Here is a 57,671-nt window from a genome sequence, read left to right as displayed (position 1 = left end):
ATTCCCCATCAGATTTTGAATATGTATCTGGCGCATAAGAAATAACACTGTCAAGATTTTTATTGACGTTTTCTCTATATGGTTTTATGAAGTTTTCAATATCAGAATCTGAAGCGATGGCAGCGTCAATTTCTATACGCTCTCCTTCTATTTTAGACAGATGCAAATCGTTATTGCATGAAAAAACAAAAACTAAAAAATAGAGTTTAAAAATATGTTTAATAGTCATTGAATAACTTATAGGTTGTTAACTGATATATGTGCTTGCTTTTACTAAATTTGCACAAAGGCTAAAGATAAATGTTTTTAAAAGCTTTTAAGGAAAAATCGAACCGAAAGTACGTTAACAAATTGTTAGATGCCAGAAAGGTAGCTGTAAGCAACCAAAAGGTAAAGGTAATTTCGGTGTTATTGAATGCTGATGAATTTGATGATTTTGAAACCTTTAGAACATATTTTAAGGAACTCAATTTAACATCTCCACGGCATAAGATTATAGCTTACACCAATGATGATAAATTTGAATCCAGCCAATGGGAAACCTATTTTAGTCCTAAGGATTTTGGTTGGAAAGGAAAAATTAATAATATAGATTTGCAGGCTTTTATAAACGAAGATTATGATGTGCTGATAAGTTACTATGAAAATGAAAATTTATATTTAAATCTCATTACAGCATTATCTAAGGCAAATTTAAAAGTTGGTCTGTGCAGAAATGACGAACGTTTGTACGACCTAATCATTAAAACCAAACCAAAGGATATAAACACCTTTAAAATAGAATTTAAAAAATACCTCAACATTTTAAACAAATTATAATGATCAATTTTATAGGTACAGGAGTAGCGTTGATAACACCATTTAAATCAGATTTAAGTATCGATTATGATGCATTGCAACGTTTGGTAGAGTACAATATTGAAAATGGAACGGACTACTTGGTAATAAGTGGAACAACCGGAGAGAGCGTTACCGTTACCACTGAAGAAAAGAAAACATTGGTAAAATTCATAGCCAAGGTAAATAGTGGAAGATTACCTTTGGTCTTAGGTATTGGAGGTAATAATACGGCTGCGGTTATAAGTGAAATCAAGACAACGGACTTCTCTAATATTGATGCTATCTTATCAGTTTCGCCATATTACAGTAAGCCAACACAAGAAGGCATATACCAGCATTTTAAAGCTATAGCTGAAATATCCCCAAAGCCGATAATAATGTATAATGTTCCAGGCAGAACATCTTCTAATATGTTACCGGAAACAACACTTAGGCTAGCCAATGATTTTGAAAACATTATAGCAGTAAAAGAAGCTGGAAACAATGTACATCAATACTTAGAATTGTTAAGATCAAAACCAGATGGTTTTTTGGTAATCTCTGGTGATGATGATTTGGCTCTGGGGGTTGCTTTGGCGGGAGGTTCTGGTGTAATATCGGTTATTGGACAAGCCTTGCCAAAAGAATTCTCTGAAATGATTCGTCTAGGTATTGCAGGTAAAGCAAAAGAAGCTTATAGTATTCATTTTAAATTAATGCCAATTACAGGGTTAATTTTTTCGGAAAACAATCCCGCAGGTATTAAAGCGGTTTTAGACGCTCTGAACATATCAAAATCGCACGTTAGGTTGCCCTTAGTGGAAGCTACGGATAAGCTCAAAAAAAATATTGAAATGGCTATACGAGATTTGGGCAAAAGTTAAATTTAATCTAAACTGTATTTAGCACCCAAAATTGAGTTTATTTTAGCATATAATTTTCACTTTCAAATTCCGTTATAAATGCGTACTTTTGCAACTTGTTTAAAATTTATGAAGCGAGGACTTTACATATTATTTGGTGCTATAGTGTTAGTGTCGTGTAGTGACTTTCAGAAAGCGCTAAGGTCTGAAGATGTAGGAGAGAAATTCAAACTAGGGACAGAATTGTTCGAGGCTGGCAAATATAATAAAGCTAAGCGATTGTTCGATCAAGTTCTTCCAAAGTACAGAGGGAAACCTCAAGCAGAAAAACTAACGTTTATGCATGCCATGTGCGCTTACGAAATGAAGGACTATTATATATCTAGTTACCATTTCGATAAGTTTACGGATATATATCCTAAAAGTGAAAAAGCTGAACAAGCCGCTTTTTTATCCGCAAAAGGCTATTATCATAATTCACCCGTATATTCCAAAGAACAAAAGGAAACTGTTGAGGCTATTGAGAAGTTTCAGTTGTTTGTAAATCAGTATCCTAATTCGCAATATGGTGAAGAAGCTAATAAACTTGTTAAAGAATTAGATTTTAAATTAGAAAAAAAAGCCTTCGAGATTGCAAAGCAATACGATTTAATTAGGGATTATAAGGCTTCTGTAAAGTCATTCAACAATTTTTTGTTTGATTTTCCAGGTTCAAGATTAAAAGAAGAAGCATTATATTACAGATTACATGCTGAGTATAATTTAGCACTTTTAAGTATAGAAAACTTAAAAGAAGAAAGAATACAGCTTGCTATAAATTATTACAGAGCTTTCAAGAAAGCGTATCCAAATTCTGAATTTCAAGAAGAAACTTTAGAATGGAACAAAAAATTAAATGAAGAGCTAGAAAAAATTAAAACAAAAAGTTAACACTATAATAATGATGGATTTAAAAAAGACAGACGCTCCTGTTTCAACGGTAACGTACAACAGAAATGAAGTTGATGCTCCAACAGATAACATTTATGAAGCTATTTCTGTAATTGCAAAGCGTGCGGAACAAATCAATACGGATATAAGACGTGAGTTAATTGATAAGCTCGAAGAGTTTGCCACATACAACGATAGTCTTGAAGAAATTTTTGAAAACAAAGAGCAAATTGAGGTATCTAAGTTTTACGAAAAATTACCAAAGCCACATGCCTTAGCGGTTAAAGAGTGGTTAGATGATAAGATTTATCATAGAAATACTGAGGACACTCAGTCATAATTATAAATGTCTATTCTAAAAGACAAAAACATTTTATTGGGCATTACCGCTGGTATTGCTGCATATAAATCTGCTAGTTTAGTAAGATTATTCATTAAAGCAGGCGCTAACGTCAAGGTTGTTATGACGCCTGCTTCCAAAGATTTTATAACTCCACTCACACTTTCTACATTATCCAAAAACCCAGTATATTCTTCTTTTGTAGACGAAGAAGATGAGGGGCAGGTTTGGAATAATCATGTTGATTTAGGGCTTTGGGCGGATTATTTTATTATAGCTCCCGCTACTGCAAATACCATGGCAAAAATGGCAAATGGTGTTTGCGACAATATACTTTTGGCAACATATCTTTCGGCTAAATGTCCTGTATATTTTGCACCAGCCATGGACTTGGATATGTATAAGCACCAATCCACTAAAAACTCGTTTGAAAAATTAGCCTCCTACGGAAATAAAATGATTCCTGCTGGCACGGGTGAATTGGCAAGCGGATTAGTTGGTGAAGGACGAATGGCAGAGCCAGAGTATATTATAGATTTTATTGAAAAAGACCTTCTAGATCAATTGCCTTTAAAGGGCAAGCAAGTTATTGTAACGGCTGGCCCAACTTACGAAGCTTTGGATCCTGTGCGTTTTATCGGGAACCATTCTAGCGGAAAAATGGGATTTGAAATCGCTAAAGCTGCTGCTAATCTTGGTGCTGAAGTTATCTTAATAACGGGTCCAACTCATCAAAACATTAGTCATAATCTGGTGATGGTAAAACCTGTTGTTAGCGCTGAGGAAATGTATAATGAAGTCCATAAGCATTTTAACACGTCTGATATAGCAATACTTTCAGCGGCAGTTGCGGATTATAGACCAAAAACTGTAGCCAATAAGAAAATAAAAAAGAAAGATTCGACGTTTAGTATTGAGTTAGAAAAAACTAAGGATATTTTAAAATCGTTGGGTGAGATTAAAAAACACCAATTTTTAGTTGGTTTTGCGCTCGAGACCAATAATGAAATAGAACATGCCAAAGGCAAGCTAAAATCTAAAAACCTTGATTTAATAGTGCTCAATTCTTTACAGGATAAAGGTGCAGGTTTTGGAGTATCAACAAATAAAGTTACATTTATAACATCGTCTAACGATATTATTGAAAATCCACTTAAGTCTAAAGCAGAAGTTGCTGAGGATTTAATGCAAAAGATATTAAAACAATTACATGCGTAACATATTAGTACTACTGGCTTTTTTATTATCAACAATTGTGTTTTCCCAAGAACTTAATTGTACGGTTAATGTGATAGCACAACAAACAGGAAATGATAACAATGTTGTTTTTAAAACGCTCGAAAAGCAATTGACTGAGTTTGTTAATAACACCAAATGGACTGAAAAATCTTTTGGTGCAGAAGAGCGTATCAACTGCAGTATGGTCATTAATGTAAGTAGTTATGAAAATGATAGATTTAAAGCTACATTGCAGGTGTCATCATCCCGACCAATCTATAATTCTACCTACAGTTCTCCGGTATACAACTATAATGATAAAGATTTTAATTTTCAATATTTAGAATTTCAGAATTTGGTATTCAATCCTATTCAGTTTGAATCTAACCTCATATCTGTATTATCTTTTCACGTCTATATGATTTTGGGTACAGATGCAGACTCTTTTGAGCTCAACGGAGGTGATGAATACTTTAAGCAAGCACAAACTATTGCCAATTACTCACAACAAATTAATGGACAAGGCTGGAAATTAGAAGACGGTTTACAATCGCGTTTTGCCTTAATCGATAATTTAGTATCACCAACATTTAAAGAAATTCGTTCCACAATGTATAGCTATCATATAGAAGGTTTAGATATTATGGCTCAAAGTGCAAAAGAAGGCAAAGCGAAAGTTATAGCTACATTATCAGAATTAAAAAAAATACACAGAAGACGACCAAATTCTTATTTATTGCGTGTGTTTTTCGATGCTAAGTCCGATGAGCTAATGGATATTCTTTCTGGTGGGCCTAATGTTAGTATTACAGAAGCAGTAGATATTCTCAATAGAATAGCACCTATGCACTCACAAAAGTGGAGAAATATTAAGTTTTAATTTATGGTGCTTATTTTTGCTGTATCATTATGAACTTGCCAGCGCAGAACTTGTTTCAGTAATGCGGAATCGATACTTTTGTAAAAAACAATTACAGATTTTTTGCTCACCTCACTTTACATAAAAAACTATGCCCTAATCGATGAGTTAAACGTACAGTTTAACAATGGACTAACTATTATTACTGGCGAAACAGGAGCTGGTAAATCTATCCTTTTAGGTGGTTTATCTTTGGTTTTAGGCAAACGTGCAGATTTAAGTCAGGTAAAAAAATCAGATGAAAAATGCGTTATCGAAGCGATTTTCGATATTGCTAACTACAATCTTAAAGCTCTTTTTAAGTCTTTGGATTTAGATTACGATACACAGACCATTATAAGACGTGAAATTTTACCATCCGGAAAGTCCAGAGCGTTCATAAACGATACTCCTGCAACTTTAGACCATCTTTCAATGTTGAGTAGTCATCTAATAGATATTCATTCTCAACATCAGACATTGCAATTAACGCAAGACGATTACCAATTTATGGTTATTGATGTATTGGCAGATAATACTTTAGACTTAGATGTTTATAAAAATCAATTGCAAGGCTATAAATCACTTCAAAATGCATTAGAAAAATTGAAACAATCTAAAGCTGAAATGATTAAAGAATACGACTATAACCTCTTTTTAACCAAAGAGCTAAATGAAATCGACTTAGAGTCTTTAAATCTCGAAGATTTAGAAGCGCAATACGAGCAGCTTAATAATGTTGAGGTCATTGGAGAGAAGCTGGGTAATACCAAAGCTATCTTAAATACTGAAGACTTAGGTGCTATCGACCAGATTAATAATGCCAAACAAGAATTATTTAAGATTTCAGAATTTGGAAAAGCCTATGAATCGTTATCGGAAAGAATTGTAAGTGTAGGTATTGAGTTAGATGATATTTTGGCTGAGTTAGATCAGCTAGAAGATAATTTAATCACCGATCCTCAAGAATTGGAGCGTGTTAATGGCAAACTTCAAATTATAAATAATTTATTTCAAAAGCATTCAGTCTCTAATCTTCAAGAGCTTATCAAAATAAAAGATCATTTAGAGTCTAAAATTTCCAATACTGAAAATTTAGATAATGCCATTGCCAAAAAAGAAAAAGACATTGAGCAATTACATGAAGCCTTAAACAAAATTTGTAAAAAAATCCATAATAAAAGGGTATCGTTTATACCAATTTTAACGACAAAGTTAGAGACTATATTGGCCGATTTAGGAATGCCAAACGCTAAGTTTAAAATAGAACTTGAGCCCATAGAGCAATTCACGGCAAAAGGTAAAGACCGCTTACAGTTTTTATTTACTGCAAACAAAGGTACTAACTTTAATGCGTTAAAAAAGGCAGCCTCAGGAGGAGAACTATCTCGAATTATGTTAGCAATCAAATCGATTTTGGCAGAATACATTCAATTACCTTCTATAATGTTTGATGAAATAGACACTGGTGTTTCTGGAGAAATCTCGAATAAAATGGGAGAAATCATGAAACACATGAGTGCTAAGATGCAGGTCTTTTCCATTACACATTTACCACAGATTGCGGCTAAAGGTGACTCGCATTATAAAGTATATAAAACAGACGTTAAAGATGCCACATTAACCCAGCTAAAGAAACTAGACGAAGAAGAACGCATTGTTGAGATTGCCCAAATGTTAGGCGGAATTGATATCACAGAATCTGCTTTGGCACATGCCAAACAATTGCTCAATTAGCTTATCATTTCTGTGTGTCACAGTAAGCATGTCGAAGTGAAGATTAATCGCATAATAATTTGTTCTAATTTATACTATATTTGAAAACTAACGACTAACAACTAAACATATATAAACATGTCATACAACTTACTAAAAGGAAAAAAGGGAATTATTTTCGGGGCATTAGATGAAAACTCGATTGCATGGAAAACGGCTGAACGTGTTCATGAAGAAGGTGGGGAATTTGTATTAACTAATGCACCGGTGGCCATGCGAATGGGGCAGATTAATGCATTGGCAGAAAAGACAGGTTCTCAAATTATTCCTGCAGATGCTACCTCAGAAGAAGATCTACAAAATTTGGTAGAACAGTCTATGGAAATATTAGGTGGTAAATTAGACTTTGTTTTGCATTCCATAGGGATGTCTATAAACGTAAGAAAGGGAAGGGCTTATACAGACCAAAAATATGATTGGACACAAAAAGGGACTGATGTCTCTGCAATGTCTTTTCACAAAGTAATGCAGACCCTTTATAAAGCTGATGCTATGAACGAATGGGGCAGTATAGTCGCTTTAACCTATATGGCTGCACAACGTGTGTTTCCAGATTATAATGATATGGCAGATAACAAAGCATATTTAGAAAGCATTGCACGTAGTTTTGGGTATTTCTTTGGTAGAAATAAAAATGTAAGGGTTAATACCATTTCACAATCGCCTACACCAACAACAGCGGGTAGTGGTGTAAAGGGATTTGATGGCTTTATTGCTTATGCCGAAAAAATGTCACCGTTGGGTAATGCTACTGCAATGGACTGTGCCAACTATACGGTAACTTTGTTCAGTGATTTAACGAAACGTGTAACCTTACAGAACTTATATAATGATGGAGGCTTTAGTAATATGGGAGTCAGCGACGCGGTTATGGACACTTTTATAAATAACAATTAAACGGAATAATCGTTAATTTAAAGCTGTTATGCAAATTTGTATAACAGCTTTTTTTATATTGCAATGTTAAAAAATGTTAAACTTGCCTATAAATATTGGATACAAATACATGGAAAAAACATTACAGTATAGCCTTAAGTTTTCAGTTATTGCATTTTTGGTAACTATAAATATGTCTATGTATGCCCAAACCTTTAATAGGGTAGAGGATGTTGTAGGCTTGGGAATATTGGAGGAGAATAATGGAGTGTCAGTTGCGGATTACGATAATGATAACGATCTTGATATTTTTGTCGTAGCCAAAGCAAAAGATCATCCAGATAGCCCAAAAACACTTAGTCGTTTATTTAGAAATAATAACGATGGTACATTTACAGATGTTACCGAATTTGCAGGCTTTACTGATTTATTTCCACAAGATATAGATCCTGAAGATTTTTTAGGCTTAGCAGGTTATAAGTACGGCGCATCATGGGGAGATTATAATAATGATGGTTTTCCCGATTTGTTTATGACATTTTTAGATAGGTTACAGTTGTGGAGAAATATGGGTAACGGTACTTTTGCCAATGTTACCGAAATATCTGGGATTACAGAAATAAACGGCTGTGGTAATACGGGCGCAACTTGGTTCGATTATAATAACGATGGCTTATTGGATGTATTTATTGCAGACTGGCAGCGATGTGGTGAAAACTCATTATTTCTTAATAATGGTAATGAGACATTTTCAGATATAAGCCAATCAACAGGCATACACAATATGCAAAATTATGCAAGTTTCGTAGGGTTGCCTTTTGATTTTAATTTAGACGGATTTATAGATTTGTATGTCACTAATGATGTGCACCATCCCAACGAATTATTTGTCAGTCAAGATGGGATTAGTTTTTTAGAAGAAGCTGCTGATTATAATATAAATACTACTGGTGAAGATATGGCTATTACCATAGGTGACTACAATATGGATGGTCATTTCGATTTTTTTATAACAGCAATAGATTTAAACTTTCTATTAACAAACAATGGCGATGGAACATTCACAGAGAATGCAGATGAATATGGAGTGGGTAACACACTTTGGTCTTGGGGAACAAAATTTTCAGATTTTGATCTAGATGGTGATGAGGATTTGTTTGTGGCAAATGGCTATTTTTTATATAATAGAGAAAATGAACCTAATTATTACTTCAAAAATTCAATAGTACAAGGAGAGACTTCTTTTGTTGATTCATCTAATGAATTGGGCTTAGATGAATCGGGCACTAGTGTAGAGGCGTTAGATTTTGATTATGACAATGATGGCGACATGGATTTATTGGTCACAAACAGTAACAAGGAGTGTTTTTTTTACGAAAATAAACTTTTAAATTTTGATGATGCTTCAGTATCTCTAAACTGGTTAAAAGTTAAGTTAGAAGGAACAGTATCCAACAGAGATGCTATTGGAGCCACCTTAACGCTTACTGCAAATAATGGAAATGTGTTGAGACGTTATTATTCTGGAGTAGGTTTTCTTGGCCAAAGTTTAAAAGGTGTGCATTTTGGCTTAAATGACGTTACCCAAATTAGCTCATTAGAGATTAAATGGCCATCAGGAATATCAGAAATTTTTACTGATTTAAATACAAATATTACCATAAAGGCTACAGAAGGACAGGGCATTGAAGTTTTAGATATCATTCCAAGTCAAAAAACGTATGGATGTTTGGATCCGATGTCATGTAATTACGAGCCCAATGCAACATTAGACGATGGTTCTTGCATTTATTTGCCTTCACAAACCATAGATGGCAATACTAGCTCTTCATTTTTAAGGACAGAAATGTATGCCTATAATATTATACCAGGTTCAACAGTGAATTGGCAGGTTTCTGGCGGAGAAATATTAAATGGGCAAGGCACAAATACTATCACGGTAAGATGGCATTTAGAAAATATGGGCAGGGTTTCTGTAATTGAATCCGATGGTCAATGTTCTAGTCAGGAAGTTTTAATAGATGTAGATTTGGGTATTGATAATTTACCAGAGAATGTATCAATTGCTAGATTATGGAATGAAGTTTTACTGGAAGCTATCCGGGATGATTTTGCAAGGCCGACGGTACACGCCAGAAATTTATTCCATACCAGTGTAGCTATGTATGATATCTGGGCAATTTATGATGATACAGCCACACCATATTTAATAGGTAATGCAGTTAATGGGTTTACGAGTACACTTGAAGAATTTACACCAGATGAAGATTTAGAAATCGCCCTAAGTAAATCTATTAGTTATGCCATGTATCGCTTAATGTCTCATCGTTTTCAAAATTCTCCAGGTGTGAATGAAACCCAAGCACGATTAGATCTGTTGATGGATAAGCTAGGCTACGATACCAACGTAACGTCTTTGTTATACCAAGATGGAGACGCAGCAGCCTTTGGCAATTATGTAGCTCAGACCCTTATTGATTATGGGCTACAAGACGGCTCTAGGGAAGCAACGGGTTATGATAATGCCTATTACCAGCCGGTTAATGCGCCTTATGCTTTGGATATAAACAGTGGGGATAACCCACCCATTAACGACCCTAATCGTTGGCAGCCCCTAGCCTTAGATATATTTATTGACCAAGGAGGAGAAATTATTGATGATGACACACCACCGTTTTTAAGTCCAGAATGGGGAAATGTGTCGGCATTTGCCTTAAAGGATGAAGATTTAGTTACTTATCAGAGAGATGGCAACGATTTTAATGTATTTCATGATCCATCGGCGCCACCATATATAAGTCTTACCGAAACTAATGCGGATAGTGATGCCTATAAATGGGGATTCACTATGGTTTCAGTATGGCAAGCGCATTTAGACCCTACGGATGGTGTGGTTTGGGATATCTCACCAAACTCAATTGGGAATGTAGGTATATCTACATTCCCAACAGATTATGCAGACTATGAAAACTTTTATAATTTTTTTGAAGGTGGAGCCAATAGTAATGGACATGCTTTAAACCCAATAACAGGAAATCCTTATGAAACCAATATGGTACCACGAGGAGATTATGCTAGAGTTCTTGCTGAGTTTTGGGCAGATGGACCAGACTCCGAAACCCCACCAGGTCACTGGTTTACCATTTTAAATTATGTCAACGACCATCCACAATTTGAAAAACGTTTTGAAGGTATAGGAGATATTTTAGATCCTTTAGAATGGGATGTCAAAGCATATTTTATTTTGGGAGGAGGTATGCACGACGCGGCTATTTCAGCATGGAGCGTAAAAGGCTGGTACGATTACATACGACCGATTTCGGCAATTCGTTCTATGGCTGAGCGCGGACAAAGTACCGACAGTAACTTGGATAATTACCATGTAGGCGGTATTCCATTAATTGAAAATTATATCGAAATAGTTGAGATTGGTGATCCTTTAGCTGGTTTTGCCAACCAGCACGTGGGTAAAATAAAATTGTACACTTGGAAAGGTCACGATTTTATTTACGATACAGAAACGGACCAAGCTGGAGTAGGTTGGATATTGGCGGAAGACTGGTATCCTTATCAAAGACCAACATTTGTAACACCGCCATTTGCAGGTTACGTATCTGGGCATTCAACCTATTCTAGAACTGCTTCAGAATTAATGACTATGATGACCGGTAGTGAATTTTTCCCAGGTGGATTAGGAGAATTTACAGCAAAGGCAAATGAATTTTTGGTTTTTGAGGAAGGTCCTTCGGTAGATGTCGTATTACAATGGGCAACTTATAGAGATGCCTCAGACCAAACGAGTTTAAGCAGAATTTGGGGAGGTATACATCCACCAGCAGATGATATCCCAGGACGTTTTATAGGACAGGTTGTTGCCGAAAATACTTTCGATTTTGCTGTGCCGTATTTTAATGGCTCTCTTAATATTGAAGTACATGATGAGGTATCAATAAACATTTACCCAAATCCTACGACCAATAGAGAGATTTTTATCAGTAATACTATTGGTTCGGAAACTATACAGATCTTTGATATTAATGGAAGAAATATAGACTTGGAGGATAGAACTTATAACAATTTGGATAATACAACCACCTTAAAATTTAGCGAAACCGCTTCTGGATTTTTTTTGTTAAAAGTTAATAATGTATCTAAGATAGTCGTTATTAATAATTAAGAGTCAGAGAGCTCATACCTTATTAGTAAAGCATATAGAAAACACCTTATCAAAGGTGTTTTTTAATATTAAATTTAGCGAAATTGTATTTTAGCGCTAATAATTACCTTTTATCGATTTATGTTTTTCTGATATGAATCTTACAGGGAATTAACATATTTTTAAAGGAATTACTAACTTAAATATATGTTTTATGAAAAAAATTACATTAATGTGTTTTGCTATACTGGCATTTTGTTGGCAGAGTAATGCGCAAATTATTGATGAAAATGCAAGTTGGCCTAATGCCGCTTGGACCGTAACAGGCACTTACAATGCTGGTGCTACTTCATTTGAAGCAGATCCAACAGTAGATGACAGATTTTCTTTTGATGATGATGATGCGGGAAACCCTAATTCAGATGATATTGCTGCAGAATCCCCAATAATAGATTTGACACCAGCTGACTTAGGAGGTGAAAATTTAATGAAGGTTTCTGGTAATTATTTTTTTAGAGAAGTAGTTCTAAATAATGAGGATAAACTGGCCTTACAATGGTGGGATGCTGATAATACTGTTTGGGTAGATTGGTTGGTGCTCACTGGTGTTACAACTGGAGCAACAAATGAGTATTGTTCAGCTACTTTAGGGGCTTATGAGTCTGACGCTTTAGATATAAGTGGTTTTTCTGCAACTCAACTTTCAGGGTTTAGATATCGTATTTTTTATGATGATGATGCCGATGGCGGAAATGGATGGGAATATGGGTTTTGTATGGACTCCCCAACTTTGGTGTCAAGTGCAGACACAACATTGGATTTTTACAATTTACAATTTCCACAAACAGGAACCATTGATGGTGTAGAAGAATTTTTAGTATTTGCCCAAGCCTTTGAACCTGGTATTACAGATCAGGGTTCTGCAAATGCTGCCCCTGAGATAGAGGCATGGATAGGGTTTAATGATATGGATACAGACCCTTCTGGCGCAGAATGGACTTGGGTTGCTGCAGTACCAAATCCAAGTTGGGATTTTGCTGGTCAAAATAATGATGAATATCAAGTAGACCTAGGTTCTGAAGTACCTGGTGCAGGAACTTATTATTATGCTTCTAGGTTTAGATTAAATGGAGCTTCTTTTACTTATGGGGGCTTTAATACAGGATCGGGAGATGGTGTCTGGGATGGTACAGATGATGTTAGTGGAACGTTAACAGTAAATCCACCAGTAAATGACGAATGTGATGACCCTATAGCATTAACAGTTAATACGGATTTAAGCTGTACAGACGTAACGTCTGGTACTACCGTGTCTGCAACAGAATCTACACAAGATGCTACAGGCACTAGTGGTGAACCTAATAATGATGTCTGGTTTTCTTTTACAGCAACATCAGAGCAACATGTAATTTCTCTAGAAAATGTAACTGCTGTAATTGGTACAGCGACAGATATGGGTATGACACTTTATGAAACCACTGGAGATTGTGATGCACTAGCATTTGTACAAACCTCAGATCCTAATAGCATGACGGTAACTGGTCTAACCATAGGATCAGATTATGTTTTACGTGTTTATGGTTGGGCTACAGGTGCCGCCACTGCACAAACAAACTTTGAGGTTTGTGTAGGAACACCACCGCCACCGCCACCTAATGACGATTGTGCAAACGCAGAATTGATTGTAATAAGCGACATATGTAACGTTATAACAACAAGTACATTTTCTGCAACCGAAGGAACAGATGAGTTGCCAAGCTGTGATACTAGTGGAAACCTAGGTCTTTGGTATACTTTTGAAGGACCTGCAAGTGGTGAAGTTATTTTTGAATCTGCTACACCAGGTATGGGAATGGTTATTTATGATGGTACTTGTGGAGCATTTACAGAGGCAGATGGTTGTGCTAACGATCCAACGTCTAATACACAAACGTTTTCAGGATTGACACCTGGCACAACTTACTATGCTATGTTTTGGACAGATACTGCTCAAGATCCTGCAGAGTTTTGTTTATATAGCTTAAACTGTACACCGGCAACTGTAAACTATACAATAGTAGATGATTGTGCAAATAGTGGTGGCTTTAACATTGATGTAGAAATTACAGATATGGGCACCGCAACAGGTTTAACAATTTCTGACGATCAAGGTAGTGCAGACCAAAATGTTACTATGACAGGCACGTATACTTTTGGGCCTTATGTAAATGGTACAGATGTAATAGTAACGGTTGCTGATGATACTGATGCTGCCTGTACACAAGACAGCGGTACTATAACACAAGCAGTTTGTCCACCTGATAATGTTGACTGTGATACTGCTGAAGCTGTAACATTGGGCATTAATGAAGCGGGTCCAGAGGTAACAGGTACTAATGTCGGAGCAGGCGATTCAGGTGTGCCAGACCCAAGTTGTAATAACTTTTATGATGGTAGTGATCTTTGGTATTCATTCACAACTCCAGCTGACGTAGACGTGGTAACCTTAGATATTGCTTCATCTGGTTTTTCATCTACAATTTCAGTTATATATGATAACTGTACAGATTTAAATGAAATTGACTGTGATATACAATTTACTAGTGCACCTACTGTGGATTTTGAAAATTTGGCATCAAACACTACTTATATTTTAAGATTATATGATTTTAGTGGTGACGACTTTGGGCCTATTAGTTTCAATATGAGCGCAACAACTGCTTTAAGCATAGATGATGTCCAAGGAGAAGCGGCATTTACGTATTATCCAAATCCAGTTAAAAATACATTAACATTAAATGCTCGAAATACTATTGAGAATGTTACAATGTATAATATGCTAGGTCAAGAAGTATTAAGATCTATGCCTAACAATGTAGACAGTGAGTTAGATATGTCAAGCTTACAAAATGGCACCTATTTTGTTAAGGTAACTATTGCAAATATTACTAAAACCGTGCGAGTGGTTAAGCAGTAAGTATTTAACATTTAGATTTTTAAAGCCGCTATTTTAGCGGCTTTTTTTAGCTTATTACATGTAATCATAAAACTTTTATGCTATCACAATTTCTAGCTTGACTTTAAAATGAAATTATCAAAATAGTCAAGTCGTGATGTTATGGTCATTCACATTTGGTTTACGAGTATGAAGACTGTTTTTTTTAGGTGTATATTTTTAATAATAGATAAACTAATAAAGCAATAGTATTTAATAATTTTAATGTATTCCTATAAAGGAAATTTGAAAGCTAATTACAACTTCAGTAAACATAAATAAGGCACTTTTAATCGTTAATTTTTGTTTTTTGTCGATTTGAATTTACCATAGGAGTATTTTAAAGATAATTAACATATTTTTAATGAATTACTAACTTAAATATTTTTTTATGAAAAAAATTACATTTTTATGTATTGCTATGCTAGCTTTCTGCTGGCAAAGTAATGCGCAATTAGTACCAGATGATACCTGTACAACAGCGTTTACAGATATTAGCGCAACAGGTACAAATTTAAATTTAACCGATGAATCTGAAGCTAACATTACACTGTCTTTTGCTTTTGAATTAGATGGTGTATCATCTTCAGACCTGCGTGTAGGCAATAATGGTGGAGTTCTATTTAATACAACCACTGGTGATATTACAACTACACCGACTCCAACAGCTCAAGGATTTTATCCTTTAGCTACAGATATAGGTGACGATGCTGGTGATGTATTCTGGGAAGAAATAGGAACTGCGCCAAACCGTATTTTAGTAGTACAATGGAATGATAGACCGCATTATGATAGTGCTACATTTGGAGAAACTCCAGGCGGTGGTACATTTCAATTGCTCTTATACGAAACAACAAATGAAATTAGGTTCATTTATGAAGATTTAGATTTTGGTGATCCAACTTTTGATGACGGTGTAACAGCAGGTGTTCATGTAATTGGCGCTAACGGCACTTACACTTATTCGTTAGAATCTTCTCTTGCTGGTATATCTTGTGTAGAGTGGAATGCTCCTTCTTGCCCTTTTCCTTCAAGTTTGACAGCAACAAGTATTGATACAGATAGTGCTGTTTTAGGTTGGACAGAAACAGGTTCTGCAACCAGTTGGAATATTGAAGTTGTAGATGTAGATGCAAATCCTCCAGGAACTTCTACAGGAGTACCTACACAATCAGGTGTAACTAATCCTTACATGCAAATGAGTTTAACACCAAATACTGCTTATGAGTTTTACGTACAGGCAATTTGTGGAGCAGAAACTAGTCAATGGGTAGGGCCATTCGCATTTGAAACGGAATGTCTGCCATTTACACCAGATTATAGTGCGGATATGAGTGTAAATGTTCCTGACTGTTGGGAAGAAGCTGGTAGCGGTACACCTGCAACAGGCCCGTCAGATTTAGGAACTGGGCTTTGGTTTGCAAGTAACCATAACGGAACACCAAGTAATGTAATAAATCTGTTTACCGATAATAGAGAAGATTGGATTATTTCTCCTGTATTTGATTTATCGGCAGCAGCTGCAAGTGAGCTTGTGGTTTATGTTGCTTTAACGGAATCAACTACTAGTGGTGCTGATGCGGATTTAGGTTCAGATGATTTAGTAGCTTTATTAATGACTACTGATGGTGGTGCAAATTGGACTACCATGCAATCTTGGGAACAGGGTGATGTACCTACAGACGTAGGAGAACAAATAACATATGATTTATCAGCTGTAACTGGTGATGTGCAATTTGCTTTTTATGGAAGTGACGGACCTGTAAATGATGCTGAGGATATATACTTTCACGTTAGTCAATTTACAGTAAGAGAATCTCCTACAACGCCACCAGCTTGTCCAACCGCTACAGCAACTCCAGACCCTAGTTGTGGTAATTTTGCGAATGAGATATCATGGATGGCTAGTGCAGGAGCAGATGGTTATAATATTACCGTTGGTACAACACCTGGTGGTAACGATATTGAAGATAATATAGATTTGGGTGATGTAACTAGTTATACATTTGAAGGTGCAGTAAGCACAACTTATTATTACACAGTAACAGCTTATAATAGTTTTGGTAGTTCTGCAGGTTGTACAGAACAAGATTTTACTACAGCAGTTGATAATTGTTATTGTATACCTCCAAGTACAAGTACTGATACAACAACATTAATAGATGATGTTACTACTACAAATGCGCTATCAGATTTATCTAATACGGGTACGGGTTTATCAGCTGATAGGTACGGGGATTTTTCGGCAACTAACTCAGTAACTAGCTTTGCAGATGGTACATTTGATTTTTCTGTGGAAATAGAAGGTGGAACCGTAGGTTGCGCAATTTGGGTAGATTGGAATAATGATTTTGCCTTTGACCCTACTACAGAAGTTGTGTTTAACACAACGGCATATAGTAATGGTCCTTTTACAGGTACGATTACTGTTCCTGGTGGTGCTGCCAATGGCGATTATAGAATGCGTATTATGATAGATTTTAATGATCCTAACCCTGATGATGATGCATGTGCTTACGGTGCTCAAAGAGGTGAAACTGAAGATTATACATTAACTGTAGATGATGCGCCAACAGATGCATTGGATTTCTACAACATACAATTTCCTGGATCTGCAACAATAACAACTGGCAATCCACAACTTGTTTATGCGCAAGCTTATGAAGCAGGCTTAACAGATCAAGGTAGTGCTACAGCTTCCCCTGGTATAGAAGTTTGGATAGGTTATAGTGATATGGATACAGATCCATCTGGTGCAGGTTGGACTTGGGTTGCAGCTGTGCCAAATCCTGGCTATGATTTTGCAAATAATAATAATGATGAATATCAAGTAGACCTTGGTACAGAAATTGGTCTACCAGGAACTTATTATTATGCTTCTAGATTTAGATTAAATAATGCAGCCTTTACATACGGTGGTTTTGATACTGGCGGTGGTGATGGTGCTTGGGATGGTACACAAGATGTTAATGGTGTTTTAACTATAGATCCAATTCCAAATGATGATTGTGCCAATGCTATAGCAGTTAATTGCGGCGATACGTTAATGAATCAAACTACAGTAGGAGCTACAGGCGGATCGTCTACTTCTTGTCAAGGAAGTATAGGAAATCCTGTTTGGTACTCTTTTACAGGTGATGGTAGTGAAGTTACAGTTACAGCTAATGCTAGTGTACAAGAAGCTCAAGTAGATGTTTATGAAAGTACAGATGGTACTTGTGCTGGTTTTACAGCTGGTAGTTGCTCACCTGGTCTAGTACAATCTGGTGGAGGTGTTAATCCATATAGTGCAACATTCCAAACTACTGTTGGCACCGAATATTTTATCGCAGTTGGTAATTGGATTAATGGGGACCCAGCTATTGAATTCGATTTAGAAATTACTTGTATAAATTGTACTCCTTCAACAGTAACATACAATGCTGTAGACGATTGTGCCAATAGTGGTGGCTTTAATATAGAAGTGGATATTACAGATATGGGTAGTGCTACAGACATAACTGTTAGTGATGATCAAGGTAGCCCTACACAAGCAGCTACTATGGCAACAACATTAACGTTTGGACCATATACTCTTGGAACTGATGTTGTTATTACTGTTACTGATGATAATGATGCAAATTGCACACAATCTAGTTCTGCAATTACACGCACCTCTTGTCCACCAGCTAATGATGATTGCTCAGATGCGATTGCATTAACACCTGGTGCTGTTTACGGTGACAACCCTGTGGATGGCACTGTCGTTGGTGCAAGTGGAGATGCTGAAGATGTTGATACTTGTGGTGAACCAGGCCCAGGAGTTTGGTACTCTGTTGTAGTTCCTCCAAGTGGTGATATTACTATTCAGACTGGAGATACTTCAGGTGGAGGTGTAGGTTTTGATTCTGTAATTGAGGCTTTTTCTGGTACATGTGGAGCTTTAACATCTATTGGGTGTGATGATGATGGTTCACCTGGCTTTGCTGATGGATATTCTTTATTATCTCTTTCAGGACTAACTGCTGGTGAAACAATTTATGTAAGAGTCTGGGAGTATGATGGTGATGAAGAAGAGCCGTTCTCAATTTCTGCTTACAGTGCAACTTTAGGTATCGATGATAATGATAACAATGCTTCATTTACTTTTTATCCTAATCCAGTTAAAAATATATTAACATTACAAGCTCAAAACACTATTGAGAATGTAACGATGTATAATATGCTAGGTCAAGAAGTATTAAGAGCTACACCTAATAATGTAGACAGCGAGTTAGATATGTCTAGCTTAGAAGACGGTACTTACTTTGTTAAAGTAACTATTGCTAATACTACTAAAACTGTAAGAGTAATTAAGCAGTAAGTATTTAGCTTATAAATTTTATAAAGCCGCTAGAAATAGCGGCTTTTTTAGTTTATTCCATTATCCCGCTCTGAAATAAAGATGTTTATTAAGTGGGCACTAATAACTTAACTTCAAACAAAACCACCTGAATAATCAAACAATGATGTTGTTATATTTTGAATTTGGTTTACTTACCTTTGTAGGGTATGGAGGCTATTTCGTTTTCTTTTATTATTCCAGTATATAATCGGCCAAATGAGATTAAGGAACTTTTAGAAAGTTTTTGTCTACTAGAAGGTGATTATACCTACGAAATTGTAATTGTAGAAGACGGTTCTACCGAAACGTCAGAAGCGATAGTTAACACTTATAGGCAGAAGCTTAATCTATCATATTATTACAAGCCTAATTCAGGGCCAGGTGATTCAAGAAACTTCGGAATGCAGAAAGCAAATGGTGACTATTTTATCATTTTGGATTCTGATGTTATTTTGCCACCACAATATTTACGTGAAGTCAAAACATTTTTAGATAAGACATACTACGACTGTTTTGGTGGTCCGGATGCGGCACATTCGTCATTTAGTAATCTTCAAAAAGCAATTAATTTTGCCATGACTTCTTTTATTACTACAGGTGGAATAAGAGGTGGCGATAAGCAGCTAGAGGATTTTCAGCCAAGAAGCTTTAATATGGGTTTATCAAAAAAGGCATTTTTAGATTCAGGCGGATTTGGAAAAATACACCCTGGTGAGGATCCAGACTTATCTTTGAGATTACAGAAATTAGGCCATAAAACAGTATTAATAAAAGGAGCTTATGTTTTTCATAAGCGTCGTATTTCTTGGTCTAAATTTTATAAGCAAGTATACAAGTTTGGCAAGGTAAGGCCTATAATAAATCAATGGCATCCCAATTCTAAAAGTTTAGTATATTGGTTTCCTACATTTTTTAGCTTAGGCCTATTGGTTTCAATAGTGTTATTTATATTCAATGTTAAATGGCCAATCTATCTGTATGGTTTATATTTTTTCATAGCTTTTGTTATGGCATTATTTTCTACTATTAATTTTATAGTTGCAATAGAAGCCGTATTTGCTATTATAATACAATTTTTTGGCTATGGCTATGGCTTTTTAAAATCTACTTATAATTTAGTAGTGCTGCGTAAACAACCAAAGGAAGCGTTCCCGGATTTATTCTTTTAAATTATAAATGAATACCAAGAAGAAGTTAAATATATCAAGTTATCTAAAGAGAAAGAATGCTAAGCGTTTTAGCCTGTTTGTTGTCATTTCTTTTATATTCTTAATTTTTTCGAAACTATCAAACGACTATAAGCAAACTATTAAGCTTAAGGTAAACTTAGCCAATTTGGAAGATGAAATTATACTAAAAGACGATTCTTCGCTTACTATGGAAGCTTATATTGAAGCAAAAGGTTTTGCATTAATCCCATTTGTTTTTAGGAATCATAAAACTATTGTTTTAGATGCGCAAACGGATGTTGTTACAAAACCAAAGCACTATATTTTCGATGTTGATAAGCATAAATTCCTTATAGAAGCACAGTTGGGTTCACCTTATAAAGTAATGTCCGTAAAGCCAGATTCTTTGGTGCTACCGTATTCGAAAAGGGCTTCAAAATATGTTTCTCTAGATTTGAGAACACGTATAGATTTTGCTCCAGGATTTGATATTTTAGAGGGCTATTCGTTGAGTAACGATAGTGTTAAAGTTGTGGGTTCATCAGATCAAGTGAGCGGCATAGAGTCGATTTTAACCGATAAGTTGACCCTACAAGAAGTTAACAAGGATATTAACGAAGATATAAAACTTCAGATACCAAAAGGTCTGGAAGTTTTTCCTAAATCTATAAACGTAAAAGCTAAAGTAAGGAGATTCACCGAAGGTACAATCGAAATCCCAATTACTATCAAGAACAAACCCTCGGACACTGTAATCAATTATTTTCCTAAAACTGTTACTGTGCTGTATTATGTAGATTTAGATCATTATAATACCATTGATGCATCAGGCTTTAGTATAGAATGTGATTACACAGCAGTTAAAAATAATCAGTCGTATTTTATCCCAAAAATTGTTAAAAAACCTGAATTTGTTAAGCGAATAAGTATGAAACAAAAACGAATTGATTTTATAAAATTATAATATGATAGTAGTTGGGTTAACAGGTGGTATAGGAAGTGGTAAAACTACAATAGGCAAATACTTTGAATCTTATAACATACCTGTGTATATAGCAGATAAAGAAGCTAAAGCACTGATGAACCGTTCAAAAGTTATAAAACGAAAACTTATAGAGCTATTTGGTGAATATGCATATAAAGATGGAAAATTGAATAGACCTTACCTAGCTTCAAAAATTTTTTCAGATAAATCGCTACTCTCCAAGATGAATGCCATTGTGCATCCCAAGGTCGCATCTCACTTTAAACGTTGGTTAAAAAAACAAGATGCGCCGTATGTACTCAAAGAAGCTGCTATTGTTTTTGAAAACAACCTAGAGCATCAATACGACTATATTGTTATTGTTGTTGCAGATGAAGAATTAAGGATTGAGCGTGTTATGAAACGCGATGATACTTCAAGAAAGAAAGTGAAATCTATTATAGACAATCAACTGTCTGACGAAGAGAAAATTAAAAAGTCTCACTTTGTGATTTTTAATAATGACTTAGATGTAGCAAAACAGCAGGTAGAAGAGATTCATCATGCTATACTTCAAAAAATAAAATAAACTGACAAAAGCTTTTGTTAATGTAAGGTTAAACCTAATTTGTGCTAAATGTTAAAATGTTAAATTTGGCTAATGGGCAGAAAGCTATTCATCTTATTGGTGGTATTAATGAGCCTATCGCTCATTGGTATAATATTTGTGCAATCATTTTTTATAAATAATAGTTTAGAAAATGAGGAGAAGAATTTTACGTTAAGTGTTACGCGAGCACTTAGTTTTGTTTCGAGAGATATTGAAGAATTCGAAATTAAGAAATATCACAGTTTAATTCAACCTTTTATTGCTAACAACAAAGAGCCTGATTCTACCATAATTAGGCAACTATACATTACCACTGAAGATGATGTGAATGATGAAACCATAATTCATAGAAATACGGTTTTGGAGGAACGCTTTAAAGTGCCCTCATTGTTCTTTGAAATTGATGCAGACAGCATAGATATAAGTAGTTTTACTAATGAACGTGTTACGGAGTACTACAACAAATCGAGGTTAGATGGAAGTGAGTTGGGGATTAAGCCTCAACGACGTTTGGTGGAGTTTTCTAAGTTACCTTTAATCGATAAGCAGAGCTATGAGACTTCATTTAAAACACTGCTCAAGGATGTGCCAATACACAAAAGAGTTTCTGCCCCTCACGTTGAGGTTTTGCTCGAACGTGAATTGCATAGTGAAGGGGTGGATTTAGATTTTGAATTTGCCATATATGACGATGATCTAGCTACAAAAATCCAGACACTAAATTTTAGTATGGATAAAGAAACAACTGTTGGTATACCTGTATTTTTAGATAATAATAATGAAAGCAATTATACATTGTATGTGGATTTTCCAGATAGGAAAAAGTACTTAATATCCTCAATATTGCCAATGGTGGTATTGTCAATTATTTTTACAGGTATAATTATTTTGGCGTTTTCTAGTGCGATACACCAATTGATAAAACAGCGAAAAATATCTCAGATAAAAACGGATTTTATTAATAATATGACGCATGAGTTTAAGACACCGATTGCTACAATAAATTTAGCGTTAGATGCTATTAGAAATCCAAAAATAATCGGAGATCAAGATAAGGTGAAGCGTTATTTGGGTATGATTAAGGATGAAAATAAACGTATGCATGCTCAAGTAGAGAATGTATTACGAATATCTAAGTTAGAAAAGAACGAGTTAAATATTAGTAAGGAACGTATTAAGTTGCACGACCTAATCGAAGATGCAATAACCCATGTAGAATTGATAGTTGAAGATAGAAAAGGGTATGTGAAAACATATTTAAATGCTGCAAAGTCATCAGTTTTGGCAAACGAAACACATTTTACAAATGTAATCGTAAACATATTGGATAATGCCATTAAATATTCAGATGATGCACCAAAGATTGATGTGTCTAGTGAAAATGTTGGTAACAATATTATACTCAAAATTGCCGATAAAGGTAATGGTATGAGCAAGCAAGTTGCCAAGCGTGTGTTCGAAAAATTCTATAGAGAACACACAGGTAATGTACATAATGTAAAAGGTCATGGGCTTGGTTTAGCTTATGTAAAACGAATAGTAGATGACCATCAAGGTTATATATCAGTAGAAAGTGAAAAAGGAAAAGGTAGTACTTTTATTATAAAGCTACCGTTAATATCATAAAAACGAATTATGGAAGAACAAAACAAGAAAATTCTTTTGGTAGAAGACGATCCAAATTTCGGAACAGTCTTAAAAGATTATTTAATGATGAACGATTACGACGTTGTCCATGCCAAGAATGGAATGGAAGGTTTTGAGAAGTTCAAAAAAGACGATTACGACCTTTGCATCTTGGATGTAATGATGCCATATAAAGACGGGTTTACCTTAGCAAAAGAAATCCGTGAAAAAAATACAGATGTTCCAATTATCTTCTTAACAGCTAAGGCAATGAAGGAAGATGTACTAAAAGGCTATAAGGTTGGAGCAGACGATTATCTCAACAAACCATTTGATAGCGAAGTCTTGTTAATGAAAATAAAAGCTATTATGCAGCGCAAAGCTACCGATAGTGTTGCTGATAGTAAACAATTTGAATTTAAAATCGGACGTTTCGATTTAAATTCTAAACTTCGTTTTTTAAAGTTTGATGGAGGTGAGCCAACTAAGTTATCACCAAAAGAAAATGAATTGTTACGCTTATTGGCACTTCACGAAAATGATTTAATGCCAAGAGAATTAGCATTGACAAAAATATGGAGAGATGACAATTATTTTACATCTCGTAGTATGGATGTTTATATCGCTAAACTCCGTAAATACTTAAAGCCAGACCCAAAAGTAGAAATACTGAATATTCATGGCGAAGGCTTTAGGTTGGTAATTAACAAATAAAGATAATTAAAACAAAACCCGGCTTTTAGGTCGGATTTTGTTTTATAGCTTTTCTTCAACGAAACGGATAATTTCATTGATATCTGTTTCATAATCAAACCATTTTATAGAACTATCTTTTTTAAACCAAGTGAGTTGTCGCTTGGCAAAGCGTCTTGTATTCTTTTTTATTTCGGATATGGCAAAATCTAAGGTGTGGTTTCCTTCAAAATGATTAAATAATTCTTTATAACCAACAGTATTTAGCGCATTTAAATGCTTATACGGAAATAACTGTTTGGCTTCTTCAAGCAAACCATTTTCCATCATAATATCCACACGCTGGTTAATCCTATCGTAAATAATAGAACGTTCGGCATTTAGTCCAATAGTTATAGTTTTAAAATTACGAGTCTTTTCAGAATTGGTTAAAAATAAAGAATACGCCTTGCCTGTACCTATACATATTTCTAAAGCTCTTATAAGACGTTGCGGGTTATCTATGGCAATGGTGTCATAAGCTTTTTTATCCAAAAATTTTAATTGTTGTTGTAGGTGTTGCAATCCCTCAGATTTTAGATTAGCATTCAGTGTGGTTCTAACCGCAGTATCAACTTCAGGAAAATAATCCAGACCTTTGGTTACGGCTTTTACGTATAGACCAGAACCGCCAACCATTATAGCGACAGGGTTATGTTTATGAATTGTAGATATTAAAGCAATCGCATCGCGTTCAAAATCGCCAACATTGTAATAGTCTTCTATTGACTTATGCTGAATGAAATGATGTTCTGCGGCCTTTAGTTCTTCTTTTGAAGGTACAGCTGTACCAATGTTCATTTCTTTATAGAACTGTCGTGAATCTGCTGAAATAATTTCCGAGTTAAAATGTTGAGCCAATTTTATACTTAAGGCTGTTTTGCCGATAGCAGTTGGGCCAACAATAGAAATAAGCGTATTAGTCATGATGTAATTTGCATCCACATTTGTGGCAGAATTCAGCACCATCCTGATGTTTTTCGGCCAAACAATTAATACAGCATTGCGAGTTGGTGTGTACTTCAACCAGATCGGCATCCTCTAATTCCTCATCACCTTTTTTCTCAGTGTCTTTGTTAGCGTTTTTAGCGTATTCCGCAGATACAATCCCTGTTGGTACTGCTATGATTCCATAACCTAAAATCATAATTATTGTGGTAATAAACTGCCCTAATGCCGTATTGGGCGCAATATCACCAAAACCTACAGTTGTAAGGGTAACAATACACCAATATACACTTTTAGGAATATTAGTAAAGCCGTTTTCCTCACCTTCAACCAAATACATTATAGTTCCAAATATTATAGAGGATACCATCACAGCAAAGAGGAAGACAAATATCTTTACGCGACTTGCAATTATGGAATCTTTAAGTTGATTAGAAGCTCCTAAATATCTTGCTAATTTTAAAATTCTGAAAACTCTTAGTAGTCGTAATGCTCTTAGTGTAACTAAAGCTGGAGTTCCTCCAAACAAAAAGGTGAAATACAAAGGTATTGTAGAGAGAAAATCTATAATCCCGAAGAAACTAAAAATATATTTAAATGGTTTTTTTACACTAATTATTCTAAGAATGTACTCGATGGAAAATAAAATCGTGACAAACCATTCTCCAAAATATAAAATATCATGATATTTTTTATCAATATTGTTAACGCTCTCTAGCATTACTAAAACAATACTTAACAAGATAAATATTAGTAATAGTATATCAAATAGTTTACCAGCAGGTGTATCTGCTTCATAAATTATTTCATGGAGTTTGCTTTTCCAGTTATGTCTATTGGTTTTTTCCACGTTTAAAAATACGAAAAGTAATACTATTGTTTTTCTAAAACAATTAAGGCGTTATTTTGAGTTTCAACAATTTCACTCATAAAGTCCTTTAAGTAATCATAAAATTGCGGAACGTAGATTGCATTATCAAACTTTATTCTAAAATATATTGTAAGGTGATTGTCCAGTTGCTTTACGCTACATGTAAATGATCCGGAATTGTTAGGTAATTTATGATTAATATCTTTAGGGGTTTCTGTTACACTTAGATTTTCACCTAATTCTAATTTCATGGCATAAGTATAGATGTCCTTATACCCAAAGTCTATTGGGTAAGTACGTTCTTGTAACTTAAAAGGATTTTCTTTAAAAAATTTAAATACAAACGGATTTAAATAAATCTTATTACCAATGATTTCAGGTTCCATAGCGATTTCAATAGTTTCTTGAAAATCGTATTCGCTCTTATCAAAATTTGAAATATCGTGTGCCTTTATTTTTATGTTTGGATTGGCATTTACCTTCTGTTCGAGATAAGCTTGTGGACTTTCTGTACAGATACGTTTTAAACTATGCGCATGATATCCTGTAAATTTACTGTCTATAGTACCAAGGAACATATCGTCCTGAAACGTCATATTAACTTTATGATGTCTTAATGAATGTTTTTTTACAGTAATATTTTCCCAGTAACTTCCGTTTTCAAAATCCATTAATCGTCCGTATTGATTAAGGCACCTGAACGGGAGCTCACCAAATGGTATGTATTGTTCTGTGGCATCCAAATAATAATCTTTGCCATCAATAGTGGTTTTTAGAATTACATAATTAAAATCTGTTAAAACCGGGAAGATTTTAGTTGGTAATCCATTGTTTCGTGTTGATATCAGTATTGGATATACTTTATAGCCTTCACTACTTAGTAAATTCTCAAGAAGCAGGTTAATTTCAAATACGCTACCAACTTTTTCTTTCAATAATTCTTTTACTGATACATCGTACCGCTCATATTTTCCATTCCACTTAAAATTATCTACTACAAACTGTCTTATGGCTTTTGCCTTTTCTAGTTGATTATCTTTAGACGATATACCACTTGGAAGTATATTTTTTATTAAACTTTTTTTACTTATCTGCTTACCAAAATCACTATCGGTTTTTAATTCTTTGTCAACATAGTCCCATGTTTTGGTTAACCTTTCCACACTACCGTTAAATCGTCTAATGACACTTAGCTCGTACTCAATTCTAGCTATATAATTTAATGCGGTAGTGGTGAATCCTTCAGGTTTGTAGGCAGGTATGTTTTTCATAACATACTTTGCAACTGCACAATTCGCCGATGCTCCCCCATTGAGGTAGATACAATCTTTTTTTACTGTTTGGTCGTTCGTTTCAAGAGGAATATTTCCAACCAATTTTATATGATATTCGTAATTACCAGGTATGCTTGTATTATATTCACTATAGAGTACTGGGTTTGCCCCCTGAAAATACCAAGGTTGAAATTTGGCCATGAATCGCGATTGGGTTTCATAGCTGTAAGTTATTACACTTCCTACCTTTACCTTGGGCAAAACAAACTTTACCAAAATGTAGTTTTCATTTTCCTCTTCAAATATTGCAGAAGGTTTTAAAACATCTTTTACTATAATTTTATTTTCTAAATTATATGTGGCTGCCTTAATGTTTCTAATTTTCTCTTTAGAGGATTTTCCTTTGTAGAGCCGTACTTCTATTTCCCCTTCTTTTAGGCCTTCAGCTTTTAAGATTTTTATTTTTCTTTTTACTTGAAACCTTAGCCAAAAGGTGTCTTCATCTACAAGACTGTTTCCATGGTCGTATATAACCAAAGCATTTGCAGTAGAGTCCTTAGAATAATGATTCAGTTCGAGATCACTTTTGGTAACTGACATTGAAACGCTATAATCTTGGGAAAAAGAAAAAAGGGAGATTGTTAAAGCTAAGAGGTTAAGTTTTAATTTCATTGATTTTGGAGTTCTACAATTTTTAATCTTTTATTTCGACGCATATAACTTTGAATGATATGCTGTGTGTCTCTGTCATTTTGCATTGGTGTTATGAGGGAGGCTAAAATAGCTCTATTATTTATCTGATGGTTAAGGTCAAAATACCCCATACCTTTGAAGATGCCATTTTCTATTAGGTAAACACTCTTTTCATCAATATCCCTGCCTTTATCGATAATGAGCATATTTTTATTTTCGTAGCTATATTTTGTTATTAGCATATTAACACGCTCATTATAGACTTCGGGAGATTCTTTATTTACACATGCTCCCAAACATTCTTTCACATCAAATTTAAAGCAGCTTGTTTTAGTGGTATCTATACCCGTTAACTTATGGCATAACCTGTAATCCTCAGCAATTTTAAATATAAAATGTTTCCCGCTAGATCTGGTACTGAATGTTGTTATAGCCGGCACATTATTATCGGCTTTATCTATTTTTATATTAATATAGCCATTCTCATCAATAAAACTGTATAGAGCGTGTGTAAAAATACTTCTTCGCAAAGCACGATTGAAAATAGGTTTGTTCTTTTTTATTTCCTCACTTTCTTTTAACAGTGCTGCTAGTTCACTACCTGTTTTTTCGTAGGTTACTGCACTAACCAAGGCTTGGATTTTTTTGGACTTAGAACTTGTGCCGGTAAAATGTTGTATTATACGTTTTTTTATATTGTTGCTTTTGCCAATGTATATAATTTCACCTTTTTCATTATGTATATAGTATACACCCGTTGCAGATGGAAGCTCTTCAATAATCTCTTTTAAGTTGGGAGCAAGCTTAGACTTCTTTTCAATTTTAACAGCGCTTTTAATAATGGCCTTCTCCAAATCTTTATTCAGCAGCATTTTGAAAAGTTTTACAGTAGCCATAGCATCTCCATTGGCTCTGTGTCTATCACTAACAGGAATGCCCAAAGCCCTTGTTAATTTCCCCAAGCTGTAAGATTCCATACCTGGCATAAGTTGTTGCGAAAGCTCAACAGTGCATAGTGTTTTACGTTTAAAAGGGAAGCCTAAACGTTTAAACTCTGTTTTGAGGATTCTATAATCAAAAGATGAATTGTGCGCAACAACAATACAACCCTCAGTAATCTCTACAATACGTTTTGCAACTTCGTAAAACTTGGGGGCGTTTCGAAGCATTTTAGAGTTTATACCTGTGAGGTTTACAACAAAAGGCTGAATTTCGCGCTCAGGGTTGACTAATGAAATAAATTGGTCTTTAACCTCATGACCGTCAAATCGATAAATGGCAATCTCAGTAATACCTTCTTCATTGTACTTACCGCCTGTAGTCTCTATGTCTAGTATTGCGTAGATACTATTATTTTATTTTTGTTAAGTCGAATACAGAAAATTTTAACTGCGACTTAAGGCTAATTATTATAATTTCTTGCACCAAATATACGACTTCCAACTCTAATCATGGTGCTTCCACAATCAATTGCTAATTGGTAGTCTCCACTCATGCCCATACTTATAATTTTGAGTTTTGGATTTTGAATTTTGAGTTTATCAAACGTAGTTTTTAGAAGTGTGAATTCATTTTCAATTTGCTTCGTGTCATAAGTGAATGTTGCCATTCCCATTACCCCAACAATACTTATATTTTTTAATTCTGAAAACGTTTCAGATTGAAGTAGGGTCGAAGCATCTTCCGCAGACATACCAAATTTACTGTCTTCTTCGGCAATTTTAATTTGAAGCAAACAGTTTATAACCCTATCGTGCTTTTTTGCTTGCTTATTGATTTCTTTTAATAGTTTTAAGCTATCCACACCATGAATTAGATTTACAAACTCAGCCATGTACTTCACCTTGTTACGTTGAACGTGACCAATCATGTGCCATTGGATATCCTTTGGCATTTGCTCGTACTTTTCAACCATTTCCTGTATTTTGTTTTCCCCAAAAACGCGTTGACCAGCATTGTATGCTTCCATTAAGTCACTTACAGGTTTGGTTTTAGAGACGGCAACAAGGGTTACATCTTTTGGTATGCTCGAATTTATATTATTTAGGTTTTGTTCGATGTTCATTTTTAGTTCAAAAAAGTCTATAGTCTATTATCTACGATCTAGTATTTGACAGGTCTACTTTTTAATACTCATAAATCGTAATTGCGCTTCTTAGTTTTGGTAAAATATAAGTACTCTTTGGCGGCATTTTTAAACCTTCATTTGCAATTTGCTTCATTTGCTGAACGTTTGAAGGACACATACCAAAACCTACCATAAATTCGCCACTATCAACACTACTTTTAATGGTAATCATTTCATGCTTTCCATTAACGTATTCTATACGGTCATCGTTTCGTAAATCGTGTATACCGAGAATAGGTCGTAGAATGGTTTTATAGAGTAATTGCGCATCTAACGCATCTAACGCAGTTTTAAATTGGTAGTTGGTTTTTCGCAAATATAAAGAGTAGAACTCACCATCTAAATACATGCTAAAATGATGTGGTTTTGACGGGTTGTAGGGCATTAAGCCGCGGTTTTCTATACGGTAGCCTTCATCTAACTTTATAAGAAACTCTTCTTTAGTTAAGCCGTTTAGGTCTTTAATCAAACGATTAAACTCATGGATTACCAAATCAGATTCTGGAATGAGATATGACATAAAAAAGTTGTATGACTCCGTTCCATTATGACTGGGATTTCTCCCTTTTTCGTCTTTATACAAAAGATACGAGGATGAAGAGCGATGGTGACCATCTGCAATATAGATGGTTTCCATTTTTTCAAATTCTTTTTGTATAGTTGCAATGGTATCCTTATTGTCAATTTTCCAAAGATAGTGAGTGTCTCTGTAAGTCATGGTAAACTCAAACTCGGCATGGCCTTTTTGAGTTTCGCGTATTATTTTAGCTATAGTATCATTATCTGGATAGGTGAGTAGTACAGGTTCTGCATTAAAACCTACAGTTTTAAGATAGGTTTTAAAAGTTTGCTCACGTTTGGCTAAGGTATCTTCGTGTTTTTTAATGACATCACGTTCGTAGTCTTCAGCACTTGTTGTTGCTATAATACCATTAAATTTCTGACCATATCGGTTTACAATTTTATAAATGTAGAAACTAGGTTTTTCATCTTGTACAAAAATACCATCTTCCTTAAATTCTAAATACCTATTTTTTACCAGTTTATAACGTTCTTTTCCGGTGACTTCCTGATCATATTTATAACCAGGATTAACAATGTGAAGAAAACTGTAGGGATTATATTCCATACGCGATTCACGCTCATTAACCGTGTAGCTTTGGTATGGACGTGCAGCGACTAATCCAACGATTGCTCTGGTTGGTCTTACTGCTTTAAAAGGTTTAACTATGGCCAATTTTGTTAGTTTTAAGTGTAACGTAATAAGTGGATAGTACGATTTCTACTAATATTTGAATATTTTCATAATTATTGTTCACTTGAGCCAAACTTTTCTGGATTTAATATCATATAATTTAAAAGTTTAGCAATCTCTATAGATGCCTTATACAATTCATCAAATTGGTTGGTCGAGATGTATTCACAAGCTAATGCAAATTCTAGCCAAGTTTGTGTTTCTCCATTTTCAGCATCAGCATCAGTTAGCTTACTTATGAAGTGTTTTGGATACCTCCTTTTACGATAAGCTTCAGATAAATTAGAACAAACACTCCGAGAGGAACGTCTTACTTGGTCTGTAAGTGAATATGTTTCTTCTTTTGGGAGAGATTTTGAAATGTTGTATATCTCCATTGCAAGATTAAATCCTTTCTTATATGCTAACAAATCTTGTACTTTCATCCTAAATCGTTACGCTTGCTTCACACTTTATACTTTGAACTGTTTTACTTCAAAAATTGATTAGCAATTTTCTCTGCTTTTCTGCTTTCTGAATAATCATAGAAACCTTCGCCAGATTTTATACCCAACTTCCCAGCTCTTACCATATTAACTAATAGGGGACAAGGTGCATATTTTGGATTTTTAAACCCATCGTACATAACGTTTAGAATCGATAAACAAACATCTAGCCCAATGAAATCTGCGAGTTGTAATGGTCCCATTGGGTGCGCCATACCTAATTTCATTACGGTATCTATTTCTTCAACACCAGCAACTCCATTGTATAATGTTTCAATAGATTCGTTTAGCATTGGCATTAAAATACGGTTTGCAACAAAACCTGGATAATCATTTACCTCAGTTGGTACCTTGCCAAGTTTTTTAGATAAATCCATAATAGTGGTAGTAACATCATCACTGGTGTTATAACCTCTGATAATCTCTACCAATTTCATAATCGGTACAGGATTCATAAAGTGCATACCTATAACCTTTTCTGGTCGAGACGTTACAGCAGCAATTTGTGTAATTGAAATAGAAGACGTATTAGTTGCCAAAATGGTGTTTTCTCCACAAGCTTCATCTAATTGTTTAAATATTTTAAGCTTTAAATCTATATTTTCGGTTGCAGCTTCAACGACCAAATTAGCATTTTTCACCCCAGATTCCGTATCGGTAAATGTTTCAATGTTGCCGAGGGTTTCAGACTTGTCTGCTTCAGTGATTTTTTCTTTAGCAACCATACGGTCTAAATTCTTAGCAATGGTATCCATACCACGTTTTAATGAGGCTTCGCTAATATCTATTAGTTGAACTTTAAATCCAGATTGCGCAAAGGTGTGGGCAATTCCGTTTCCCATTGTTCCTGCTCCAATTACGGCTATGTTTTTCATCAAAAATTTTAATTTTTGTTCCTGCGAAAGCAGGAATCCGTTTATTTATATTTTAGTTATTATCATGAGATTCCCACGAAAGTGAGAATTAAAACTGATTAATAATCATAGTGGCTACACGTAACGCTTCAGTCCCATCGTGTAAGGTAACAATGGGTTTAGTATTGTTGTTAATGGCATCTGCAAAGGTTTCTAGCTCGTCTAAAATGGCGTTATTGTTTTCAATTTCAGGATTATCAAAATAGATCTGTTTTTTTACACCTTCAGCATTCTGTAGAATCATATCAAAATCGCCAGGATTTTTTGGTGCATCCTTCATTTTTACGACTTCGCACTTCTTTTCTAAGAAATCTACTGAGATATAAGCATCCTTCTGAAAGAAACGTGTTTTACGCATGTTTTTTAGTGAGATACGACTAGCAGTTAAATTAGCCACACAGCCATTTTTAAATTCTATTCGTGCATTAGCAATGTCAGGTGTTTCGCTAACTACCGAAACTCCACTGGCCGAGATATGTTTAATAGGTGACTTTACAACACTAAGGATAATATCTATGTCGTGTATCATTAAATCTAAAACCACTGGTACGTCTGTACCGCGCGGATTAAATTCAGCCAAACGATGTGTCTCAATAAACATAGGATTTTCAATCTTATCCTTAACTCCAATAAATGCTGGATTAAAACGTTCCACATGGCCAACCTGTCCTTTAACACCGTGTTCAGCCACTAAGGTTCTTATGGTTTCGGCTTCTTCAACTGTATTGGTAATCGGCTTTTCTATAAAAATGTGCTTGCCTTTTTTAATGGCTTTTTTTGCACAATCGTAATGAGAAAGCGTAGGCGTAACAATATCAACGACATCTACGGCATCGATTAAAGCATCAATGGAATCGTAGTATGTATAGCCAAATTCCTCAACGACACGTTTTGCATTTTCTGAATCAGCATCATAAAACCCTACAAGCTCATATTTTGCAGATTGATTGAGTAATCTAAGATGAATTTTACCGAGATGACCAGCACCAAGAACACCCGCTTTTAGCATATTTTTCAGTTTTTAACAAAAATAGGCGTTTTGATTCAAAAATTTAAAAAAGAAAATATAAAATACTGAGAAATTAATAAACGAAATTTGAGATTGGAATTTGCTTTTCTTTGCGTTAATTTAGCGTGAAACTAAACTAAGATTTGAAAGATACATTTAAGCATAAAGGCATGCGCCAGCAATTGGTTGATACACTGGTTAGAAAAGGAATTAAAGATGAATCTGTTTTAAAAGCGATAGGTAAAATTCCAAGGCATCTATTTATGGACTCTGGATTTATTGACCATGCTTATGTTGATAAGGCTTTTCCTATTGCAGCAGACCAAACTATTTCTCAGCCTTACACCGTGGCTTTTCAATCAGAATTATTACAAATAAACTCTGGTGATAAAGTACTCGAAATAGGGACAGGAAGTGGTTATCAATGTGCAGTTTTAATTGAACTTGGTGCTAAAGTTTACAGTATAGAACGTCAGCAAGAACTATTTAAAAAGACCTCTAAATTTCTACCCAAAATAGGATATAGAGCTAAGAAACTCATCTTTGGTGATGGTTATAAGGGCTTACCTGAAGAAGCTCCTTTTAGTAGTATAATCGTTACAGCTGGCGCACCGTTTGTACCCAATCCGCTTTTAAGTCAATTAAAAGTAGGTGGAAGGTTGGTTATTCCTGTGGGCAATGATGTACAGGTGATGACCATGTTTATAAGAAAAGGTCCAAAGGAATTTGAAAAACATGAATTTGGCGAATTTCGATTTGTACCTTTATTAGAGGATAAAAATTAATCCATCACATTTTTGTAAGCTTCTTCGCCACCAACTATTGGTAGTGTCAAATGTGTTTTATCTAATTTGATGGTTAATTCTGTTCCTGCTTTTGGGTGAATGGTAAACTCTTGGTCGCTTGAGAATATCATGAATCCAATTTGTTGACCCGCTTTTATGATTTGGTCATCTGGCTGTAAATCAAAATTTATTGTGTAAGAGCGACCAGGTACTAAATCCTCTTCGTCAGTTAAGGATTTATGGTTTTTTGGATCTGCCCAACCTCTGGTAATGATATTATCTGTAATTTTTGTAGTACTGTCTTCTTGCCAAGGTAGTGATACCAACCAAACCGAGAGATTTGCAGCTGGTTTATTAGAGGATAATGTAATGCTCACCTTGGGAACACCAGAAATGTGTAAATCATTTTTTAATTTTGGTGTTACATATAGCAATCTATTTTCTGATTTTTTCGATTTTGCTAAGTCCTTACCAGAAAAAGAGACATCATCTGTTAAAGTTTCTTCAGCTTCAACACCTCGGTCTAAAGTTAAACCTCCGACTGTCGTTTCGCCAAGACTCAAATTTAGAGTAACAGCTTTTGCACTAGGATTTGGATAATCTAAATATGCAGTTGGTTTTTGCCGGTCATCATTTTCCCTAACGATATAAGCTTTATGTTTTTCTCTGTCAACACCATTGTCAATACCATGTAGATATTTGGTGAACCATTTATTCATCATAGGAGTAGGAGGTGGGCCACCATGTCCATTTTGGTGGTAGTAAATTTGTGCAGGCAATCCTTTTTCTTTTGCAGCTTTGTATATGCGGTAACTGTGCTCTGGCATTACATTCCAATCGTTAAATCCATGCGACATCAGTAAAGCTGCTTTCATATTATCCATTTGGTTAAGATAATCGCGTTCTGCCCACCAATCGTTATAATCGCCAGTTTGCCTGTCCATATTGTTCATCATCTCTGTATCGCGAATTGCTTCATTGTTACGGGCACGTTTGTCTTCATCACCGCTGTGTACAAAATCGTAGAGCACGTCTATATCTTCTCCCAAATAACCACCAGGTGAGCGAACTAATCCGTTAGAACGATAATAATGATAGTATGATGTATTTGGTGCAATTGGGATAATGACTTCCAGGCCATCAACTCCAGTTGTTGCTGCAGCTAATGGTAAGGTTCCATTATAAGATGTACCTGTCATACCCACTTTACCTGTAGACCAATAGGCTTTTACTTCCTCATTTCCGCCTCTTTCCGTAAAGCCTTTTGCTCTGCCACACAGCCAATCGATAACGGCTTTTGGTGCAAGAGACTCGTTTTTGCCACCTATCGTTGGAGCACCGTCTGAAAAACCGGTTCCGGGAGATGAAGAATGCACAACAATATAACCTCTAGGCACCCATTTTTTTAAGTGTGAATACGAAATCATTGGTCGTGGTGCCGAACGGCGTTTCACTTCTGGGTGAACACGCTCTTTTGATTTTTCATTTAATTCCCGTTTAACATCCCACATAATTCCGGGTGCATCTCCTGCAACTCCCGCAAAATAAGGACTGGTTACATAAATAATTGGTAGCTTTAAACCTTTTTCTGTTTGTTCTGGTCTAGTAACTGAAACATGCATTCTATCTAGCTCTCCATCTCCATCGGTATCAAATTCTGTTTCTACCCAAAGATCGTGATGTATCCACTCTTTTGTATTGCTAAAGGCATCTACAATTTGTGCTTCACCATCTTTAAAAATAGGTTTAGCCTGTTCTGTAGTTTCTTGGGCGAAACCGAGGAATGATATTGCTAAGGCTCCTAATAAGCTTATACTAGATTTGAATGCTATTTTCATGTGTTTTCTTTTTATAAAAATAAGGAGTTATTGTTAGACCTCAAATGTATTAAGGATTTGTTTGTAAAAACTGAATCTAAAAATTTTGACATTTCGATGCGGAATTGTTACTCGTAAATAAATAGACTTAGTAAGGCCTACAAGAATGACAAGATTATAAAGTTAAAAGAATTTTAACCCAAACAAAATAGCATCACTTTGAAATCCACTTTGGTACGATCTTACGTAATCTACTCGTAAGAAGCGCCATTTTCCCCAACCAATATTATCAATTCCAATGGTATATTCTTGATAAGGTTTAAAGTCTGGTGTTGCTAACAAATGTGCACCAACAACTAAATTAAAGTTGAGTTTATTCAATAATGGAACTTTACCCAAAAGGAAACCATTAAAGTCGTGCTCGGCATGCGTTTCTAAGTAAGTATCATTGGTACTGCCTGCATAATATGGTAGGTTGTTAAATACATTAGTATAATTACCCTGAGTGCTCACATGGGTTTGATTACCATTAAAGTGTTGGTAATCCATAAAAGCTATATCATCGGCATTAAAGAATTTACCCGCTCTAATGTTATATCTAAAACGGCCTTTGTTGGCAATATTGAAGGACTGGTACAACCGTGCTTTGACTTGGTCAAAATTATAATCGTTATTGGTGGCACCAAATCCCTTCTCATAACTCAATACCAAAGTTGGGTAGGTATCGCTCCCAACATTGAATTTACTATCTGGGTAACTTAAGTATCTTTGTCCAAAATTAATTTGTGCTGTAACGTTGGCTTTTAGAATATTATGAGTTTCAAATGGGGCTATTTCATAAGCTGTTTCATCTAAAGGATTATTGCTGGTGTAAACATCATTATCTTCATTGATAAATACCTGATCTGTCGTATTGAACAAAGCTTTTCTGCGTTCGTAACTTAAGCTTGAAAATAATCTAAATCCATTGAATAATTCTTCAGAATAATTGAGTTGTAAATAGCTTTTGTCGTACAACTTAATATAGTTATCTTCAAAAAATAAGGTGCTAATTGAATTAATAAATGGTGTAATAGGATCTGAAGGGTTAAACTGTTCTGTACTTACACCACCAGAAAGCGTTAAAGTTCGGCGATTGGTATTATTGAATTTATAAGTTAGCGACCCTGTAGCTCTTAAGCGTTTATCGGAAAAACCATATTGTAAATCGGCATTGGCTCTAAAGAATCGCTTAAATTCATCATAATTCTTGGTAAAGAATAGGTTGGCTTCTGCGGTATAACCTTGAACAGTATTAAATTGAATTCCACCAATAGGAATGTTGTACCCCAAACGAAAATCTTTATGCGAATTCTGGTAAGTGTAACCTAAAACATCACCAAGCTTAAATGTATTTTTTGCAGCATCTAAAGAATCTAAATAAGGTTTAGACTCCTTAACCATTTGAATACTGTCTTTCTTTGTGTAATCTGTACGTTCTTCAACTGTAAGCGGTACTGGTCTAACTGTATTCCAGAATAAAGAATCTTTTTTATTGGCTTCATTTTCAAATGCCACGATTTCTGGACCAAAGTCTTTTTTTGTCAACGGTAGGTTAAATTCGTAATTACTATAAACGGCAGTAAAACGTCCATCACCCTTAAATCCTAAAAATTTATAACTAAAATCTAGACTTTGCGATATCAGAGCCCAGAAATTAGTGTCTTCAGAATACGAAAATGTTTGTTTTATAGACAATAAATCTGCGGCAGGAATGCGAGCCTGCACACCTGTGATATCAAGTTCTACTGCATATAATGTCCATTGGTCTTCAACAATATAAATACTACCGGAAAACACAGGATCATTTTTACGTTTTGGAATAACATTAATTTTATTTACAAGGTTGCCACGTTCATCATAAAATACACCTTCTAATTTATAACGATAATAACCAAAGGCGTTATTGGCTATTGGTGAAACAATTTCATTACCAAACTCAATGGTATTGTTATAGAAATTAAAATCAACATCACTAGCATTATTAAAACTAAAACCATTACTATCCCCACTGACTTTTGAAGCCGTAATATGTTCCTTGAGTTTGTTTGGATATAGAAATTGTATTTTTGAAATAGTTTCAGAAAGATATATAATTCCTGTTCGGGTAGAATCCAAGCCGTCAATTTCTATTTCCTGACCCATAAATTTTTCTGGAGCGTCTTTAATACGAATTAGTCCACGGGAATAAAAATCGGCTTTAAAAGAATTTATTCTTTCAAGATTTTCTTTTCGTTTGGCTATGGTTTGCCTTATGATAGCGTCTGCAGGATTTTCTTCCGCATCTATGACAACTTCCCCAAGTGTAACAGATTCTTCCTCTAGGGTAATATTTATTTGGTAAGGAAATTTATCTATGCTTACTGTTTTCTTAACAGTTTTGTAACCCAAAAAGGTGTAAACTATAGTGTAGGTTTTTGGCTGAGAAATATTGAGCTCATAATAACCGTCGTCGTTACTTGTGGTTCCTTTATAGGTGTTTTCGACCAAGATATTAACGAATGGAAGTGCCTTTCCTTTCGCATCCGTAATTGTACCTGTAACTTGAGCTGAAGCTATTGTGCTAAAAACAATACAGAAAAGAATGAGTAGTTTTTTATTCATTGTGTTAGATTGATGGTTGACAATTGGTTTAAATTTTACTAACGTAGCAAAATCCATGCCTTTAATTTTATAGACGTGCATATGAATGAAAAGGTTGCCTATGATATTTCAAACATAGATTAAAAATAAATGTAGAAAGGTTATAAGTATCTTAAAGTTATCGGAAACTTTTCTTAATACGGTCTAAATTACGCTTGTTGTCTCTATCTTTTATGGTTTCGCGTTTATCGTAGAGTTTTTTTCCTTTGGCTAGTGCAATCTCGAGTTTGGCTAAACCTTTGTCATTGATAAACAAGCATGTTGGTATAATGGCATTGCCCTTAATGTTGACTTCTTTTTCAAGCCTTTTAAGTTCACGTTTGTTGAGCAACAGTTTACGTTCTGCCTTTGGTTTGTGGTTGTAATAGTTGCCAAAGGCATATTCTTCAACAGTCATATTGATGACAAAGAGTTCTCCACGGTCATTAAACTCACAAAAACTTTCGGCAATGGATGCCTTGCTTGCTCTGATGGATTTAATCTCAGTACCAGTAAGTACAATGCCAGCGGTATATTTATCCAATATCTCGTATTGGAATTTTGCCTTTCTGTTAAGTATGTTAACGGTTTTTTGCATGAACGGCAAAGGTAGTTTTTAAAGTGAAAAGTTAAAAAGTTTATTGACTTAAAGTAAATGACGTAAACTTATTGGTAGTTTTACGACTGTTTAGACCTAAATGCTCAATATGAAATATTCATTGATTGTTTTGATGGCTTTTATAATGTTTAGCTGCAATAATAAGCCGAAAATTGAACTCTTATCTGCTGAGGAAATTATCAGTAAATCTATTGAAGTTTCTGGTAGTGAAAAGTTTGAAAATTCTATAGTCCGTTTTGATTTTAGGGAAATGGAATATATCATTCATAGAAATAGAGGTCATTATCACTATGAGAGAAGGTTTAATGATGATTTAACTGAGATTCATGATGTACTATCAAATGATGGGTTCGAAAGAACTAGGGAAGGCGTGCTCAAAATTAATGTTGCAGATAGTATGAAGACAAAATATTCAAGTAGTATCAACTCTGTTCAATATTTTGCTTCACTTCCCTATGGCTTAAATGCTAAAGCCGTGAAAAAAGCTTTACTTGGCGAGGAGCAAATTAAGGATAGAACGTATTATAAAATTAAAGTTACCTTTAAAGAAGAAGGCGGAGGCGAAGACTTTGAGGATGTATTTGTCTACTGGGTTGATAAGAAATCATTTAAGGTCGATTATCTAGCGTATTCATACAATGAAGATGACGGAAAAGGGATGCGCTTTAGAGAAGCTTATAATGAGCGCTACGTAAATGGTTTACGTTTTGTGGATTACAACAATTATAAGACAGAGGATACATCAACAAAACTTGTTGATTTAGGAAAGGCATTTGAAAATAATCAACTAAAACTTTTATCTAAAATTGAACTGAAAAATATTGCCGTAGAATTAATTAATTACCTTTAAAAGTGTTGCTGTCTTTGAGTCTCCGGTAACGGTAACAATATAAAGATTTGCATTATTATCATCTGAAATCTGATCATACTTTTTGTCACCAGCTAAAGCGTTAGCAAACATTGGTGTGGTATTACTATGGCCAACAACTAGTACAGTTTTTCCTTTTGTGGCTTTCATAAATGCTTTACCGTCCATATTATTTGGATCATAAAGTGTTAGTTCTAAATTATTGGCTTTGGCGGTTGGTATAGCAGTTTCCTTGGTTCTGTTATAATCAGTAGAATAGACCATATTGAATTTTACATCCTTTAGAACATTAGCCCAATTTTCAGCACGTTTTTGTCCAGCTTCTGTTAAATGTGGATCTCTATCATCTTTGTCTGAGCGATCTTTTTCGGCATGCCTGATTAAGTAATATGTAGTGGTTTTATCATCTTCTTTAAACTTGTCTTCAAACGGACCTTCCCAAATGACTTGTTCTATCATCCATTTACCTTCATCTTTAGAAAGTAATACATAATCTAATCCCCAAAATCCTGTGACTTTAGCAGCTGCGATATGATTGCTTATCTCTAACACTTTAACACTACGCATTTTGGTTTCAGTACGTATTTTACCTTTTTCTTTGGTGTTTTGTGCCATTTTAAGGGCATTCTCATAAGTTAACTGATCATAATATTCATATGCGCCAGTATCTTTATTCTTCCAATACCCAAATTTGTGCAGTCTAGGTTTTAAAGCAGCTTTTAGTTTTGTTGTATCTCCTTGATAGAACCCGTCAATATAGTTGTTGAGTGTAATTTCAATTTGAGCCTTATCAGATGATTTGTCTTGGGCAAATACAGTAAGTGAGACTAAAAGCGATAGCGTTACTAGAAAAGATTTCATGATGAGAATGATAGATTAATACCCTCAAATATAGTTTAAGAAATACGGTTCTATTTTTAAAAGTATGTTAAATAAAGCTTAGGCGAGTTCTAGAGCAATCTCTATCATGTTCTTAAATGTCGTTTCGCGTTCTTTACTTGTGGTATGCTCTCCAGTTACTAAAGAGTCTGATACGGTAAGTATGGCAAGTGCGTTAGCATTGTGCTTTGCAGCTACAGTATAAAGTCCGGCAGCTTCCATCTCCACACAAAGTACACCGAATTTTGACCATTTTTTGTAGGATTCTATATCGTCCTCATAGAATTCGTCTGATGATAAAACATTTCCAGCTTTTATAGGGATATTTTTTGCTTTAGCGGCTTCAACAGCTTTCATAAATAACCCAAAGTCTGCAGTAGGAGCGTAGTCTGCACCACCAAAGCGTAATTCATTAACACCAGAAGTGGACGAGGCCGCCATAGCTAAAACCACGTCCCTTATTTTTACATGCTTTTGGTAAGAGCCAGCACTTCCAACTCTAATAAGATTTTTTACACCAAATTCTTTGATGAGCTCGTTGGCATAAATAGAAATGCTCGGAATCCCCATCCCTGTTCCCATGGTAGAAACACGGTTTCCGTTGTATAGACCTGTGTAACCATACATACCTCTAACTTCATTAAAGCATTGTGGGTTTTCAAAAAAAGTTTCTGCTATCCATTTTGCTCTTAATGGATCTCCAGGTAATAAAATAGTCTCAGCAATTTCGCCTTTTTTGGCTCCTATGTGTACACTCATGGTGTAAAGTTACGTAAAGTGTCTGAACTAATAGGTAGAAAACGATGTTTGATCGTTCATCATAGCTACGCCAGATGAAGCACCAATGCGGTGAACCCCAATTTCTATATATTTTAAAGCGGTCTCTGCATCTCGTATGCCACCAGACGCTTTAATCTTTAGATGGTCTTTAACACTTTTTTTCATGATTTTTACAGCAGTTAGCGTAGCTCCACTTTTTGAGAATCCGGTTGAGGTTTTAACAAAATCAGCTTTGGCATCTATACAGATTTCACAAGCTTTTACAATTTCATTCTTTGAGAGTTCACTGATTTCTAAAATCACTTTCAATGGCACTAAACCTATAGCGCGTTTTACATCGCTAATATCTTTTAATACGGCAACATGATTTTTACTTTTTAGGCGACCAATATTCATTACCATATCAATCTCAGATGCGCCCTGTTCTATGGCTTTTCTTGCTTCGTAAATTTTGGCTTCTGTTGACATGGCACCTAATGGAAAGCCAACAACGGTACAAATTTTCACATCAGATCTTCCCAAGGCTTGTTTGGCAATTGGTACATAAGAACTGTTGACACAAACAGAATAGAAATTGTATTTTAAAGCTTCTTCGCAAAGATTTAGAATATCTGCTTCGGTAGCAGTTGGACTTAATAATGTGTGGTCTATATATCTATTTAACTCCATGTATTATAAGTAGGGTTTTTAACAAAAAATTAGTTCTAGTAATTCCTTATAAAAGAGGGATTACAGACAAGATTTAATGTGTCTTAAGTTTTATTGGAATTAAATAGCTCGATAAAATTAATGATTTATCGGTTAAAATGAATGTTAAAACTTAATTTTTATTGTGCATTTCATCGAAAAACCAGATTCTACTGAGCTAAATAATTGTAAAACAAAGTGTTGTTTGAATTCATGAATTTGAAGAATTTAATCTACTACATACAAGTTTTTAAACTATGATTTTTATCAGTATTTAAGGTTTTTATTGCTCATACTTTTGTGGAAATTAAAACTATATACAAAACAAATAATATCATGAAAAAATTTCTATTGTTTACTTTACTAATTGGTATTTCTTTTAACATTAATGCCCAAGAAGACCAAACTACGGACGACTTTAACAGATGGCAAGCACGTTTAAGATTAATTTCTGTAATACCTTCACCAGGAGATGATTTAGCTGGTGCAGATGTAGATCTTAGTACTGCTTTTGTACCAGAATTGGATTTTACGTATTTCTTTACTAAAAATATTGCTGCTGAGCTTATTTTGGGTACGGCGAAGCATGAAGTTGAGATAGAAGATGGTGCTGATTTAGGTCATGTTTGGTTGCTTCCTCCAACATTAAACTTACAATATCATTTTTATGCCGGTGATTTTAAGCCTTATGTAGGTGCTGGTGTTAACTATACATTCTTTTATGGAGTTGATGAGGGCGATTTTGAAGATATAGAATATGACAATGCATTCGGCTTTTCATTACAAGCTGGTTTAGACTATAATCTAAATGATAAGTGGTTCTTAAACTTAGATATTAAGAAGCTATTTTTATCTACAGATGTTGAAGTTGATACTGGTGAAGGAAAATTACCAGTTGAAGTTGATATAGACCCATTGATTATTGGTGTTGGGGTTGGTATGAAATTTTAGTTGTAAACTAAATATTTCGTAGATAGAGACTGTCTGAAACAGTGTCATTCTCAAATAAAATTAAGAATATCATTACATTTCATTTATTGATTATTAGCTATGTAAGATTCTTTTCTTTTGGATGACAAATTAATTCTCACTTTTCAGACAGCCTCTTCTTTTTTGTAATATTCATCTACTTCTTGGCTCTTAAGCTTTTTAATCGATCTTCGAAAATAGTTGCATCTGTAGGATTAAAAATAGTATCAAAAAGAGCCATCATATCTTCAGAATGTGTTTCGCGTTTTTGAGTCATTAGGTTAAAGTGCACAAAACCACACCAAATTATAGCCTTTAAATGACTTTTATCTTCATTATACATACGCATTTCTGCCTTTAGATGACTGTGGTCAAAATATATGAGTTGAGATTCTATGGATACAGTTTCCATTAATAACGCTGGTTTTAAATACGCAATTTGGTTAGTGCTAGAAACCCAACTTTTGCCCTCCAGTTTTGCCATTTTATATATATCCATATCATAGTTTTTTATTAATTCATCTTCGCGATGGTTCATAAAATAGTCTGTGTATTTTCCATTATTTAGATGGTTAAAAGGATCGCAATCCTGAAATCTGATTTTTGTTTTGCTTTCTACAACCTTTGGTAAATTCATTTCTATATGGTTTTAAAATATACCAATCGGTATATTATTGGTTAAAAAAATATTAAGCTTTAAGTTCGTTGGTAATCATATCTTCAATTTGATTCATGGAATCGTTCATATAAAACTCATCATCCATGGTGTATGTCATAAAAATAGCCCCTTGTATCATAGAATCTAGCCGTTTGGCATATTGCATAGCGTTTATTTCGGTTGAAATTTCTCCTGCTTCAATACCATCTTCTATAATTGTGGCAACCTGATCTTGAATTCGTTCTATTACAACTCTGACTTTGTCCAACAATTCTGAATTCTGATTATTGGCATCCACACCAATGTTTAGAACTGGGCAACCACCATAAGTCTTACTAAGCTTATAATAATCTTTATAAAAATCTGCTATTAAGTAAAGTTTTTGAATTGGTGAATCACTTTTTGCTATGTGTTTAGCAATAAGTGACATAAGCTTTTTAACCGTGTGCTTAAATGCTGTAATAGCCAATTCTTCCTTGTTTTTAAAGTTACCGTAAATGGCACCTTTAGTTAGCCCTGTTGCCGAGGTTAAATCACTTAGGCTTGTCGCTGCATAACCATATCTATTAAATATTGGTGCTACAATCTCTAGAATGTATTGTTTTGTATGTTCAGATTTTGTGAGCATATGAGCAAAAATAGTAAAAATATACCAATCGGTATAATTTTGTAACTTTTTTTCAAAAAATATGGCGAATATAACTTATTCAGTAACAGGGGTTACAGTATATCCTGCTTTTCTGAGTAGCTTAATAACACCATTTTTTCCGGCCAAATGAGCAGCACCAACTCCGAAAAATGTGGGTTGTTCTTTGGCAAAGTCACCAATTTTAGCTACCCAATTTTTATTTCTGTTTTCGAGAAGTATGCTTTGATACTTGGATATTGAAACTTGATTTTTGTCAGTCATCATTTCCAACATTTCAGTGATATTTTCTTTGCTGTAAACCCTATACATTTTCGCAAATACCTTTCTATCGTATTCCATATTATCTTTTGCACTTCTGGCTAAGTCCTCTGCTTGTGCTTTATATGGTATATCATCAAATACTTTTAATTGTTCTTCAATGGTCTCTAAACCATTAACATCTTCACCTTGCTCTTTTGCGACATCAACCAACGCTTCTTCAAAAGAATTCGGAGTACTACAATCAATAAGTTTTGGGTATAGCATTGCAGTTAAGAAGAAAGGCTTAACATTTTCTAACATCTTAACTGGCATTCCCATTGTATTTTTGAATAGTGAATCTATAGCCATATAATCTTCTTCAGAAACGAAATCTTTTAGTGTTTTACCATCTTTCATATACATACCTTGCATCATTTTACTCTGCAAACTGGGATCATCCATATCTAATTCCAAAACAACCTGGGTCGTTTCATCTAGGGCTTTCTTTACATCATCTTCTAATGTGGCATCACAAGTAATATGAATTGTTCCAAAGAGGTAAGACGCTTTTTCTAAATTGTTACCTTCTATTTTCCAAAGTGTAGAGTTTTCAAGTTGTTGTGCATTGCTTAATATAAAAGATATTAATGCAAGACATACTAAACTATATTTTTTCATGTTATGTATATTGAATATCGAATTATTTGTAGCTCAATACGAAGATTTGTTACAAAAGGAAAGCAACACGTCTATAATCCGATAGCTTTTCAGATTTATTTCAGTGTTGCTTTAACCAACCAATCAATATAAAGACTGATTTAAAGCTAAATTGTTACAGTGGTTTGTATTCTTGTTTCTGGTAAGAATTTAATTGCTTGGTATCGTTTTCTTACTGTTTTCTTTTTCAATGATTTTGTGTACCCATTTTATGGCTTCACTCAAATTATCAAAAATGCCAAAAGGCTTATTGTAAAATTGGCTTTCGTATTTTGCGCTAGAACGCATCTTAGGTGTCGCGGGAATAATGGCTATAGCTACTAAATTAGAGATCTTTTCAGATTCTTTATAGACCAAGGGATTAACAGAATAAGAGGTCACTCTATTGGAAATATAGGCCATGTTTTTATTGCTGAAATGTTCTTCTAGGATAAGCTTAAATAGTTTGGTCTCCTCCATATCCACAGTCTCACCTTGTTTTACTTGCTTAATGAGAAAGTCATCGAATACAAAAACTTCTGCGTGGCCTATATCGTAGTAATGGAAGAATCCCATATATTATATTTTTTTTGGGTTGGTACTGTTAAGATATAAAAAAAGTAGATACAAAATAAATGCAGCACCTTTTTCCCAAGAAAAATTGGTGCTGCATTTCATCAACCAATCAAAAAAATATTTTAATTACAGTTCCTCAACTACAAGGTTGCCTTGATTTCTAAAGACAAGTTTGTGGTCAAATTCATCAAGCAAAATTATACTGTCTGTAGTAACTCTACCAGCCAATATTTCCTTGCTCAATTGGTTCAGTACTTCTTTCTGAATGATACGTTTAACAGGTCTTGCACCATATTCTGGATTGTAGCCCTTCTCAGCCAAATAAGCTTTAGCCTCTGGTGTGGCATCAAACGTAATACCTTGTTGTGCAATCATTTTAGTAACATTCTTGAGTTGAAGTCCAACGATATCCACAATGTTTTCTTTAGATAACGGAGTAAACATAATGGTATCATCAATTCGGTTTAAAAACTCAGGTCTTACACTTTGTTTTAGTAAACCTAGGACATCAACTTTCGCTCCCTCAATTGCAGTTTGTATATCTTTAGTCGCTTCAAAACGCTCTTGTATAATCTGACTTCCCATATTGGATGTCATAATGATTATGGTATTTTTAAAGTCTGCAATTCGTCCTTTATTGTCCGTCAATCTGCCTTCATCCAATACTTGCAATAAAATATTAAAGGTATCTGGATGTGCTTTTTCAATTTCATCCAATAAGACTACAGAATAAGGTTTGCGCCTTACAGCTTCGGTTAACTGTCCACCTTCATCATAACCCACATATCCTGGAGGTGCACCCACCAATCTGCTTACCGCATGTCGTTCTTGGTATTCACTCATGTCAATACGTGTCATGGCATTTTCGTCATCAAAGAGGTATTCAGCTAAAGCTTTAGCTAACTCTGTTTTACCGACACCAGTTGTACCCAAAAACAGGAATGTCCCTATTGGTTTTTGTGGATTTTGTAAACCCGCTCTAGATCGACGTACCGCATCACTAACTGCTTCAATAGCTTCTTCTTGCCCAACCACACGTTTATGCAATTCATCTTCAAGTTTAAGAAGTTTTTCACGCTCACTTTGTATCATTTTGGTTACAGGAATACCTGTCCATTTTGCAACGACATCTGCAATATCTTCATAAGTCACTTCCTCTTTAATTAGAGCCGTTTCTTGTTGCTCTGCTAATTGCTTTTGAAACGCTTCAAGTTGCTCAGTGGCTTCCTTTATTTTTCCATAACGGATTTCTGCAACCTTGCCATAATTACCTTCGCGCTCTGCACGTTCGGCTTCTAACTTATAGTTTTCAATGTCTTGTTTTATACTCTGAACGTTTTCCACTGTTTCTTTTTCAGATTTCCATTTCGCATTCAGTTCGTTACGTTCTTCCTTGAGGTTTGCTAAATCTGCTTTTAAAGACTTTAGTTTAGTTTCATCTTTTTCGCGTTTAATGGCTTCATGCTCAATTTCCAGCTGCATAATCTTACGATCCAGTACATCTAATTCTTCTGGTTTAGAGTTGATTTCCATACGTAATTTTGAAGCCGCTTCGTCCATAAGGTCAATCGCCTTGTCTGGCAAAAATCTATTGGTAATGTAGCGATTGGATAACTCTACAGCACCAATAATAGCTTCATCTTTAATACGAACTTTGTGATGCGTTTCGTACTTTTCTTTAATACCTCTTAGGATGGAAATAGCACTTTCTGTATCTGGTTCGTTAACCGTTACTTTTTGAAAACGACGTTCCAAAGCTTTGTCTTGCTCAAAATACTTCTGATACTCATCTAAAGTGGTTGCTCCGATGGCTCTAAGCTCACCACGAGCCAAAGCTGGTTTTAGAATATTGGCGGCATCCATTGCTCCTTGTCCACCACCAGCACCAACGAGTGTGTGAATTTCGTCTATAAAGAGTACAATATCACCATTACTTGTGGTAACTTCTTTGATGACAGCTTTAAGGCGTTCTTCAAATTCACCTTTAAATTTAGCGCCTGCAATTAGCGATCCCATATCCAAGGCAAAGATTTGTTTGTCTTTTAGATTTTCTGGAATATCGCCATCAATAATTCTGTGTGCTAAACCTTCGGCTATGGCTGTTTTACCGGTACCTGGCTCACCAACTAAAATAGGGTTGTTTTTGGTACGACGTGATAAAATTTGAAGAATACGACGTATCTCTTCATCGCGACCAATAACTGGGTCGAGTTTTCCATCACTGGCCAACTGGTTTAAATTCTTGGCATATTTATTAAGTGAATTATAGGTCTCTTCTTGACTTTGGGATGTCACTCTATCACCTTTGCGCAACTCTTCAATACTTGCATTTAGTGCTTTTTCGGTAACACCTTGGTCTTTTAAGATTTGAGCAATCTTACTTTTAGATTTAAAAATCGCCAAGATTAAATGTTCAATAGAGACAAAATCATCATTCATCTTCTTGGAAATGATCGATGCTTCATTGAGTGCTTTGCTGGCGTCTCTAGAAAGCATAAGGTCTCCACCAGAAACTTTAGCAAAGCTTTCGAGTTCTTTGTCTAAGATCTGTTGTAACATGGACACGTTAACATTCAGCTTTTTAAGCAAAAATGGTAATACGTTTTCATCAACATTAAAAAGTGCCTTAAAAATGTGCTCATTTTCTATTTGCTGATGGCCGAAACCTTGTGCAAGCTGCTGTGCTTGCTGTATGGCTTCTTGTGATTTAATGGTATAATTATTAAAATTCATAATGTTTATTTTCTTTTTGTCATTCAGAACATTAGTGAAGGATCTGGTTAGATTCCTCATTTTATTCGGAATGGCAATAGCATTGTTTTGTTATTGTGTTTGCTTATCTTTATTCAATAATCTTACCAAGACGAAATGGTAAGATAAAAACGACAAAATGTCTGCTCTAGTGTATTTTTACGTGACGTTTTGTCCTTTGTGTGTAAGGTAGAGGTAAGGCTTCGACTATGAATATAAATATGGATTCTCGTTTTCACGAGAACTTTAAAACGCGTTTTATAATGTTTAAGAAATTATTTGGTTCGTCAGAGCCTAAGGAGGAAAAAATATTACCGTGGATTGCGCTGAACAGTGTTGAACAACTCAACTCCATAGCAGAAAAATCCAAAACCAAGACACAGCTTATTTTTAAGCATTCTACACGTTGTGGTATTAGCCGTATGGTAATGGATCAGTTTGTATCTGCATATGACGTGGATGCCAATGCCGATTTGTATTACCTTGATTTATTGAGTTACAGAACTGTATCTGATGAAGTGGGCTATACATTTCAAGTGCTGCACCAATCTCCACAACTATTGGTAATTAAGAATGGAGTCGTGGTGGCGCATGCATCTCATGGTGGGATTAATGAGATGGATTTGGGTCGATTTCTTTAAAATACGTATCTATACGTATTGATTTTATAGTTGTGAAGGACTAGATTTGTTTAGCTATTGATATAAGTTATTCGAGCGGACTTATATTATTAAAGTTGTACAACATATTGCATCAAAACAAAAATCAACAGCTAATATGAATTAATTGTATCTTTGAAATGTGGAAAAAATTGGAGAAATAGAAATTCGAGTTGTAGGCAAATCTGGAAATCAAGATTTAAGTCCTGAGAACTACGATATTAAACATATTGCATCAATATTGCAAAATGTTGAGGATTTGCTATTTCCTACCAATAAAAAAGATAGACCAATTATCACCTACGATATTCAAGAGGGTTCTGTTCGACATTTTTTCAAAACCACTATTCAAACTGTAATTGGATTTAGTGCAGTTTTATCTCAAGTTCAGGCTAATGAATCAATCGATTTTCTCGAACTTAAAACTGCTCGAGCTATTGAGAATATTCAAAATTTGTCTCGCCAAAAAAATTATGAATTTCAAATAAAAACATCACTGAATGATAGTTATGAGTTAACTATAAACCCTAACACAAAATTTATTAGGACAGAGAACATTTGGGTTGATGCAGAATTTTATTTTTACGGTATTTTAAAAGATGCTGGCGGGAAAAGCAAAGCCAATATACATTTAGATACAGATGATTTCGGATACTTATCAATAGAAACTGGAGAAAAATTTCTAAAAGAAAGAGAAGAAAACCTACTATATAAAAAATATGGTGTTCGTGCCAAAGGCAAGCAAAACATTGAAACTGGGGAAATTGACACTAAATCACTTCAATTAATTGAGCTTATAGATTATCAACCGAAATTTGATAATGATTATTTAAATTCTCTTATCAAAAAAGCCAAGGATAGCTGGAAAAATGTTAATCCTGACGAATGGCTATTAAACTTAAGAGGTGGTTATGAAGCATAGTGTCTTATTAGATACAAGTTTTTTCATTAGGCTTCTAAACGATGAAGACCCACTTCATTCAAATGCAGTTGGATATTTCAGATACTTTTTGGAAAATGATATTGTTTTAAAAGTCTCAACAATTTCAATTGCAGAATACTGTGTACTTGGAAATTTAGAAGATTTGCCTTTAAAAAATATTCAAATTGCTCCTTTCAATTTAAAAGAAGCCGAAAAAACAGGACAATTTGCGAACATAATCTTTGCGGAAAATAAAATCAGTGAAGAAAAATTAACGCCACGTGCTATAATTCCAAATGATTCTAAGCTCTTTGCCCAAGCTGATTTAGATAAGTCAGTTACATATTTTGTAACATCTGATATTCGCTCCAAAAATACTCTTGCATTATTGAAAAAAGGAACTAACCCAAAATTTGAAATTATTTCGATTGACATTCCTTTTACAGAAACATTTGGTATTTTAGACCTGTGAAAATATATTGCACAACAACGACTGTAATTCATTACGGCCAAAATTCCGAGTAGGAATTTCAAGCCTTTTTGATTAAGGTAAAATCAATACTTAACGATAAGTTTTTTGTTTAGTGTTCCTTTATTGGTTTCTACCTTTAAGATATAATTACCTTCAGATACTTTCTCGACAGGGATCTTAAATGTGTTGCTTGTTGGCAGACTATTGGCATTCCAATTTCTAACGGTTTGCCCTAGTATATTAATTAATGCCATCTGCTTTACTTGCATAGATAATGGTAGATTCACATAGATTTCATTGGTACTTTGCAGATAATTTACCATCACTCGGTCAAGTTCTTCTTCAATTGTGGATAGCGAGTTGTCTTCTTGGAATACCAAATAAAATCTATTGCTATAGTTTCCTGTTTCGAGATGTTTTTGGAAGTTAGCATCATTAATTCTTGTATAACTACCATTTAGAGCATCAAATATTAAGACGTCGATGGTGTCTTCAAAATTTTCAAGTGCATGCAATGCTATTTCAATGTTTCCGCCACTGGCCAAATCTATATCTAAAGGATAACTTTTTGTATCGTCAAATGTACTTACACCTTGGATAACGAATTTTTCTCCTTCAATATTAAATGACATATCATTAGGGAAATGATCTTGGTTGATACCATCATAGCCATAGTCAATCCCGTCTGTTGCACTATCATTGTCCATAAAACCAATTACGATATGCCTTATAGCATTTTCTGGACTTATAAAATCCAATCTTATGAATTTGTCATCATCAAGACCTTGCTCTGTATTTGTCTCCACGTTTGACTCGTGATTCGGTCTTAGGAATACCGAGTTGGCTCCTAGTTCTTTTACAAATGTACGTTGGCTATTTCTAAAGGTAATGTTTCCACCTGTAGCATTTCCGGTTACAAAGAAGCCTTGAGCTACTGGTACATAACGTCCTGGGATTTTATTGGCACTTCCTTCTCCGTTAATCTCTGGTGGAGAAACGGCTGGTATACCCGTAGTTAAATTACGTGCGGCATAACCACCTTCGTAAGCTGATAAGTTGTGCGAGCTATTTGTTGCTGCATGCTCCCAAAAGTACAAGGTGCCATCTGCCAATACGCCACTATTATCTAATATAAATGCATTGGCATCTATTGCAGAAGGATATGGGTTACCTACTAATGCCTGATAATCTGGAGTGACAGGCGAGGTAATTGTACCATTATTTGGTTGTCCGATAAAAGTATAATTTTGATCTGCTGATGAACTACCACTACCTTTCATGGAAAAGCCCAAACCAACAGGTATGTTTTGGTTTTCGTCAATAAAATTCCAATCGGCTATGGAATTCTCAGGATAATTTTCATATAAGTACAACCATCTTCTACTTAAGGTTATAGGGGTTGTCAATGGATTGGCATTATTAGCATCCGTCCAGCTTAACGGTTGCGGATTTGTAGCTGTAGTACCATCATTTAATACATTTCCTATACTATAATTAGAACCATTGTTGCTCACTGGTGATGCCCAATAATTATAATTATAAAGGTTGGATGTTCCTTGTTGATCACGTTCTAAACTACCACTACCAGAATAATCTACGACACTTCCCAATGGTTGCAAAAGCTGAGACTGACCGACAAGGTCTAGTGTTCCATCTATTTTTAAATATGTATCAATAGTCAATGACTGGTCATAGGTTATTGATAGTTTATTGGCATCTACAAGCATGCTGGCTACTTGTATTGCTCTGTTTGCAGAGACATTGTGCTGTGACACAACAATATTCCAAGTTTGAGCTAAGCCGTTAATACTATTTACTGCTGAATTGGGTAATTGCTGTAGATTCCCATTTTCCCAAGTATTTGTGTTATCCCAAGCACCATTATTTGCTGTAATATATGGAATTGGTGCAGTTTCAGTTTGTGTAGTCGTCATTTTACTTAATTTGCCATCAACTGGTGAAACTGTAGAAATATCTTGCAAAATACCATTGGCGAGGACTGTTTGAGGACCAAATCGCATTTGATAGTAGCCAATGAGATTATTCCATTGTAAACCTGAAATGTCAAAGGGAACAACAACACCTCTTACATTTACTCCATTGGCTTCAATCTCTTGATTCATCATTTCTCGAATCTGATCTACAGATAACTCCGTATTCCAGAAGCGAACTTCATCAATATTACCATCAAAATAGTTTATGGCTAAATCATTGGTCGTATCCATTGCAGCAATTAGTGCTTTGTTGGTGTTCGACGTAGGAGATGCCCCACTGTTATTAGTCTGTACCACAAAACCATCAATGTATAATGTATAGGTGTCAGAGCCATTAAATGTCACGGCCAAATGATACCATTTTGTGTTGTTCATGGTTTGTGTTGAGAACATACTTTGGTTATTCCAACGGAAAAATAATCGGTTGTTGATTAAACTTAAATCATAACCTGAGCTGAGGTTAGTACTATTTCGTTTAGAAACTATAGTTTGTGTCCCTGTTACGATATCGGGTTTTACCCATGCTTCAAAACTAAAAGCTCCAGTGTCTAAGCCATAGTTATCCCCAAAAATTAAACTATCATCAAAACCATCAAAAACAAGTCGATCTCTACAATCAGGTATTTCTAGGGTCATTGTGTCTACATCGTTAGTGCAAGCGCCTGTGTTTGTAGCTTCCCATTGTAAGGTATAGATTTCACCACTTTCGCCAGTAAATTCTGTGTTGTATGATGTAGCATCTGCAAAATAATAGCTGTTTGTTGGCTGTCCTGATATGACACTCCATAGTCCTACTACATTATTTGCCGCTAATTGAGTTGTTGTTTTAGAACAATTAGATCTTACCCTATCTACTCCGGCATCAGCTGTAATATAGGTAGATATATCCATATCTAAAGTTTCTGTTACAGCATCACACGGTCCACTTGGGTCATCTGTGGTAAAGGTAAAGGTTGTAAGTCCAGTTGTTGATATGGTATAAGCGGCAGTTGCTGTATTTCCAGTAATTGTTGTTGCTATTGGTGTACCGCTAATACTCCAAGTACCTCCAGTAGCTGCACCGCCTATAATAGCTTCTAAATTAATTGTACCTTCTGTTTCACATACAATTGAGGAAGGGGGATTTGTGATATTGACTGTAGGTGCTTCATTGACAACAATAGTTCCTGAAGCTGTTTTTGGTGTACCACAAGTACTACTCGTAGAAATGGTATATGTAAATGTTCCAAATTGTGTTGGAACGCCATTGATTCTATATTCCTCGCCATCAAAACTTGTTTGTACGCCTGTTGGTAGTGTGTTGTTTGGAAAGGGGCCTGTTCCAACTGGTGTACCATCTAACCACCATTGAATATCTGCTCCGTTACTAGCTCCGCCTACAGCGTAGGTTATATCATCAAAAGCTGTATCCTGACATACTATTTGCTCATCATCCGTATAATCAGGAGATGTTAAAATGATAAACGGATCTAAAGTACTAAAGGATATGTCGTCCAATCCAAAATCAATACCTGTAGCTGAGTTGTTTAAATTTCGTATTTCAATATCGATGGTTTGCGGTCCTGGTGCGTTTGGAGATGTCCAACTTCCGTAAAGTCGTGTCCAGTTGTCTGATCCAGGATTGTTGTTATTTGGACGTGTGGGCAAACTTACAGGAGTACCTACATTGGTTCCATCGATGTTAAATGTTAATTGTGCTGTTTGGCTATCGTCATTTAAACTCATTCCCCAAACAGCAAAATAATATTCGGTGTTTGGTTCTATGGTAACTTGTTGTCTCCAAACTACAAGCGTGTTTCCATGACCATTTATCGCCATAAAGTTACTTGCAGCATCTCCCGTACGGTCATTGCCCCAAAATGAGGGGTTAACATCATTACCGTTGGTTGTTACGGAATAACCATTAGTGCCAGAATCATCGACTAGCTCATTATTTCCTGCGACATCAGGGTAATAGGTATAATCTGAAGTAAAGCCTACGTTACCTTGAGAGAAGTCTCCATTTGTAACAAGTTCTGTGGCAATATTGATGGTTGCAGAAGAAGTACAACCACTAGGTGCGGTTGCAATGACTTGATATGTGCCAGCCGTATCTACATAAGCAGTGGCAGATGTATTGCTATGGCCTCCATGTGTATAATCTGAGTCACCAGGATTTGGATAAGTAATAATCCATTGATATGTAGTGCCAGGAATTGAAGACATAGCCGTGATTTCTACCTCATTGTTATGAGGTGCACTGGGACAGTAATTCGTAGAAAACGAAATTTCTGGTGCAGGATTTACATTTACCGTTATTGTTTCTGAAGCAGGACAACCATCAATACTTGTAACTGTGACCTCGTATTCTGTGGTTACGTTAGGTAATACTGTAATTTGAGAATTGTCTGTAAAAGCTGGTAAGCTTGATGTGTCACCAGATAAAACAGACCAGTTGTACACAAAACCAGGGCCATTTACAGAAGCTCTAACTTGAAAATTATCTATTTTAACATCAGGATTTGTTTGGTTACTATAAGTTCCGAAAGATGAAGTGTAAGTCGAACCATCGTCTACACTTAATCTGATTTGTAAGCTATTTGGGTTGCTCAATCCCGATAAAGTACGATTAAATCTTTTATACGAAGTTGTCCCTGCACGTAAGCTTCTTGAGCCAGCTGAAGACCAGGTTGCACCATTATTGGTACTGAACTCTATTAAAATTCTTTTGTCTAGTCCTCCAGCTTCTACACGTTTTGAATCGAAATATACTTCAAAGGTATCGTAATTTGGTAGGGAAGGACCTCCTAAAGTAAATATCAATTCACCATCATCTGGTGCTCCACCTGGATCATTCGTGGCGTCAACAAATCCATCTTGCCAATCATCTCTTACGGTTAACGACTCACCTGCAATGTTGGGTGCAAATGCAGGAGGGTTGCTTACACCTCTTCCGCTTTGGGTGCGATCAAAAATAATGTTGGGACTATTTAAAGAACTTGTAATTCCTGACGCTTCTTGACCGTTTAAGCTTCCATAATCATTACCTGAATTAAAGTTGTAGTTAACAAGTACAACATCTGTAGAGCCAGCTCCAGCGCCAAACACCGTTGCTGTCAAAATACTATCATCACCTTCACATACTGTATCTGGTGAAGCTACAACAGCATCTATTTGAGGTACTTGCAATATTTCAATAAATGCTGACGTTGTGTTACATCCTGTAGATGAATCGGTAAACGTGAAATTTACATAACCATCACTAATACCAGTGATAACACCTGCATTAGTAATAGTAGCAATTCCAGTATCACTACTTGACCATGTACCACCAAATGAAGGAGATAATGTATGTGTCTCATCTACACATAGCTCATTGTCTGTTGGTAGGTTGGAAATTATAGGTAGTGCATTTATGGAAACACTATTCGTTGTACTGCTGCAGCCTGTTGCGCTATTTGTGAATGTGAATGTCACATTTCCACTTGCGACAGAAGTAATTAATCCAGAATTATCAACAGTTGCAACTGTAGGATTATTACTTACCCATGTACCGCCAGTATTTGGCATTAAGTTTCCAGTATCTCCTATACAAATTTGTGAAGGTGAAGTTACTACTGGTAATGATTCTACTGTTACCGTAATTGTATTACTTTGTTTTGGTAGTGTACAAGCCGATAAACCTGATTGCATTCTCACAAAGATGTCATGGTCCCCAACAGCTAAAGTGGTGATGGGTGTGAAATTTGGACTGTTATTTCCAAAAGAAACATTGTCGATAAACCATTCATATATTGGTGAAGCACCACCATCAAATGGAGTAGCAGTAAAAGATATAGTGTCGTTGTCACAAATAATATTATCACTATCATCTGATACTATACTTACCGTTGCATTGGCTGCAGGATCAATTACTGTTACGTTAGCTGTACAGGTTGATAAATTATTCGAAGTATCACGAACAAATAATGTGACTGTATTGACGCCAAGATCAGAACAATTGAACGTAGTCTGATTTAAAGTTATAGATGAAATTCCGCAGTTGTCCGAGGACCCGTTGTCGATGTCCGCTGGAAGTATCGAGGCGTTTCCTGTGGCATCGAGCTGAACGGTTATGTT

At 35.1% G+C, this 57,671-nt stretch carries 44 protein-coding genes (1 of these 44 running past the window's edge); 22 read left to right on the top strand and 22 right to left on the bottom strand.

Annotation, left to right across the window (positions count from 1 at the left end):
• Positions 1 to 229, bottom strand: partial view of a 5'-nucleotidase C-terminal domain-containing protein gene (locus tag KCG49_RS13550; protein ID WP_218547239.1) — the beginning only. Its footprint begins 533 nt before the window's first position; the window shows 229 of its 762 coding nt (coding positions 1-229); the start codon lies at positions 227 to 229; its stop codon lies off the left edge, out of view.
• A gap of 71 nt (positions 230 to 300) precedes the next feature.
• Here KCG49_RS13550 and KCG49_RS13545 point away from each other — a divergent pair, with 71 nt between their 5' ends.
• The 16 genes from KCG49_RS13545 (at position 301) to KCG49_RS13470 (ending at position 24,296) form a co-directional block, all read left to right on the top strand.
• On the top strand, positions 301 to 819 hold the full coding sequence (locus KCG49_RS13545; protein WP_218547238.1) for a DUF6913 domain-containing protein: 519 nt from the start codon (positions 301 to 303) through the stop codon (positions 817 to 819).
• Positions 819 to 1,703: a 4-hydroxy-tetrahydrodipicolinate synthase gene (gene dapA / locus KCG49_RS13540; protein WP_218547236.1), complete on the top strand. Its 885-nt coding sequence runs from the start codon at positions 819 to 821 to the stop codon at positions 1,701 to 1,703. Before KCG49_RS13545 ends, dapA begins: the two co-directional genes overlap by 1 nt.
• Before the next feature lie 108 nt (positions 1,704 to 1,811).
• Positions 1,812 to 2,612 (top strand): outer membrane protein assembly factor BamD, encoded by an 801-nt coding sequence (locus KCG49_RS13535; RefSeq protein ID WP_218547234.1) that lies wholly within the window; start codon positions 1,812 to 1,814, stop codon positions 2,610 to 2,612.
• 13 nt (positions 2,613 to 2,625) lie between these two features.
• The gene (locus KCG49_RS13530) at positions 2,626 to 2,952 is read left to right on the top strand and encodes a DNA-directed RNA polymerase subunit omega (RefSeq protein ID WP_218547288.1); all 327 of its coding nucleotides are present in this window, start codon (positions 2,626 to 2,628) and stop codon (positions 2,950 to 2,952) included.
• Positions 2,953 to 2,958: 6 nt separating this feature from the next.
• Positions 2,959 to 4,170: a bifunctional phosphopantothenoylcysteine decarboxylase/phosphopantothenate--cysteine ligase CoaBC gene (gene coaBC / locus KCG49_RS13525; RefSeq protein WP_218547233.1), complete on the top strand. Its 1,212-nt coding sequence runs from the start codon at positions 2,959 to 2,961 to the stop codon at positions 4,168 to 4,170.
• Positions 4,163 to 5,050 (top strand): type IX secretion system protein PorD, encoded by an 888-nt coding sequence (gene porD / locus KCG49_RS13520; RefSeq protein WP_218547231.1) that lies wholly within the window; start codon positions 4,163 to 4,165, stop codon positions 5,048 to 5,050. Before coaBC ends, porD begins: the two co-directional genes overlap by 8 nt.
• 102 nt (positions 5,051 to 5,152) lie before the next feature.
• Positions 5,153 to 6,805, top strand: coding sequence for a DNA repair protein RecN (recN, locus tag KCG49_RS13515; RefSeq protein ID WP_218547230.1), 1,653 nt, complete (start codon positions 5,153 to 5,155; stop codon positions 6,803 to 6,805).
• A gap of 117 nt (positions 6,806 to 6,922) precedes the next feature.
• Entirely contained in the window at positions 6,923 to 7,741 is an 819-nt protein-coding gene (locus tag KCG49_RS13510; RefSeq protein ID WP_218547228.1) for an enoyl-ACP reductase FabI, read from the top strand.
• Positions 7,742 to 7,850: 109 nt separating this feature from the next.
• Positions 7,851 to 11,897, top strand: coding sequence for an FG-GAP-like repeat-containing protein (locus tag KCG49_RS13505; protein ID WP_218547227.1), 4,047 nt, complete (start codon positions 7,851 to 7,853; stop codon positions 11,895 to 11,897).
• Between the two features lie 193 nt (positions 11,898 to 12,090).
• Positions 12,091 to 14,832 (top strand): T9SS type A sorting domain-containing protein, encoded by a 2,742-nt coding sequence (locus KCG49_RS13500; RefSeq protein WP_218547226.1) that lies wholly within the window; start codon positions 12,091 to 12,093, stop codon positions 14,830 to 14,832.
• A 409-nt stretch (positions 14,833 to 15,241) separates the two neighbouring features.
• Positions 15,242 to 19,192, top strand: coding sequence for an NIDO-like domain-containing protein (locus tag KCG49_RS13495; protein WP_218547225.1), 3,951 nt, complete (start codon positions 15,242 to 15,244; stop codon positions 19,190 to 19,192).
• Positions 19,193 to 19,380: 188 nt separating this feature from the next.
• A complete protein-coding gene (locus tag KCG49_RS13490; RefSeq protein WP_218547224.1) occupies positions 19,381 to 20,382 on the top strand; it encodes a glycosyltransferase family 2 protein in 1,002 nt (333 codons plus the stop codon).
• Positions 20,383 to 20,389: 7 nt separating this feature from the next.
• Positions 20,390 to 21,346 (top strand): YbbR-like domain-containing protein, encoded by a 957-nt coding sequence (locus KCG49_RS13485; RefSeq protein ID WP_218547223.1) that lies wholly within the window; start codon positions 20,390 to 20,392, stop codon positions 21,344 to 21,346.
• A 1-nt stretch (position 21,347) separates the two neighbouring features.
• On the top strand, positions 21,348 to 21,935 hold the full coding sequence (gene coaE, locus KCG49_RS13480) for a dephospho-CoA kinase (RefSeq protein ID WP_218547222.1): 588 nt from the start codon (positions 21,348 to 21,350) through the stop codon (positions 21,933 to 21,935).
• A gap of 72 nt (positions 21,936 to 22,007) precedes the next feature.
• Complete coding sequence (locus KCG49_RS13475) at positions 22,008 to 23,582, top strand: sensor histidine kinase (protein ID WP_256260014.1); 1,575 nt, start codon at positions 22,008 to 22,010, stop codon at positions 23,580 to 23,582.
• 9 nt (positions 23,583 to 23,591) lie between these two features.
• The gene (locus tag KCG49_RS13470; protein ID WP_218547221.1) at positions 23,592 to 24,296 is read left to right on the top strand and encodes a response regulator transcription factor; all 705 of its coding nucleotides are present in this window, start codon (positions 23,592 to 23,594) and stop codon (positions 24,294 to 24,296) included.
• Positions 24,297 to 24,338: 42 nt separating this feature from the next.
• On the opposite strand, the gene miaA is transcribed toward KCG49_RS13470, so the two are convergent.
• From miaA to KCG49_RS13425, 9 genes are all read right to left on the bottom strand, one after another.
• On the bottom strand, positions 24,339 to 25,241 hold the full coding sequence (gene miaA, locus KCG49_RS13465) for a tRNA (adenosine(37)-N6)-dimethylallyltransferase MiaA (protein WP_218547220.1): 903 nt from the start codon (positions 25,239 to 25,241) through the stop codon (positions 24,339 to 24,341).
• The gene (locus tag KCG49_RS13460) at positions 25,234 to 26,112 is read right to left on the bottom strand and encodes an ion transporter (protein ID WP_218547219.1); all 879 of its coding nucleotides are present in this window, start codon (positions 26,110 to 26,112) and stop codon (positions 25,234 to 25,236) included. The genes miaA and KCG49_RS13460 overlap by 8 nt, the downstream gene beginning before the upstream one ends.
• 23 nt (positions 26,113 to 26,135) lie before the next feature.
• A complete protein-coding gene (locus KCG49_RS13455; RefSeq protein WP_218547218.1) occupies positions 26,136 to 28,007 on the bottom strand; it encodes a DUF3858 domain-containing protein in 1,872 nt (623 codons plus the stop codon).
• Between the two features lie 68 nt (positions 28,008 to 28,075).
• Positions 28,076 to 29,446 (bottom strand): exonuclease domain-containing protein, encoded by a 1,371-nt coding sequence (locus KCG49_RS13450; protein WP_218547285.1) that lies wholly within the window; start codon positions 29,444 to 29,446, stop codon positions 28,076 to 28,078.
• A 56-nt stretch (positions 29,447 to 29,502) separates the two neighbouring features.
• Positions 29,503 to 30,165, bottom strand: coding sequence for a YggS family pyridoxal phosphate-dependent enzyme (locus KCG49_RS13445; protein ID WP_218547216.1), 663 nt, complete (start codon positions 30,163 to 30,165; stop codon positions 29,503 to 29,505).
• A gap of 61 nt (positions 30,166 to 30,226) precedes the next feature.
• Positions 30,227 to 31,465 (bottom strand): DUF1015 domain-containing protein, encoded by a 1,239-nt coding sequence (locus KCG49_RS13440; protein WP_218547213.1) that lies wholly within the window; start codon positions 31,463 to 31,465, stop codon positions 30,227 to 30,229.
• 71 nt (positions 31,466 to 31,536) lie between these two features.
• Positions 31,537 to 31,908, bottom strand: coding sequence for a four helix bundle protein (locus KCG49_RS13435; protein ID WP_218547210.1), 372 nt, complete (start codon positions 31,906 to 31,908; stop codon positions 31,537 to 31,539).
• A 44-nt stretch (positions 31,909 to 31,952) separates the two neighbouring features.
• Positions 31,953 to 32,843, bottom strand: coding sequence for a 3-hydroxyacyl-CoA dehydrogenase family protein (locus KCG49_RS13430; protein WP_218547209.1), 891 nt, complete (start codon positions 32,841 to 32,843; stop codon positions 31,953 to 31,955).
• A gap of 88 nt (positions 32,844 to 32,931) precedes the next feature.
• A complete protein-coding gene (locus KCG49_RS13425; RefSeq protein ID WP_218547208.1) occupies positions 32,932 to 33,891 on the bottom strand; it encodes a Gfo/Idh/MocA family protein in 960 nt (319 codons plus the stop codon).
• 143 nt (positions 33,892 to 34,034) lie between these two features.
• Between KCG49_RS13425 and KCG49_RS13420 the strand changes: the two genes are divergently transcribed.
• Positions 34,035 to 34,676 carry a protein-L-isoaspartate(D-aspartate) O-methyltransferase gene (locus tag KCG49_RS13420; RefSeq protein WP_218547207.1) on the top strand — a complete coding sequence of 214 codons (642 nt, stop codon included), beginning with the start codon at positions 34,035 to 34,037 and terminating at the stop codon, positions 34,674 to 34,676.
• Here KCG49_RS13420 and KCG49_RS13415 read toward each other — a convergent pair.
• The 3 genes from KCG49_RS13415 to smpB all read right to left on the bottom strand — a co-directional run bounded on the left by KCG49_RS13415 (position 34,673) and on the right by smpB (position 39,752).
• Positions 34,673 to 36,514 carry a Xaa-Pro dipeptidyl-peptidase gene (locus KCG49_RS13415; RefSeq protein WP_218547206.1) on the bottom strand — a complete coding sequence of 614 codons (1,842 nt, stop codon included), beginning with the start codon at positions 36,512 to 36,514 and terminating at the stop codon, positions 34,673 to 34,675. The genes KCG49_RS13420 and KCG49_RS13415 overlap by 4 nt on opposite strands.
• 162 nt (positions 36,515 to 36,676) lie before the next feature.
• Entirely contained in the window at positions 36,677 to 39,136 is a 2,460-nt protein-coding gene (locus tag KCG49_RS13410) for a DUF5686 and carboxypeptidase regulatory-like domain-containing protein (protein WP_218547205.1), read from the bottom strand.
• Positions 39,137 to 39,293: 157 nt separating this feature from the next.
• Positions 39,294 to 39,752: an SsrA-binding protein SmpB gene (gene smpB, locus KCG49_RS13405; protein ID WP_218547204.1), complete on the bottom strand. Its 459-nt coding sequence runs from the start codon at positions 39,750 to 39,752 to the stop codon at positions 39,294 to 39,296.
• A 109-nt stretch (positions 39,753 to 39,861) separates the two neighbouring features.
• Between smpB and KCG49_RS13400 the strand changes: the two genes are divergently transcribed.
• A complete protein-coding gene (locus KCG49_RS13400; RefSeq protein ID WP_218547203.1) occupies positions 39,862 to 40,623 on the top strand; it encodes a DUF6503 family protein in 762 nt (253 codons plus the stop codon).
• On the opposite strand, the gene KCG49_RS13395 is transcribed toward KCG49_RS13400, so the two are convergent.
• The 3 genes from KCG49_RS13395 to deoC form a co-directional block, all read right to left on the bottom strand.
• Positions 40,606 to 41,502: a histidine phosphatase family protein gene (locus tag KCG49_RS13395; RefSeq protein WP_218547202.1), complete on the bottom strand. Its 897-nt coding sequence runs from the start codon at positions 41,500 to 41,502 to the stop codon at positions 40,606 to 40,608. The two genes, KCG49_RS13400 and KCG49_RS13395, sit on opposite strands and share 18 nt — an antisense overlap.
• Positions 41,503 to 41,580: 78 nt before the next feature.
• Positions 41,581 to 42,279 carry a purine-nucleoside phosphorylase gene (deoD, locus tag KCG49_RS13390; protein ID WP_218547201.1) on the bottom strand — a complete coding sequence of 233 codons (699 nt, stop codon included), beginning with the start codon at positions 42,277 to 42,279 and terminating at the stop codon, positions 41,581 to 41,583.
• Positions 42,280 to 42,306: 27 nt separating this feature from the next.
• Entirely contained in the window at positions 42,307 to 42,969 is a 663-nt protein-coding gene (gene deoC / locus KCG49_RS13385) for a deoxyribose-phosphate aldolase (RefSeq protein WP_218547199.1), read from the bottom strand.
• A gap of 354 nt (positions 42,970 to 43,323) precedes the next feature.
• Between deoC and KCG49_RS13380 the strand changes: the two genes are divergently transcribed.
• Positions 43,324 to 43,938, top strand: coding sequence for an OmpW/AlkL family protein (locus KCG49_RS13380; RefSeq protein WP_218547198.1), 615 nt, complete (start codon positions 43,324 to 43,326; stop codon positions 43,936 to 43,938).
• A gap of 175 nt (positions 43,939 to 44,113) precedes the next feature.
• Here the strand turns inward: KCG49_RS13380 and KCG49_RS13375 are convergent, their stop codons facing one another.
• From KCG49_RS13375 to clpB, 5 genes are all read right to left on the bottom strand, one after another.
• Positions 44,114 to 44,593 carry an acyl-CoA thioesterase gene (locus KCG49_RS13375; protein ID WP_218547196.1) on the bottom strand — a complete coding sequence of 160 codons (480 nt, stop codon included), beginning with the start codon at positions 44,591 to 44,593 and terminating at the stop codon, positions 44,114 to 44,116.
• A 52-nt stretch (positions 44,594 to 44,645) separates the two neighbouring features.
• Positions 44,646 to 45,242 (bottom strand): TetR/AcrR family transcriptional regulator, encoded by a 597-nt coding sequence (locus KCG49_RS13370; RefSeq protein ID WP_218547194.1) that lies wholly within the window; start codon positions 45,240 to 45,242, stop codon positions 44,646 to 44,648.
• Between the two features lie 75 nt (positions 45,243 to 45,317).
• Positions 45,318 to 46,181, bottom strand: a complete 864-nt coding sequence (locus tag KCG49_RS13365; RefSeq protein ID WP_218547192.1) for a TraB/GumN family protein — start codon at positions 46,179 to 46,181, stop codon at positions 45,318 to 45,320.
• A gap of 189 nt (positions 46,182 to 46,370) precedes the next feature.
• The gene (locus tag KCG49_RS13360) at positions 46,371 to 46,775 is read right to left on the bottom strand and encodes a hypothetical protein (protein WP_218547191.1); all 405 of its coding nucleotides are present in this window, start codon (positions 46,773 to 46,775) and stop codon (positions 46,371 to 46,373) included.
• Between the two features lie 126 nt (positions 46,776 to 46,901).
• A complete protein-coding gene (gene clpB / locus KCG49_RS13355) occupies positions 46,902 to 49,508 on the bottom strand; it encodes an ATP-dependent chaperone ClpB (RefSeq protein WP_218547189.1) in 2,607 nt (868 codons plus the stop codon).
• Positions 49,509 to 49,789: 281 nt separating this feature from the next.
• Here clpB and ytxJ point away from each other — a divergent pair, with 281 nt between their 5' ends.
• The 3 genes from ytxJ (at position 49,790) to KCG49_RS13340 (ending at position 51,579) form a co-directional block, all read left to right on the top strand.
• Entirely contained in the window at positions 49,790 to 50,167 is a 378-nt protein-coding gene (ytxJ, locus tag KCG49_RS13350; RefSeq protein ID WP_218547188.1) for a bacillithiol system redox-active protein YtxJ, read from the top strand.
• A gap of 160 nt (positions 50,168 to 50,327) precedes the next feature.
• Entirely contained in the window at positions 50,328 to 51,107 is a 780-nt protein-coding gene (locus tag KCG49_RS13345; RefSeq protein ID WP_218547187.1) for a hypothetical protein, read from the top strand.
• Positions 51,097 to 51,579, top strand: coding sequence for a hypothetical protein (locus KCG49_RS13340; protein WP_218547186.1), 483 nt, complete (start codon positions 51,097 to 51,099; stop codon positions 51,577 to 51,579). The genes KCG49_RS13345 and KCG49_RS13340 overlap by 11 nt, the downstream gene beginning before the upstream one ends.
• 83 nt (positions 51,580 to 51,662) lie before the next feature.
• Here the strand turns inward: KCG49_RS13340 and KCG49_RS13335 are convergent.
• Positions 51,663 to 57,671: DUF8693 domain-containing protein (locus KCG49_RS13335; RefSeq protein ID WP_218547185.1), on the bottom strand; the 6,009-nt coding region annotated here is incomplete at its 5' end.

Origin of the sequence: Winogradskyella luteola (assembly GCF_019203985.1) — a bacterium.
Classification (GTDB): domain Bacteria; phylum Bacteroidota; class Bacteroidia; order Flavobacteriales; family Flavobacteriaceae; genus Winogradskyella; species Winogradskyella luteola.
Note: the sequence above shows the minus strand (reverse complement) of the source record. Positions and strands in the feature narration are given on the sequence as shown.

What these genes read in the sequence shown, in the direction of transcription:
- KCG49_RS13545 (WP_218547238.1), top strand. Translation starts at nt 301, where the DNA reads ATGTTTTTAAAAGCTTTTAAGGAAAAATCGAACCGAAAGTACGTTAAC.
- dapA (WP_218547236.1), top strand. Translation starts at nt 819, where the DNA reads ATGATCAATTTTATAGGTACAGGAGTAGCGTTGATAACACCATTTAAA.
- KCG49_RS13535 (WP_218547234.1), top strand. Translation starts at nt 1,812, where the DNA reads ATGAAGCGAGGACTTTACATATTATTTGGTGCTATAGTGTTAGTGTCG.
- KCG49_RS13530 (WP_218547288.1), top strand. Translation starts at nt 2,626, where the DNA reads ATGGATTTAAAAAAGACAGACGCTCCTGTTTCAACGGTAACGTACAAC.
- coaBC (WP_218547233.1), top strand. Translation starts at nt 2,959, where the DNA reads ATGTCTATTCTAAAAGACAAAAACATTTTATTGGGCATTACCGCTGGT.
- porD (WP_218547231.1), top strand. Translation starts at nt 4,163, where the DNA reads ATGCGTAACATATTAGTACTACTGGCTTTTTTATTATCAACAATTGTG.
- KCG49_RS13510 (WP_218547228.1), top strand. Translation starts at nt 6,923, where the DNA reads ATGTCATACAACTTACTAAAAGGAAAAAAGGGAATTATTTTCGGGGCA.
- KCG49_RS13505 (WP_218547227.1), top strand. Translation starts at nt 7,851, where the DNA reads ATGGAAAAAACATTACAGTATAGCCTTAAGTTTTCAGTTATTGCATTT.
- KCG49_RS13500 (WP_218547226.1), top strand. Translation starts at nt 12,091, where the DNA reads ATGAAAAAAATTACATTAATGTGTTTTGCTATACTGGCATTTTGTTGG.
- KCG49_RS13495 (WP_218547225.1), top strand. Translation starts at nt 15,242, where the DNA reads ATGAAAAAAATTACATTTTTATGTATTGCTATGCTAGCTTTCTGCTGG.
- KCG49_RS13490 (WP_218547224.1), top strand. Translation starts at nt 19,381, where the DNA reads ATGGAGGCTATTTCGTTTTCTTTTATTATTCCAGTATATAATCGGCCA.
- KCG49_RS13485 (WP_218547223.1), top strand. Translation starts at nt 20,390, where the DNA reads ATGAATACCAAGAAGAAGTTAAATATATCAAGTTATCTAAAGAGAAAG.
- coaE (WP_218547222.1), top strand. Translation starts at nt 21,348, where the DNA reads ATGATAGTAGTTGGGTTAACAGGTGGTATAGGAAGTGGTAAAACTACA.
- KCG49_RS13475 (WP_256260014.1), top strand. Translation starts at nt 22,008, where the DNA reads ATGGGCAGAAAGCTATTCATCTTATTGGTGGTATTAATGAGCCTATCG.
- KCG49_RS13470 (WP_218547221.1), top strand. Translation starts at nt 23,592, where the DNA reads ATGGAAGAACAAAACAAGAAAATTCTTTTGGTAGAAGACGATCCAAAT.
- miaA (WP_218547220.1), bottom strand. Translation starts at nt 25,241, where the DNA reads ATGACTAATACGCTTATTTCTATTGTTGGCCCAACTGCTATCGGCAAA.
- KCG49_RS13455 (WP_218547218.1), bottom strand. Translation starts at nt 28,007, where the DNA reads ATGTCAGTTACCAAAAGTGATCTCGAACTGAATCATTATTCTAAGGAC.
- KCG49_RS13445 (WP_218547216.1), bottom strand. Translation starts at nt 30,165, where the DNA reads ATGAACATCGAACAAAACCTAAATAATATAAATTCGAGCATACCAAAA.
- KCG49_RS13435 (WP_218547210.1), bottom strand. Translation starts at nt 31,908, where the DNA reads ATGAAAGTACAAGATTTGTTAGCATATAAGAAAGGATTTAATCTTGCA.
- KCG49_RS13430 (WP_218547209.1), bottom strand. Translation starts at nt 32,843, where the DNA reads ATGAAAAACATAGCCGTAATTGGAGCAGGAACAATGGGAAACGGAATT.
- KCG49_RS13425 (WP_218547208.1), bottom strand. Translation starts at nt 33,891, where the DNA reads ATGCTAAAAGCGGGTGTTCTTGGTGCTGGTCATCTCGGTAAAATTCAT.
- KCG49_RS13415 (WP_218547206.1), bottom strand. Translation starts at nt 36,514, where the DNA reads ATGAAAATAGCATTCAAATCTAGTATAAGCTTATTAGGAGCCTTAGCA.
- KCG49_RS13410 (WP_218547205.1), bottom strand. Translation starts at nt 39,136, where the DNA reads ATGAATAAAAAACTACTCATTCTTTTCTGTATTGTTTTTAGCACAATA.
- smpB (WP_218547204.1), bottom strand. Translation starts at nt 39,752, where the DNA reads ATGCAAAAAACCGTTAACATACTTAACAGAAAGGCAAAATTCCAATAC.
- KCG49_RS13400 (WP_218547203.1), top strand. Translation starts at nt 39,862, where the DNA reads ATGAAATATTCATTGATTGTTTTGATGGCTTTTATAATGTTTAGCTGC.
- KCG49_RS13395 (WP_218547202.1), bottom strand. Translation starts at nt 41,502, where the DNA reads ATGAAATCTTTTCTAGTAACGCTATCGCTTTTAGTCTCACTTACTGTA.
- deoD (WP_218547201.1), bottom strand. Translation starts at nt 42,279, where the DNA reads ATGAGTGTACACATAGGAGCCAAAAAAGGCGAAATTGCTGAGACTATT.
- deoC (WP_218547199.1), bottom strand. Translation starts at nt 42,969, where the DNA reads ATGGAGTTAAATAGATATATAGACCACACATTATTAAGTCCAACTGCT.
- KCG49_RS13380 (WP_218547198.1), top strand. Translation starts at nt 43,324, where the DNA reads ATGAAAAAATTTCTATTGTTTACTTTACTAATTGGTATTTCTTTTAAC.
- KCG49_RS13375 (WP_218547196.1), bottom strand. Translation starts at nt 44,593, where the DNA reads ATGAATTTACCAAAGGTTGTAGAAAGCAAAACAAAAATCAGATTTCAG.
- KCG49_RS13370 (WP_218547194.1), bottom strand. Translation starts at nt 45,242, where the DNA reads ATGCTCACAAAATCTGAACATACAAAACAATACATTCTAGAGATTGTA.
- KCG49_RS13365 (WP_218547192.1), bottom strand. Translation starts at nt 46,181, where the DNA reads ATGAAAAAATATAGTTTAGTATGTCTTGCATTAATATCTTTTATATTA.
- KCG49_RS13360 (WP_218547191.1), bottom strand. Translation starts at nt 46,775, where the DNA reads ATGGGATTCTTCCATTACTACGATATAGGCCACGCAGAAGTTTTTGTA.
- clpB (WP_218547189.1), bottom strand. Translation starts at nt 49,508, where the DNA reads ATGAATTTTAATAATTATACCATTAAATCACAAGAAGCCATACAGCAA.
- ytxJ (WP_218547188.1), top strand. Translation starts at nt 49,790, where the DNA reads ATGTTTAAGAAATTATTTGGTTCGTCAGAGCCTAAGGAGGAAAAAATA.
- KCG49_RS13340 (WP_218547186.1), top strand. Translation starts at nt 51,097, where the DNA reads ATGAAGCATAGTGTCTTATTAGATACAAGTTTTTTCATTAGGCTTCTA.